Origin of the sequence: Aquabacterium sp., from assembly GCF_050725395.1 — a bacterium.
In the GTDB taxonomy this organism is placed as follows: Bacteria; Pseudomonadota; Gammaproteobacteria; order Burkholderiales; family Burkholderiaceae_C; genus Aquabacterium.
The window spans coordinates 115,010-156,898 of the sequence record NZ_JBOHHL010000006.1; the positions used below are offsets into that span (position 1 = coordinate 115,010).

Annotated in this window: 47 protein-coding genes (1 of these 47 running past the window's edge); 18 read left to right on the top strand and 29 right to left on the bottom strand. The window is 63.3% G+C overall.

Annotation, left to right across the window (positions count from 1 at the left end):
* The 5 genes from ACREB4_RS06185 to ACREB4_RS06205 form a co-directional block, all read right to left on the bottom strand.
* A protein-coding gene (locus ACREB4_RS06185) for a GMC family oxidoreductase N-terminal domain-containing protein (RefSeq protein ID WP_431587327.1) crosses the window boundary here: on the bottom strand, positions 1–1,732 show its 5' portion. 44 nt of this gene lie to the left of the window's left edge; 1,732 of the gene's 1,776 nt are visible here — the first part of the coding sequence; its start codon is at positions 1,730–1,732; the stop codon falls past the left edge of the window.
* Entirely contained in the window at positions 1,725–2,612 is an 888-nt protein-coding gene (locus ACREB4_RS06190; protein ID WP_431587328.1) for a hypothetical protein, read from the bottom strand. The genes ACREB4_RS06185 and ACREB4_RS06190 overlap by 8 nt, the downstream gene beginning before the upstream one ends.
* Positions 2,613–2,805: 193 nt before the next feature.
* Complete coding sequence (locus ACREB4_RS06195; RefSeq protein ID WP_431587329.1) at positions 2,806–3,195, bottom strand: bleomycin resistance protein; 390 nt, start codon at positions 3,193–3,195, stop codon at positions 2,806–2,808.
* Between the two features lie 11 nt (positions 3,196–3,206).
* Positions 3,207–3,746: a DUF924 family protein gene (locus tag ACREB4_RS06200; RefSeq protein ID WP_431587330.1), complete on the bottom strand. Its 540-nt coding sequence runs from the start codon at positions 3,744–3,746 to the stop codon at positions 3,207–3,209.
* 31 nt (positions 3,747–3,777) lie between these two features.
* Complete coding sequence (locus ACREB4_RS06205) at positions 3,778–4,677, bottom strand: LysR family transcriptional regulator (RefSeq protein ID WP_431587331.1); 900 nt, start codon at positions 4,675–4,677, stop codon at positions 3,778–3,780.
* Between the two features lie 64 nt (positions 4,678–4,741).
* On the opposite strand from ACREB4_RS06205, the gene ACREB4_RS06210 reads away from it, so the two are divergent.
* Positions 4,742–5,200 (top strand): PACE efflux transporter, encoded by a 459-nt coding sequence (locus ACREB4_RS06210; RefSeq protein ID WP_431587332.1) that lies wholly within the window; start codon positions 4,742–4,744, stop codon positions 5,198–5,200.
* Between the two features lie 38 nt (positions 5,201–5,238).
* Positions 5,239–5,721 (top strand): YbaK/EbsC family protein, encoded by a 483-nt coding sequence (locus tag ACREB4_RS06215; protein WP_431587333.1) that lies wholly within the window; start codon positions 5,239–5,241, stop codon positions 5,719–5,721.
* Here ACREB4_RS06215 and ACREB4_RS06220 read toward each other — a convergent pair.
* The 6 genes from ACREB4_RS06220 to ACREB4_RS06245 all read right to left on the bottom strand — a co-directional run bounded on the left by ACREB4_RS06220 (position 5,712) and on the right by ACREB4_RS06245 (position 9,731).
* A complete protein-coding gene (locus tag ACREB4_RS06220; RefSeq protein WP_431587374.1) occupies positions 5,712–5,978 on the bottom strand; it encodes a Txe/YoeB family addiction module toxin in 267 nt (88 codons plus the stop codon). The two genes, ACREB4_RS06215 and ACREB4_RS06220, sit on opposite strands and share 10 nt — an antisense overlap.
* Entirely contained in the window at positions 5,972–6,214 is a 243-nt protein-coding gene (locus tag ACREB4_RS06225; RefSeq protein ID WP_431587334.1) for a type II toxin-antitoxin system Phd/YefM family antitoxin, read from the bottom strand. The genes ACREB4_RS06220 and ACREB4_RS06225 overlap by 7 nt, the downstream gene beginning before the upstream one ends.
* A gap of 78 nt (positions 6,215–6,292) precedes the next feature.
* Positions 6,293–6,931 (bottom strand): tetratricopeptide repeat protein, encoded by a 639-nt coding sequence (locus ACREB4_RS06230; protein ID WP_431587335.1) that lies wholly within the window; start codon positions 6,929–6,931, stop codon positions 6,293–6,295.
* A 19-nt stretch (positions 6,932–6,950) separates the two neighbouring features.
* Positions 6,951–7,496: a DUF4256 domain-containing protein gene (locus ACREB4_RS06235; RefSeq protein ID WP_431587336.1), complete on the bottom strand. Its 546-nt coding sequence runs from the start codon at positions 7,494–7,496 to the stop codon at positions 6,951–6,953.
* Between the two features lie 425 nt (positions 7,497–7,921).
* On the bottom strand, positions 7,922–8,833 hold the full coding sequence (locus tag ACREB4_RS06240) for a hypothetical protein (protein WP_431587337.1): 912 nt from the start codon (positions 8,831–8,833) through the stop codon (positions 7,922–7,924).
* Positions 8,834–9,002: 169 nt separating this feature from the next.
* Complete coding sequence (locus tag ACREB4_RS06245; protein WP_431587338.1) at positions 9,003–9,731, bottom strand: hypothetical protein; 729 nt, start codon at positions 9,729–9,731, stop codon at positions 9,003–9,005.
* Positions 9,732–10,824: 1,093 nt separating this feature from the next.
* Here ACREB4_RS06245 and ACREB4_RS06250 point away from each other — a divergent pair.
* The 5 genes from ACREB4_RS06250 to ACREB4_RS06270 all read left to right on the top strand — a co-directional run bounded on the left by ACREB4_RS06250 (position 10,825) and on the right by ACREB4_RS06270 (position 16,217).
* Complete coding sequence (locus ACREB4_RS06250) at positions 10,825–12,849, top strand: FAD-dependent oxidoreductase (protein WP_431587339.1); 2,025 nt, start codon at positions 10,825–10,827, stop codon at positions 12,847–12,849.
* Between the two features lie 31 nt (positions 12,850–12,880).
* Positions 12,881–13,324, top strand: coding sequence for a nuclear transport factor 2 family protein (locus ACREB4_RS06255; protein WP_431587340.1), 444 nt, complete (start codon positions 12,881–12,883; stop codon positions 13,322–13,324).
* Positions 13,321–14,142: a crotonase/enoyl-CoA hydratase family protein gene (locus tag ACREB4_RS06260; protein ID WP_431587341.1), complete on the top strand. Its 822-nt coding sequence runs from the start codon at positions 13,321–13,323 to the stop codon at positions 14,140–14,142. The genes ACREB4_RS06255 and ACREB4_RS06260 overlap by 4 nt, the downstream gene beginning before the upstream one ends.
* A 45-nt stretch (positions 14,143–14,187) precedes the next feature.
* Positions 14,188–15,243 (top strand): helix-turn-helix domain-containing protein, encoded by a 1,056-nt coding sequence (locus ACREB4_RS06265; protein ID WP_431587342.1) that lies wholly within the window; start codon positions 14,188–14,190, stop codon positions 15,241–15,243.
* Between the two features lie 104 nt (positions 15,244–15,347).
* Positions 15,348–16,217 (top strand): metal-dependent hydrolase, encoded by an 870-nt coding sequence (locus ACREB4_RS06270; RefSeq protein ID WP_431587343.1) that lies wholly within the window; start codon positions 15,348–15,350, stop codon positions 16,215–16,217.
* 10 nt (positions 16,218–16,227) lie between these two features.
* Here ACREB4_RS06270 and ACREB4_RS06275 read toward each other — a convergent pair whose 3' ends face one another.
* Entirely contained in the window at positions 16,228–16,536 is a 309-nt protein-coding gene (locus tag ACREB4_RS06275) for a hypothetical protein (protein ID WP_431587344.1), read from the bottom strand.
* Positions 16,537–16,735: 199 nt separating this feature from the next.
* Between ACREB4_RS06275 and ACREB4_RS06280 the strand changes: the two genes are divergently transcribed.
* The 5 genes from ACREB4_RS06280 to ACREB4_RS06300 all read left to right on the top strand — a co-directional run bounded on the left by ACREB4_RS06280 (position 16,736) and on the right by ACREB4_RS06300 (position 20,408).
* Positions 16,736–17,158: an organic hydroperoxide resistance protein gene (locus tag ACREB4_RS06280; RefSeq protein WP_431587345.1), complete on the top strand. Its 423-nt coding sequence runs from the start codon at positions 16,736–16,738 to the stop codon at positions 17,156–17,158.
* A gap of 110 nt (positions 17,159–17,268) precedes the next feature.
* On the top strand, positions 17,269–18,027 hold the full coding sequence (locus tag ACREB4_RS06285; RefSeq protein ID WP_431587346.1) for a C40 family peptidase: 759 nt from the start codon (positions 17,269–17,271) through the stop codon (positions 18,025–18,027).
* Between the two features lie 84 nt (positions 18,028–18,111).
* Positions 18,112–19,242 carry a GTP 3',8-cyclase MoaA gene (moaA, locus tag ACREB4_RS06290; RefSeq protein ID WP_431587347.1) on the top strand — a complete coding sequence of 377 codons (1,131 nt, stop codon included), beginning with the start codon at positions 18,112–18,114 and terminating at the stop codon, positions 19,240–19,242.
* On the top strand, positions 19,235–19,864 hold the full coding sequence (gene mobA / locus ACREB4_RS06295; protein ID WP_431587348.1) for a molybdenum cofactor guanylyltransferase MobA: 630 nt from the start codon (positions 19,235–19,237) through the stop codon (positions 19,862–19,864). Before moaA ends, mobA begins: the two co-directional genes overlap by 8 nt.
* Entirely contained in the window at positions 19,851–20,408 is a 558-nt protein-coding gene (locus ACREB4_RS06300; RefSeq protein WP_431587349.1) for an N-acetyltransferase family protein, read from the top strand. The genes mobA and ACREB4_RS06300 overlap by 14 nt, the downstream gene beginning before the upstream one ends.
* Positions 20,409–20,417: 9 nt before the next feature.
* On the opposite strand, the gene rnhA is transcribed toward ACREB4_RS06300, so the two are convergent.
* Both rnhA and ACREB4_RS06310 read right to left on the bottom strand, forming a co-directional pair.
* A complete protein-coding gene (gene rnhA, locus ACREB4_RS06305) occupies positions 20,418–20,867 on the bottom strand; it encodes a ribonuclease HI (protein WP_431587350.1) in 450 nt (149 codons plus the stop codon).
* Positions 20,860–21,687, bottom strand: a complete 828-nt coding sequence (locus tag ACREB4_RS06310; RefSeq protein WP_431587351.1) for a class I SAM-dependent methyltransferase — start codon at positions 21,685–21,687, stop codon at positions 20,860–20,862. Before ACREB4_RS06310 ends, rnhA begins: the two co-directional genes overlap by 8 nt.
* Here ACREB4_RS06310 and gloB point away from each other — a divergent pair.
* Complete coding sequence (gene gloB / locus ACREB4_RS06315; RefSeq protein ID WP_431587352.1) at positions 21,686–22,471, top strand: hydroxyacylglutathione hydrolase; 786 nt, start codon at positions 21,686–21,688, stop codon at positions 22,469–22,471. The genes ACREB4_RS06310 and gloB overlap by 2 nt on opposite strands.
* Positions 22,468–24,153 carry a transglycosylase SLT domain-containing protein gene (locus ACREB4_RS06320; RefSeq protein WP_431587353.1) on the top strand — a complete coding sequence of 562 codons (1,686 nt, stop codon included), beginning with the start codon at positions 22,468–22,470 and terminating at the stop codon, positions 24,151–24,153. The genes gloB and ACREB4_RS06320 overlap by 4 nt, the downstream gene beginning before the upstream one ends.
* Before the next feature lie 22 nt (positions 24,154–24,175).
* Here the strand turns inward: ACREB4_RS06320 and ACREB4_RS06325 are convergent, their stop codons facing one another.
* The 4 genes from ACREB4_RS06325 to dnaX form a co-directional block, all read right to left on the bottom strand.
* A complete protein-coding gene (locus tag ACREB4_RS06325; RefSeq protein ID WP_431587354.1) occupies positions 24,176–24,571 on the bottom strand; it encodes an MAPEG family protein in 396 nt (131 codons plus the stop codon).
* Between the two features lie 64 nt (positions 24,572–24,635).
* A complete protein-coding gene (gene recR / locus ACREB4_RS06330) occupies positions 24,636–25,223 on the bottom strand; it encodes a recombination mediator RecR (RefSeq protein WP_431587355.1) in 588 nt (195 codons plus the stop codon).
* 16 nt (positions 25,224–25,239) lie between these two features.
* Positions 25,240–25,566, bottom strand: coding sequence for a YbaB/EbfC family nucleoid-associated protein (locus ACREB4_RS06335; protein ID WP_431587356.1), 327 nt, complete (start codon positions 25,564–25,566; stop codon positions 25,240–25,242).
* Positions 25,567–25,630: 64 nt separating this feature from the next.
* Positions 25,631–27,508 (bottom strand): DNA polymerase III subunit gamma/tau, encoded by a 1,878-nt coding sequence (dnaX, locus tag ACREB4_RS06340; RefSeq protein WP_431587357.1) that lies wholly within the window; start codon positions 27,506–27,508, stop codon positions 25,631–25,633.
* A gap of 283 nt (positions 27,509–27,791) precedes the next feature.
* Between dnaX and ACREB4_RS06345 the strand changes: the two genes are divergently transcribed.
* Positions 27,792–29,171: a DEAD/DEAH box helicase gene (locus tag ACREB4_RS06345; RefSeq protein ID WP_431587358.1), complete on the top strand. Its 1,380-nt coding sequence runs from the start codon at positions 27,792–27,794 to the stop codon at positions 29,169–29,171.
* A gap of 78 nt (positions 29,172–29,249) precedes the next feature.
* Here the strand turns inward: ACREB4_RS06345 and ACREB4_RS06350 are convergent, their stop codons facing one another.
* The 3 genes from ACREB4_RS06350 to yaaA all read right to left on the bottom strand — a co-directional run bounded on the left by ACREB4_RS06350 (position 29,250) and on the right by yaaA (position 31,209).
* Entirely contained in the window at positions 29,250–29,447 is a 198-nt protein-coding gene (locus ACREB4_RS06350) for a hypothetical protein (RefSeq protein ID WP_431587359.1), read from the bottom strand.
* A 133-nt stretch (positions 29,448–29,580) separates the two neighbouring features.
* Positions 29,581–30,417 (bottom strand): 2OG-Fe(II) oxygenase, encoded by an 837-nt coding sequence (locus tag ACREB4_RS06355; RefSeq protein WP_431587360.1) that lies wholly within the window; start codon positions 30,415–30,417, stop codon positions 29,581–29,583.
* 15 nt (positions 30,418–30,432) lie between these two features.
* The gene (gene yaaA, locus ACREB4_RS06360) at positions 30,433–31,209 is read right to left on the bottom strand and encodes a peroxide stress protein YaaA (RefSeq protein ID WP_431587375.1); all 777 of its coding nucleotides are present in this window, start codon (positions 31,207–31,209) and stop codon (positions 30,433–30,435) included.
* Between the two features lie 100 nt (positions 31,210–31,309).
* Here yaaA and ACREB4_RS06365 point away from each other — a divergent pair, with 100 nt between their 5' ends.
* Together ACREB4_RS06365 and ACREB4_RS06370 are read left to right on the top strand one after the other, a co-directional pair.
* Entirely contained in the window at positions 31,310–31,849 is a 540-nt protein-coding gene (locus ACREB4_RS06365; RefSeq protein ID WP_431587361.1) for a gamma carbonic anhydrase family protein, read from the top strand.
* A 5-nt stretch (positions 31,850–31,854) separates the two neighbouring features.
* Positions 31,855–32,841, top strand: a complete 987-nt coding sequence (locus ACREB4_RS06370; protein ID WP_431587362.1) for an Hsp33 family molecular chaperone HslO — start codon at positions 31,855–31,857, stop codon at positions 32,839–32,841.
* Between the two features lie 25 nt (positions 32,842–32,866).
* On the opposite strand, the gene ACREB4_RS06375 is transcribed toward ACREB4_RS06370, so the two are convergent.
* From ACREB4_RS06375 to ACREB4_RS06405, 7 genes are all read right to left on the bottom strand, one after another.
* Complete coding sequence (locus ACREB4_RS06375; RefSeq protein ID WP_431587363.1) at positions 32,867–33,508, bottom strand: AAA family ATPase; 642 nt, start codon at positions 33,506–33,508, stop codon at positions 32,867–32,869.
* Positions 33,501–34,160 (bottom strand): nicotinamide riboside transporter PnuC, encoded by a 660-nt coding sequence (gene pnuC, locus ACREB4_RS06380; RefSeq protein WP_431587364.1) that lies wholly within the window; start codon positions 34,158–34,160, stop codon positions 33,501–33,503. Before pnuC ends, ACREB4_RS06375 begins: the two co-directional genes overlap by 8 nt.
* A complete protein-coding gene (gene ftsB, locus ACREB4_RS06385) occupies positions 34,160–34,495 on the bottom strand; it encodes a cell division protein FtsB (RefSeq protein ID WP_431587365.1) in 336 nt (111 codons plus the stop codon). Before ftsB ends, pnuC begins: the two co-directional genes overlap by 1 nt.
* A gap of 34 nt (positions 34,496–34,529) precedes the next feature.
* Positions 34,530–35,651, bottom strand: a complete 1,122-nt coding sequence (locus ACREB4_RS06390) for an acyltransferase family protein (protein WP_431587366.1) — start codon at positions 35,649–35,651, stop codon at positions 34,530–34,532.
* A gap of 112 nt (positions 35,652–35,763) precedes the next feature.
* Positions 35,764–37,047: a phosphopyruvate hydratase gene (gene eno / locus ACREB4_RS06395; RefSeq protein ID WP_431587367.1), complete on the bottom strand. Its 1,284-nt coding sequence runs from the start codon at positions 37,045–37,047 to the stop codon at positions 35,764–35,766.
* Between the two features lie 51 nt (positions 37,048–37,098).
* A complete protein-coding gene (gene kdsA / locus ACREB4_RS06400) occupies positions 37,099–37,953 on the bottom strand; it encodes a 3-deoxy-8-phosphooctulonate synthase (RefSeq protein WP_431587368.1) in 855 nt (284 codons plus the stop codon).
* Positions 37,950–39,605 carry a CTP synthase gene (locus tag ACREB4_RS06405; protein ID WP_431587369.1) on the bottom strand — a complete coding sequence of 552 codons (1,656 nt, stop codon included), beginning with the start codon at positions 39,603–39,605 and terminating at the stop codon, positions 37,950–37,952. The genes kdsA and ACREB4_RS06405 overlap by 4 nt, the downstream gene beginning before the upstream one ends.
* A gap of 182 nt (positions 39,606–39,787) precedes the next feature.
* On the opposite strand from ACREB4_RS06405, the gene ACREB4_RS06410 reads away from it, so the two are divergent.
* Positions 39,788–40,102: a DUF2322 family protein gene (locus ACREB4_RS06410; protein WP_431587370.1), complete on the top strand. Its 315-nt coding sequence runs from the start codon at positions 39,788–39,790 to the stop codon at positions 40,100–40,102.
* A 14-nt stretch (positions 40,103–40,116) separates the two neighbouring features.
* Here the strand turns inward: ACREB4_RS06410 and purL are convergent.
* Positions 40,117–41,889 (bottom strand): phosphoribosylformylglycinamidine synthase (purL, locus tag ACREB4_RS06415; RefSeq protein WP_431587371.1); only part of this gene is annotated, 1,773 nt, incomplete at its 5' end.

Below are 41,889 nucleotides of genomic sequence, written 5' to 3' on the forward strand. Positions count from 1 at the left end.
CCGACGACAACGGTGATTCACGGCCCACCCACGGACTGCCGCCAAAGTAGAGCTGGAAGATCTTCTCCGACGTGCGCGTGGCCAGCGCCTGGGTGGTCAAGGTGGGGTTCATGCCGCCGCAGGCATTGGCCAGCGCCGCGTTGTCGGCCACGAACAGGCGCTTGACCCACCGCGCTTCGGCATTCGCATCCAGCACCGAGGTGGCCGGGTCCGTTCCCATGCGCATCGACGACTGCATGTGCAGCAGCAAGGGCGGAAAGTCCGGCCGGATGACCTTGGTCGCCCCCGCCGCCTTGAGGATCTGCGCGGCACGCTCGGCCAGCTTGCGCCGGTTGTTCAGGGTGCGGGTGCTGCGCTGGCGCTTCTGGATCTCGACCTTGGGGATCTTGCCGTGCTCGTCCGCCGGGAAGACCGACGACAGCGTGACCCGGTTCTGCTCCTCCACGTCGTCGTCCGTCAGCACCAGCACATTGAGCAAGCGGTTGACGTTGGACAGCAAGTCCTTCAATTCATGCCCCATGGCGCGGCCGGTTTCACCCGTCCACGGCCCGGTCTCGCCCCGGCCCACGTTGTACGCACCGCGCACCCCGCTGTCGCTGAAGCTGGCCGTCAAGCCTTGCAAGGCCGGTGGCAGGCCCACGTTCTCCACGCAGCCCACGCCGGGGAAATCCGCCCGCGCCGCCGAAGCCGGGCCCTTGGACGAATTGGTGTCGTAAGGCATGACGCCAATCACCCAGTCCAGCGCGTGGTCCGTCAGGCCCTTGCCCACCCAGCCATTGGGATTGGGCAGGCCGCTGTTCAGCCACAAGCGGGGATCCTCGATGCAGCCCGCCGACATCACGACCACTTTCGCATCCTCGGTGTAGGTCAAGCCGGTTTCGGTGTCGCGCCAGGTCACGCCCTTGGCCACCACCTGGCCCGACTCCGTGGCCGTGAGCACCTTGGTGACGAACGCATTGGCCACCAGCGACACCGCCTTGCCACCTGGCATCCACAGGTCGGCCGTGAGGGCCATGGGCACATAGCTGGTGGACGTGGCCCGCTTGGCCTTGAGGTTGGCCGGCGAACGGATCGGCTCCTTGCAGCCCTGGTAGCAGTAGCCGCAGTAAGTGCAGCCCTGGGCCTGCGGATAGCGCAGCAGCGCGGCGCTGGTGGTCTTGCCCGCATTGCCCTGGGGTTGCAGGATGGAGTTCTCCTGCGGGCGGAAGGCGTCGCGCGACACATCCTTGGTGGTCTGCACCGGCAGGCCGATGCCCTCGCAACCCTTGAAGAACACCTGCTCCTTGGTGCCCATCGCCGCCGTCTGCACCGGCAGCACGTGCTCGACCCACCGGTAGTAAGGCACCAGCTCACGGTAAGTGAAAGGAAACAGGTGGGCCACGTCGTAGGCACCGCGGTCCGCGCCGTCGTACCCCGCGAAGACCCCCGGCATGGCCCGCGGACAGTTGCCGAAGTAATGGTTGGTGGTGCCCCCCACGCCCGCCACCTGGGTGATGTAGGACCGCTGAGGCGTCTCGCGGAACCAGTTGGTCTTGGCCCGGGCCGCCGGGCCCCAGCGCAAGGCGCCCTTGAACAGATTGTTCTGGTCGTCCTCGAAATGCGACCAGGCCTCTTCGACCTTGCCATTGCGGGGGCCGGCTTCCAGCAGCAGCACGTCCAGGCCACGGGCCGCCAGCTCTTTGGCGACGACCGGGCCGCCGCCGCCCGATCCGATCACGATCACGTCACGCATCGCTTGCACTCCTTCTGTCTTGGTAATAGCCACGGAACTCGTCCCACCCCTCCACCGGCCCATTGGGCTGGTACCTGGACAAGGTCCAGCCCACGGGGCGCGACCTCAATTGGCGCGTGGCGGGGTCGAGGAAAGCCCATTCGCTGTAGCTGCCAAATCCCGCGAAGGCCAGCAAGCCCACGGCGATCAGCTGCACATAGGCCAGCACGGTCTTGATCAGGCCGGTGGGCACATTGCCCATGGCGCCCAGCACCTCGGTGCCAGGGTTCTCGAACAACTCCAGCACCCGGGCCTTGTCCTTCCAGGACAAGCGCGAGAACGGCGACAGGAAAGGCCCCACGATGCTGGAAGGCCGCACCGTCAAGGCCACGGCGTTGAGCAGCAAGGCCACGATCGTGGCCAAGGGCAGGCTGTCCCGGGTGTCGAGCAATTCGGTCACGGCCGCGCCGACGTTGAGCGTGGTGCCATCGCCCAGAGGCAGCGAGATGCCACGCAAAGGCGCCCCCAAAGAAGTGGACAGTGAAGAGCCCAAGGGCGGTGGCAAAGGCAGGTAGTTGTCGAACATGAACACCAGGAAGGCGTCGTTCTTCGCGGCCATGCCGCCAGCCTGCAAGGTCGCCTGGCCTTGCACCAGGGAGTAGAGATCGGAGCCAGGGACTGCAAAAGCGCTGACCCCGGCCAGGGTGTCTCTGGCAAAAAGGTTGAGCATTGCATTCAGGCGTTCCAGCCGGGATGGGCTGGTGCTCTGCGCCAGAGCGGTTTGGCTGTGCAGGGCCAAAGGCGCCATGCCAGCCAAAGTGGAAACACCGCCCAGCGCTGCGGTGAATCGCCTTCGGGACAGCCCCGCAACGGGCCGCCGTTCGTCGGATTGCGTGTTCATCAGATGTCCTCCGCCGTTGTTTGTACGGAGAAAATCTAACAACTAGCGTTTATCGTTTAAATCGGACAAGCTGTAACGATCGTGACAAATGAAAAAGCCGTGCCGTGGGCATGGCCATTGCCAATACTGATGTTGTCGGACACGCCCGAAGCACCCCAAGCTGCCCCCCATGAATGAGGGAGGCGCACCGCCCTCATTGGCCCTCATTGCCCACCGCGGCTTTCGCGCCGTTGTCGCTTGCGAACCTCAGGCGGTTGCCATCCGGGTCGGTCAACAAAAACTCGCAATTGCCCCAAGGCTGGTCGACCGGGGCCTCGCCCACGGGCGCGCCACGCCGCACGAACTCCGCAAAGCATGCCCGCGCATCCGGCACGATGAAGTACACCGCGCCACCCACCTCGCAATCGCCCGTGTGTTCGGTGATGAAAATGGTCTGGCCTTCGCGCGTCAACTGCATGAACAGCGGAAAGCCCGGCTCGAACTGGTGGGTCCAGTCCACCTTGAAGCCCAAGCCATCGACGTAGAACGCCAGGCTGGCCTCGGCTTTGGTGATGCGGAGCTGGGGGATGACGGTTTGAACCACGGTCGGGCCTTTCAGAAGCTTGAATCGGGCTGCTTGAGGAACTCGATCTCTTCGGGGGTGGAGGTGCGCCCCAGGATCGCATTGCGGTGAGGATAACGACCAAAGCGGTCGATGATGGCCTTGTGCTTCAGTTCGAAATCGAGGTTCGAGGCGGGCGCGAACTCACGGTAAAGGCGTTCGGCCCACTCATGGATCTGCCGCGACTCGCTGTGCATGAAGGGCAGCAGCAAAAACGATCGCTCCGTGGGCGACAAAGCCACGTGCGCGCCGGCCGCCACAGCCTCTTGCGCCAGCACCAACGCCATCGGGTCTTGCGCGAAAGCCTGGGGCGTGTTGCGGAAGATGTTCCTTGAAAACTGGTCCAGCACGATGACCTCGGCCAGGCGGCCCTTGGGCTCCTGGCGCCACCCGTGCAGTTCGCCTTGGATGGCTTGCCGCAGCACGCCCAGAAAGCGGTCCTTGACCTGCGCATCGAAATGGGGATCCGCCTTCCACCACAGGTCGGGCGTGGTCTCTTCAAACCAGAATCGAAGGACGGTGTCTTGCTGCATGCGGGCCTCCATGGGTGCGATCGGTGTCAACTCAAGGCCGGGGATGGGCCTGGCGCATCAGCTCAATGTAGCGCTGTGCGCCAAGCCCCAGCGGGCGCTCCTTGATCCACACCACATCGGCCCACAGCCTGACCTCGTTCGACATGTTGGCGAAGCCAATCTCCACCAGCGACCCCGGCCCCCTGTGCGGCGTGGTGAGCGAACGTGGCAGGTAAGCCCAGCCCAGGCCCGACTGCACCAGGTTCAAGGCCGTTTGCGGGTTGTCGGTGCGCCAGACCTGGCGGGACAGCAGCAGGCGCGGGTCCACCTGCTCCTCATCGCGGCCGACCACCACCACCTGGCGCAGGTTCAGCAGGTCGGCGGGGCGCAAGCGCTTGTTCGGTCCAAGGGTAGACAACAGTGGCGGCGCGATCACGGCGGTGAGCGTCTCGCTGCTGAACTCCTGGAAGCCTTCCTTCTCGTCGATGGCCGTGCGCTCAAACACGAGGGCCAGTTGCACGCAGCCGCTGTGCAGCATCTGCAAGGCATCGGCTTGCGGTGCGGTCAGGATCTCGACCTCCAGCGCCGGGAACTCGCTGGCCAGCACGGTCAAGGGCGCTTGCCATGAGGCGGTCAGCAGCTCGGGCGCGATGGCCATGCTCAGGCGCCGCTCCAGGCCCTGATGCAGCGACAAAGCCTGGCCCTGCAACATGCGCAACTGGTGGGCCAGTTGGCGCGCACCGGGCTCCAGCGCCTTGGCCGCCGCGGTGGCGGTGGGCTCACGGCCGGCGCGGTCGAACAGCACCAGGTCGAGTTCGGCCTCCAGCTGGGCGATGGCCATGCTCACGGCCGACGGCACCCGGCCCAGCGTGCGGGCGGCGGCCGAGAACGAGCCCTGGTCCAGCACGGCCAGGAACACCTTCACGTTGTCGCTGTCGAAACCGGTTTTCATACCTGTCAATTTAACTGAAAGATACTGACTTTGGTTTTCAAGAATGCAGACATACAGTGGAGGCATGCAAGGCCTCAAACGCAAACTCGTCTACGTCACCCTCTTTGAACTCATCGCCGTGTGCATGAGCGGCACGCTGCTGTCACTCATTTCCACGCGCGATTCATTCGTGTATGCCGGCATGGCGGCGGTGGCGTCGTCCGCCATCGCCCTGCTGTGGAACCTGGCCTACACCTCCGCCTTTGAGTACTGGGAAGCGCGGCAGCTCAAGAAGGGCCGCGGACTGCTGCGCCGCGCCGTGCACGCCTTGGGCTTCGAACTGGGCCTGGTGGTGCTGCTGGTGCCGCTGTTCGCCTACCTGCTGGGCCTGAGCCTGTGGGATGCCTTTGTGTACGACCTGGGCCTGATGGTGTTCTTCATGGTCTACACCTTCTTGTTCAACCTGGGGTTCGACCATGTGTTCGGGCTGCCCACTTCGGCGCTGCCAGAACCTGCCACCCCGGAGCGCACCATGGGCGCCTGAATGTGGGGTGCCCTGCACCGATGGCCCAAAATACGCCCATGAGCCTGTCATCCGTCCAAGCCTTCCTGGCGCAACACGCGCCCGACATCACCATCCTGCAAACGCCCGAGCCCACCGCCACCGTGCTGGACGCGGCCTGCGTGCACGGCGTCGAGCCCGCGCAGATCGCCAAGACCCTGTCGCTGTGGCTGAAGGACGAAGTGATCCTGCTGGTGATGGGCGGTGATTGCCGCCTGGACAACCGGCGCTTCAAGGAACACTTTGGCGGCAAGGCCAAGATGCTGAATGCCGAAGAGGTGGTGCAGTGGACCAGCCACCCAGTGGGTGGGGTGTGCCCGTTTGGCTTGTCACAGCCATTGCGCGTGTTCGCGGACGTGTCGTTGAAGCGGTTCGACGTGGTCCTACCGGCGGCAGGCGCGGTGAATGCGGCGGTGCGGATTTCACCTGAACGCTTGGCACAGTTGGTCGAGGCGGCATGGGTGGATGTGGCGCAGCAGGCCACACCCGCCATTCACTCGTAGTGCGACCACATGCGGAGAACCCTGACGATTCTTTGATCTTGAAGCACTTCGTAGACCAGGCGATGCTGAATGTTGATTCGCCGGGAGTAAGCGCCTGATAGATCGCCGACCAGCTTCTCGTACGGCGGTGGATTTTGAAATGGATCTTCTTTGACGATGGCCAACAACTCTTGGGCTTTGGCCTTCAGGCCACTTGCAGCCAATTTCTGAGCATCCTTTTGCGCATGCTTGGCGTAAACAAGCTCCCAAGTCACCAGTCAAGCTCCTTGGCGCTGTCTTCGACAGGTTCGGCCATGCCTTCTTTGATGGACTCGCGCATGCCTGGTACCGAGAGCAAGTAGAGCGTTTCCTGAATGGCCTGCCAATCTTCTGCCGCCAGAAGCACCACGTCATGGCGCTTACCAGCGATGGTGATGGGCTGGTGTGACTCCGCCGCTTGATCCATCAAGCGATAGAAATTGGCGCGGGCTTCGCTGGCGGTGAGTGTTTGCATGATGACTCCTAGGCGCAGAAGCGTACGTTAATGAGTACGCATCGTCAAGTCCAAGCCGCTTGTGCCCAAGGAATGCATTCATGGGCTTTGCTTCCAAGGGCGCCCACTCCATTGACCATCTCTGACCCGGTGCAACCACATCACGGCCTTGGCCGAGTCTTTCGCCACGCCATCGCCTGCTTCATACATGTGCACCAACGCCCGCTGGGCCATCAAAGAGCCTTGATTGGCCGCCAGCAAAAACCATTTTTCTGCGATGGGGCCGTTCTTGGGCAGGCCCTCGCCCGTGGCGTACATGTACCCAATGGCGTATTCGCCCATGAAATGCCCTTGCTGCGCGCACTTCGAATACAGCGCAACGGCCTTGTCCATGTTCTTGGCCGTCGCCTCGCCTTTTGCATACATGAACGCCAAATTGCATTGCGCAATGGCCAAGCCTTGCTCAGCAGCCAATGAATAGTATTTGAAGGCTTGGGTGGTATCACCCTCGCCGTATCGGGCACCCAAATCATTCTGGGCATTTGCATCGCCCGCGTCGGCCCGTTGTTTCAGGCTCTCGATGGGCAGGTCGGCATCAAAGTGCTTGGCATACAGGCCTTCAACGGGGCGCACGTCTTCAGGCGAGATCACCACCGGTGCATACGATTGGCATGCAGAAAGCAGCCCCAACAAAAGGAATGACGCCAGATGGGCCGGATTGGCAAAGTGTTTGGTCATGTTCAATGTCAGAAATTAATCAAACCCGGAGCAAGCCCCGGAAGCCTCTGGCGGCGTAGTACGACTGCACGCCATTGTGATAAACGAAGACTTGGCCATAGCGCCGGTCACAAAACAGGGCGCCGCCGAGGGCCCTCACCTCGGGTGGCGTGTTGATCCAGCTGGAGGTCTTCAAGTCGAAGTCGCCGAGCTTTTGCAGGGCGCGGTATTGCGCTTCGGTCAGCAGGTCGATGCCCATGGCGGCGGCCATTTCGACGGCGCTGTGGTCGGGCTTGTTCTCTTTGCGGGCGGCTCGGGCTTCGCCGTCATAGCAGGCGCTTCTGCGGCCGGTGGGGCTTTCTGGGGCGCAGTCGCAGAAGGTGAATTGGCCGGACTTGGGGTCGTGGCCGATGACGTCGGGTTCGCCGCCTGTGGATTCCATGGCTTGCAGCGATTCGAGGGCGGCGGGGTTGGCTTCGAGCTTGGTGGCCACGTCGGCCCAATCGATGCCGACATGCCGAGGCATGTTTTTCTCGAAGCGGGATTTCAGGGTTTGTAGGAGTTGTTTGCGTTCTGGCGATTTCATGATTTGCAGAAAACGATATGTGCGTTAAACCGCCAGTCTTCGGTAATCGCGGTTTTGTTTATAGGGCGATCTGCGGTGAATGGCTGATGATTACCCATACCAACGATCAAGGTGCTCGTGTACTTTGATTGAATAAATTCAAAAAGATTTCGGTGAGCTCCCGTGAAATGGGCATTCCGAATCGTAGGGAGAACCAGCGCCAAGCATTATTCCAGTATTCATGCGTTCTCGGTGTGGTAAGAAGGTTTCTAACGCCCACGGTAGGCCGAGCCACAGGGCGAAGTACACAAGACACCTACAAGCTCCGCTTGTGGGGTATCGGCTTGAAAAACAGTTAGGCTGTAACGTGAAGCGGAAGAAGGTTTGAACCCATGTGCCCATGCCGTGAATTTAATTGCGAACCGAATTGCGTCATATCGTTGTTTCTAGCGATATGGCATAGAACTGACAAAGACTCGCAGCTCGACACCTAGGTTAGCGGAGAGGCCCATTACCTCGATTGCGTGCTTGTGATCGGCCTTCGGGCCGAAGTACAGAATCGAGTTGTTAGACACAAGGCCAGGATTGCCGTCGATGTAAGCGCGTTTCGGTTCGCGTTGATCGAACAGAACGCCGGATGCAGCAGCATAGTCAGGTTTGTGAACAATCGATCTTACCTCGCGCTCTGCTGCATATTCTGATGATTTGAATAAGAAAAGTAGCGGGTGTGTTGCTTGAATGACCTCCTCCAGGTCTTCCATCGCATTGCCGTAAGAGCGCCTAATTGCATTGAGCCGAGTAGTTAAGCCATCTTTTAATTGCCTTATCGGCCGCTCTGCGGCAGTCGCACCTCCGCCACGTGACTCTGTGCCATATGTGACATGAAAAAGTTGGTTGGGGAAAATTGGAAGGAGATTTGCTAATGGGACCATTAGGCAAGAACCCTTTCCATCGTCTCCGTAGAATCGCCAATGATTCAATGAATCACTTGAGTCTTCGAACCCTGGCTTGATATACGTAATCGTCCAACATGAAAGAAAAGTCGCTTTCCGATAGGCCGAGTACAGGAGGCGTGACTCCCTCAGTTTCGTAAAGCGTTCGACAAACGAACTCTTGTACTGATGAGTACACGCTTGTGCAGCAGCAATCATAACATCGACAACGTATCGCCCTTCTTCGGGGTCGTTCATATAATCGCCATCAAACTGCCTCATCTTATTGCCTGCGGCGGACTGCAAGAGATATTTTGGCGTTTGTGCGATTGTGTAGTGAGCGGCGTACTCGCCGGGCTTGCCAACAGCAACTCTGAGTCTGTCCAAAAGTGCATCAACGTGTGTTCGGTACTCGACAATATTCATGAGATCAACGCTCTACTGGTTTTCCCGACTAAGGCCAGATTGGCCACATTGCTGACAAAGGGGAATACCTATTGAACAACCATTTAGGCTCGGGCGCGAAGTACATGGTTTACTTCATGAGAACAAAGGTTTGGGCGCGAAGTTGTGTGCGTACAGAAGTGAGATCCGGCTAAGGTATAAGTCCTTTACCGAGGCGAACCTTCAGTGCGCGAACAAGAAGTAGAACGATAAGCGCAGCATGACCGAATAGAAGAGGCCAGACGACTGGGCTTAAGCGCGTTCTATTGTCGTTGATGAATATATCTACCATAATCTCAGCGGTACTGGTTGCGAGCAATGTGGCGACAATGGTAGGCCAGAGAGCCCCCGCTGAACTCGGCCATTTTGCTTGGCGCGCCAGTAGTAGTGTTGAATATAAACCAGATACTTGCAGTATAGCAAACCAGTAGGCCGCCAATCCTTCCAAATGAATAGACGTTTCAAAGTAGTATGGAAGCTTCTTTTCCAGACTGTTTTCGTACTCCTCAAAGTTCGCGTAGTGCGCAATTTTTGATCCGGCAATACGCCCGCTCCAGTGTAAATTCTGGGCCCCTGCTTTCTGAATTACAACGACACAGAAAAGTTCGTCTGGGTTAAGTAATGCTCGCTCCTGAATCCACTGGTTTTCTTGTTCACTCCAAGTCGTTGTGACAAAAGAGCCAGGTTTGCAAGAAGAAGAAGAAGAAGAAGAAGAGGTTTGTTTTTGTGAACCTTGAGAAGGTTGCGCGCAAGAGTCAACCAATAATATCCCCCCGTCCGAGGGAGTGTCGATGCTTAACGGTGCTATGAAGTCAGACGGCAGGATTGGTTTTGGGCCCTTATTTATTATGGAGTAATAATCAACTCTCGCTCCGTCCATGTCTTTGACAGACTTTGCAAGGTTTAGTTTTATTATGTTGCTAGGCAGGAGATAGTCTGAGAAGCTGATGCTCTGAGTCCGTATAATTGCCACCTCCCCGTTGGGCGCGCTAGGGGTTGAAGTGGCTAGAAATAATGCTATAACGCTTATTAAGACTCCGACCGCCTGCCATATCGGATCCCGTGCGGTTTTTAGGATTGATTTTATTTCCATAGTCTGAGTTTTCTCTAAAGCTGTGGTGATGCTGGATAAGCAAAAGTCAATGCAGGGGGGGCTTGCTTGCAGAATCCGAGCAAGCCTAACTATTAGTTAGCATCAAAGTGCATTTATTCTTCTCATCAAGCGAGATATGCACCATCATTGATAAATTCATTTGACCAACTAAGCTCCGCGCCTTGTTTCACCACGTCGCGGCAAGCATAACCAACTGCCTGACATTTCTAAATCCCCCTGATCACCCGCCGTGAGCAGTTTCGTCACAAATGGTGCGCGTTCAGGATAAACCACCGTCTGTTACAGGTCAATTCTCTACGCCCCGAATCTCGTCTGCGACTCTATAACCGTGGCGCAACGCCCTAAAAACACTCACGCCCTACCTTCCAGTCCTCGCGCATCACCCAAATAACCCGACGCATCGCCCAAAAAGCCCCACCCGCAAGCCTCAAAGGCCTTGCGCGCAAGCATCCAACACCCTACGCGCAACCCAAATACCCTCGCGCGCAAGGCTCTGAACCTTGCGCTCGCCCCAAAAAGACTCAGCCGCTCGGCATCAACAGCCCCGCGCGCAAACCTCAATCCCTGGCGCGCCGCCCTCAAACCCTTGCGCGCAAGGCTCTGGTGCCTTGCGCACAAACCTCAAAGCCCCACCCCGCAAGCCAAATAGCCCCGCACTCCGCTCTCAAACACCCGCGCACCACCCTCAACTCCTTGCGCGCAAGGCCCCACATCCTTGCGCACGCCCCAAAAAGCCTCGCTCCCCACCCAAAAAGCACCACCCTCCACCCTCTTATGCAACCAGTTGCATAAAAATCCTCCATCCCCTACAGTCCTGCAACCAATTGCATAACCCCTCCCGACTGCAAGGCCCCCACACATGCCCACCCCCTACCCCCACCTCCTGCAACCCCTCGACCTCGGCTTCACCACCCTTCCCAACCGCGTCATCATGGGTTCCATGCACGTGGGCCTGGAAGAAGCCAAGAACGGTTTCAACCGCATGGCCGCCTTCTACGCCGAGCGGGCGCGCGGCGGTGTGGGCCTGATCGTCACCGGCGGCATCGCCCCCAATGACGAAGGCGCGCCCTTCCCCGGCGGCTCGCGCCTCACCACGCAAGAAGAAGCCGACCATCACAAGGTCGTGACCGAGGCCGTGCACCGCGAAGGCGGCAAGATCGCCTTGCAGATCTTGCACTTCGGCCGCTACGCCTACCACCCCGGCCTGGTCGGCCCCAGCGCCATCAAGGCGCCCATCAGCCCCGCCACCCCGCGCGCGCTCACGTCTGATGAAGTGGCCAAGACCATCGACGACTACGCCCGCTGCGCCGCCCTGGCCCAATCGGCCGGCTACGACGGCGTCGAGGTCATGGGCTCCGAGGGCTACCTGATCAACGAGTTCATCGCCGCCCGCACCAACCAGCGCGACGACGAATGGGGCGGCAGCTACGCCAACCGCATCCGCTTCCCCATCGAGATCGTCAAGCGCGTGCGCGAACGCGTCGGCCCCAACTTCATCATCATTTACCGCCTGTCCATGCTCGACCTGGTCGAAGGCGGCTCCACGTTCGAAGAGGTGGTGCAACTGGCCCAGGCCATCGAAGCGGCCGGCGCCACCATCCTCAACACCGGCATCGGCTGGCACGAGGCGCGCATCCCCACCATCGCCACCAAGGTGCCGCGCGCGGCCTTCGCCTGGGTCACGCAGAAGATGAAGGGCCACGTGGGCATCCCCCTGGTCGCCACCAACCGCATCAACACGCCCGAAGTGGCCGAGCAATTGCTGGCCGATGGCTTCTGCGACATGGTCTCGATGGCGCGCCCGCTGCTGGCCGACGCCTTCTTCGTGCAAAAGGCCAAGGAAGGCCGCGCGGATGAGATCAACACCTGCATCGGCTGCAACCAGGCCTGCCTGGACCACACCTTCGGCGGCAAGATCACCTCCTGCCTGGTCAACCCGCGCGCCTGCCACGAAACGCTGCTCAACTTCCCGCGCACCACGCAAGTCAAGCGCATTGCCGTGGTCGGCGCCGGCCCGGCGGGCTTGAGCTTCGCCACCTATTCGGCCGAACGCGGCCACGACGTCACCTTGTTCGAAGCCGGCCCGGATGTGGGCGGCCAGTTCAACGTCGCCAAGAAGGTGCCGGGCAAGGAAGAGTTTTATGAAACCCTGCGCTACTTCCGCAAGCAACTGGCGCTGACAGGCGTGAAGACGCAGTTCAACCAGCGCGTGACCGCGCAAGACTTGATCAACGGCAAGTTCGATGAAGTGGTGCTGGCCACCGGCGTCACGCCGCGCACGCCGCCCATCGAGGGCGTGAACCACCCCAAGGTCGTCAGCTACCTCGACGTGCTGCGCGACGGCAAGCCCGTCGGCGACGTGGTCGCCATCATCGGCGCGGGCGGCATCGGCTTCGACGTGGCCGAGTACCTCACGCACGCCGGCGAAAGCGCCAGCCTCAACCCCACCAAGTTCTACGCCGAGTGGGGCATCGACACCAGCTACGCCGACCGTGGCGGCATCAAGCCGGCTGACCTGGAAAAGTCACCCAAGCAGGTCTACCTGCTGCAGCGCAAGACCAGCAAGGTGGGCGATGGCCTGGGCAAGACCACGGGCTGGATCCACCGCACGGGCTTGAAGAACCGCGCCGTGCACATGATCGCGGGCGTCACCTATGACAAGGTGGACGACGCCGGCCTGCACATCACCGTCGGTGGCGAGCCCAAGCTCATCCCCGCCGACACGGTGATCCTGTGCGCCGGCCAGGAGCCGCTGCGTGAACTGCAGGCCGAGCTGCAAGCCGCTGGCCGCCCCGTGCACCTGATCGGTGGCGCCGACGTGGCAGCTGAGCTGGACGCCAAGCGCGCCATCAAGCAAGGTGCGGAACTGGCCGCCGCCATCTGACCGTCAATCTCATCCATCGGAGCCTGAGACCATGACCACCAGCACCGCATTGAAGCCCGCCGCGGCCGCGTCCCTTGCCTTGTGGCACGAGATGGTGTCCCTTCAAGACATGGGCCGCCTGCCCACCATCCTGAACGACGCCGCCATGTTCCGCTCACCCATGGCCTTCAAGCCCTATGTGAGCGCCGCGGCCGTCAACCTCATCCTGAACACCGTGATGAAGGTGTTCACGCAGTTTGAATACCACCGCACGCTGGTGGCCGAAGATGGCCTGAACGTGGTGCTGGAATTCAGTGCCATGGTGGGGGACAAGTCGCTCAAAGGCGTCGACATGATCCGCTTCGACGAAGCCGGCCTGATCGTCGATTTTGAGGTGATGGTGCGCCCCCTGAACGGCCTGCAAGCACTGGGCGCCGAGATGGGCGCCCGCCTGGCGGCCTACCTGCCCGCCTACAAAGAAAGCAAAGCATCATGAGCACCCCAAATTTTGAAACCCTGACCCTCACCCTGGCCGACCACATCGCCACCGTGCGCCTGAACCGCCCGGACAAGGCCAACGCCATGAACCTGGCGATGTGGCACGAGATCCGCCAGGCCTTCCAGTGGATCGACGCCACGCCCGAGGCGCGCGTGGCCATCATCGAAGGCGAAGGCAAGCACTTCACCTCGGGCATCGACCTGACCATGATGATGGGCCTGCAAGCGCAGATCAAAAGCGATTGCGATGGCCGCACCCGCGAGAACCTGCGCCGCATGATCCTCGACCTGCAAGACACCTTGAGCAGCATGGAGCGCTGCCGCAAGCCCGTGCTGGCCGCCATCCACGGCGCCTGCGTGGGCGGTGGCGTCGACCTGGTCACCTGCACCGACATGCGCTATTGCAGCGCCGAGGCCTACTTCACCATCAAGGAAATCGACATCGGCATGACGGCGGACGTGGGCACCTTGCAGCGCCTGCCCAAGCTGATCAACGACGGCATGGCGCGCGAGCTGGCCTACACCGGCCGCAAGGTGCTGGCGGCCGAGGCCAAGGAGATCGGCCTGGTCAACCGCGTGTTCGACACGCCCGAGGCCCTGCGCACCGGCGTGCGTGAGATCGCAGCGACGATCGCGGCCAAGTCGCCTTTGTCCATCCGCGGCACCAAGGAAATGATCATGTACGCCCGCGATCACAGCGTGGCCGATGGCCTGAACTACATCGCCACCTGGAACGCCGCCATGCTGATGTCGACCGACCTGCAGGCGGCCATGATGGCGCAGATGAGCAAGCAGACGCCGCAGTTCCTGGATTGACGCCAAGGGCTGCGAAAACCGGACGGGCGGCATAAACTTCGGCCCATGTCGCCCACCACGTCCGCCCCCGCGTCGATCCCTTTTTTCTCGCTGCCCAACTGGCTGAGCGCGGCCGGCCATTGCGGCATCGACCTGGGCGCCATCCTGGCCGAGGTGGGCGTGGACCTGGCCACCATCGAGCCGCAGACCACCCGCGTGTCTTGCGAGGCCATCGCCCGCGCCATGACGATCTGCGCGGTCGAAACCCACCGCCGCCACCCCGACCGGCACTTTCCTTTCGTGCTGGGCACGCACTTCGTCTTCCAGTACGTGCCCGACATCGAGACCTTCCTGGCCACCTGCGGCAGCCTGCGCGATGCCGAGCGCGTGTTCGACTGGGTGCGCGTGCTGATCAACCCGCACCTGCACCAGAAAATCGTGGAGCGCGATGGGCAAGCCGGCGTCTCGCTGTCCTGGCAAGACCTGCCGCCAGCGCTGAGCGGCCTCTTCCACGACTGCATCGACATGACGATGGCGGCCTCGCTCAAGACCGCGCGCCTGCTGGCGGGCAACGCCTTTGCCTTGCGGTCCGTGTCACTGCGGCGCACGCGTCCGCTGGTCGATGCGCGTCTCTACGAAGAACATTTCCAGGCCCCGGTGCATTTCGGCCAAAACGAAGACGCCGTGTGGTTCGACCTGCATTGGCTCGATGCCCCTTTGAAAAGCGCCCTGCCCGCGCTGCACCAACGCGCCGCCGAGCGCGTGGAACGCCAGATTGCCGGCATGGCCCAGCCCGAGGACAGCGTGGCAGCGTTGCTGGAACGCTCGTTGGTGGCGAACCCCGCGCTGCTGAGCCAGCGCCTGGAAGAGGTGGCCGACACCTTGAACCTGCACCCTCGCACCCTGCAGCGGCGACTGCGCGAAGCCGGCCAGAACTACTCCGACCTGCAGGCCCGCGTGCGCTTCCACCTGGCCAGCGAATGGCTCAAAGACGGCGCGCTTTCGGTCGAATCCATCAGCGAGCGCCTGGGCTTCGCGGATCGGCGCAGCTTCACGCAGGCCTTCATGCGCTGGGCCAAGGTCTCGCCCAGCCAGTTCCGCAGGGTTGCGGGTTTCCCCTGAATCACCTTGTCGCCTGGACTGCCCTGCTGGCACCTGGCGGCCTAGTCCTGCCAGGGCATGGCCCCTAAATTCGGCTCATCAAATTACTGACCCGGGAGTCATTGATGAGCCACCACCTGAACATCACCCCCCGCAGCGAACTCGATTTCAAGCTGGACGACCAGGACCTGCCCCGCCACTGGTTTGGCGGCGACGCGTTCAAGACACGCTATTTCGACGCCATGTCACTGTCCTTCCCGGATGGCGAGCGCTTTTTCATGATGGCCGTGCGCGCCTACAAGCACACCATCACCGATCCGGCCCTGCTCGAAGACATCAAGGACTTCAACCGCCAGGAAGGCCAGCACGGCGTCATCCACACCCAGTTCAACGAGGTGCTGCGCCGCCAGGGCATCGACATCGACAAGGTGCTGCGCGTGCAGAACTTCATCCAGTTCAACATTTACTGGAAGTACTTCCCCAAGGCCTACAACCTGGCAGCCACCGCCGCGCTGGAGCACCTGACGGCCACCATGGTCTACAGCCTCTTCGACCATGGCCCCGTGATGCAGGACGCCGACCCGCGCGTGCGGGCCATGTACGCCTGGCACGCCATCGAGGAGCTGGAGCACAAGTCGGTCGCCTTCGATGTGATGCAGCAAGGCGCCCGCGTGGGCTACATCGTGCGCTGCCTGGCCATGGTCCAGTGCACCCTGCACTTCAGCCTCCAGACCTTCCTGGTCGTGAACTTCCTGCTCAAGGCCGATGGCTTCGGGTTCTGGCAGCGCGCCAAAATGATGGCCAAGGGCATGGCTTGGCTGTATGGGCCGAAAGGCGTCTTCACCGCCCTGGCCGGGCACTTCGTGAGTTACTTCAAGCCGGGCTTCCACCCCAACAAGGTGGACCTGTCGCCCAGCTACGAACGCTGGAGCGCGGTCTTTGCGCGGCAAGGGGATCCGATCGCCGCCAGCAACGCGCTGTACGCGGTGGCCTGAGGCTGGAAACTCAGTCGCGGTCGACCGGCTTGCGGGGCTTGTTGTCCGGCTTCTGAAAGGACTTGGGCCGGAACACATTGCCTTCCCAGTCACCACGCGTGCGAGCCCGGTTGATCACGGCCTGGGCCTCTTTGGCGGCCTTCTTCTTGGACACGCGCCAGCGCCAGGTCTTGACCACCCAGGTGCTGGCGCGTTGCCAGTGGCCGATCACGGCGCGGTCCAGGCGGTAGCGGCGACGCTCACCCATCACCAGCCGCACCAGCATGACCAGGCACGCAGCGGCAATCACCAGGGCGACTATTTTCTCGATCAGAGGCATTGGTCTGTTCCATCCATCCTGGGCTCCATCGTATCCAAAATGAGGGGCGCCGTCCCCCTCAAAGCACGGGGAACCGTCACCATTGGCCCCAAGGTGCTTGGGGCTTTTGCCCCGCTTCGATGTCGCCCGCCGGTTTGCCTTAAAATTAGATTGTTCGCAATTTAATTCACCCAACCTGAACGCCAGCCTGGAGTCCACCATGTCGCTCGAAAAAGTCCTCTACACCGCCCACGCCACCGCCACCGGAGGCCGCGACGGCCGTGCCGTGTCTTCGGACAGCCTGCTGGACGTGTCCCTGGCCTTGCCCAAGGAAATGGGCGGCACCGGCAAGGGCACCAACCCTGAACAGCTGTTCGCTGCCGGTTATTCGGCTTGTTTCCTGGGCGCCATGGGCTTTGTCGCCGGCCAGAAAAAGACGCCCTTGCCCGCCGGCACGAATGTGCAAGGCGATGTGTCGATCGGCCCGATCCCCACGGGTTTCGGCATCGCCGTCACCTTGAACATCACCCTGCCCGGCATGCCCGCTGACGAAGCCAAAGCCCTGGTGGACGCCGCGCACATCGTCTGTCCTTACTCCAACGCCACGCGCAACAACATCAGCGTGACGTTGAACGTGCTGTAACCGTCAGGCACAAAGGGCTGCAAGTTTCTTGAGGAATCGGTGATAACGTGATGTTTTGACCGTGTTTTTCGGGTTGCGTCGTTCGCCGACACAACTTAAGCTTGCGCCCCATGCCTTTTGAGTTTCGCTGTCGCAGTTCTGTTCTTGCCCAAGCCGCCAGCGTTTCGCTGAGCCAGGCTTTGAGCCACGGGCGGCGCCTCACCGGGGCTTTGGCCCTGGTGATGGCGGTGTCGGCGGTGCCCGCCCAGGCTCAGAACGCCAAGCCCAACCCCGAACTCAGTCCCGATGCCGCGGCAGCCATCGCCGCCCTGACGGGGCAATCGCCAGGCAACGCTGGTACGGCCACGCCTTCTCCTTCTGAAAGCGGCGACCCCATCAGCCGATTCCTGTCGGACAAGGGCATCCTCAACACCAAGCCGGTGACCGATCTGGCACAGCAGGTTCGCGACAAGGCCACCAACGTCGCCTCCGAATTGGTGCTGTCGGCCATGAACTTCCTCGGCGTGCCCTACAAGCGCGGTGGCCAATCTTCCGAAAATGGTTTCGACTGCAGCGGTTTCACCCGCCATGTCTTTGAAAACAGTGTGGGCCTGCTGCTGCCCCGCCGCGCTTCCGAGCAGGCCAATTCGCCCGACCTGGTGCCGGTCAAGCAGGCCGAGCTCAAACCCGGCGACCTGGTGTTCTTCAACACCCTGCGGCACACCTTCTCGCACGTCGGCATCTACATCGGCGACAACAAGTTCATCCACTCGCCACGCGCGGGTGGCGAGGTCCGGGTCGAGGACATGCGCCTGTCGTACTGGCAGAAGCGCTTCGACGGCGCCCGCCGCGCGCCCAAGGTCGAGGCCAGCGAGTCCGTCAAACCCTGATTCCCGCCCACCGAAGACCCGGCATCCCCCCGGGTTGCGTGTGAGGGCGCTGCGTTTGAACACCCTCTGTCGCACAATGTCGCCATGAGCGAGTCAACGCTGGTTCCATTGCAACGCCTGCGCGAGCAACTGCGGACGCCCCGAACCAGCCCCATCCTTCCCACTGCCGACTCTGGCGCAGGCGCGGCCGAACCCCTCGACCGGTTGGGACGGCCCCTGCGCGATTTGCGCATTTCGGTCACCGACCGGTGCAACTTCCGCTGCAGCTATTGCATGCCGCGGGACGTGTTCGGCAGCGACCACCCTTTCCTGCCGCAGTCGCAATTGCTGTCGTTCGAGGAAATCACCCGCACAGCGCGGATCTTCATGGGGCTGGGCGTGCGCAAGTTGCGCCTCACTGGCGGCGAGCCCTTGCTGCGCCGCCACCTCGAAAAGCTCATCACCGACCTCAGCGGGCTGCGCACGCTGGACGGCACGCCGCCCGACCTGACCCTGACGACGAACGGCTCGCTGCTGGCCCGCAAGGCCCAGGCCCTGAAAGACGCGGGCCTGAACCGCATCACCGTCAGCCTGGACGCGCTCGACGACACGGTGTTCAAGCGCATGAACGACGCCGACTTCCCGGTGGCCGATGTGCTGGAAGGCATCCAGGCGGCGCAAGCGGTCGGACTGGGGCCGATCAAAGTCAACATGGTGGTGCAGCGCGGCGTCAACGACGAGCAAATCCTGCCCATGGCCCGCTACTTCCGGGGCACCGGCGTCGAGCTGCGCTTCATCGAATTCATGGACGTGGGCAACACCAATGCCTGGAAGATGGACCAGGTGCTGCCCTCCAGCCAGGTGCGCCAGCGCATCCAGGGCGAGTTCCCCTTGAAGCCCGTGGCCGGGCAGCTCCAGGGCGAAACGGCGGAACGCTGGGCCTACGCCGATGGGCTGGGGTCGGTCGGCTTCATCTCCAGCGTCACCCAGGCTTTCTGCGGTGACTGCAACCGCCTTCGCCTGTCCACCGATGGGCAGCTGTTCACCTGCCTCTTCGCCAGCCGGGGGCACGACCTGCGCCCCTTGCTGCGCGCCGAGCATTCGGACGCCGACATCGCTTCCGGCCTGCGCCTGCTGTGGGCGCAACGCGAAGACCAGTACTCGCAACGGCGTGCTGCGCAAGGCACGACCACCACACCAGTCCAGCGCATCGAGATGAGCTACATCGGTGGCTGACCAGATGCCCAGGCCCGACGTCATTGGATGGATCCTGGCCGGCGGCGAAGGCCGGCGCATGGGGGGCGTCAACAAAGGGCTGCAGACCTACCAAGGCCAGCCCCTGGTCTGGTGGACCATTCAGGCCTTGACGCCGCAAATTGGCACCCTGCACATCAACGCCAACCGCGATCAGGCCACCTACGCCAGCCTGCTCGGCCATGACGCAGGTGCCCACCAAGTCTGGCCAGACGACCTTGACATCAACGCCTCGCTCGGCCCGCTCGCCGGCATCCTGACGGGCTTGCGCCGGACCACCTCGTCAGCGTGGTTGATGGCCGCCGCCTGCGACACGCCCAGGCTGCCCAAAGAGCTGGTGGAGCGCCTGCACCAGCACGCCACGGACCACCAAGCCGACATCGCCGTGCCCGTCACCCTGAACGGCCAAGGTGAGCCCTGTCACCACTGGACCTGCGCCTTGATCCACACCCGCGCACGAGCCTCGCTGGAAGCCGCCCTGGCCCAAGGCGAGCGGCGCGTCGGCCAGTGGATCAAGACCCGCCCCTGGATCGGCGTATCCTTCGCCGATCCAGCAGCATTCATCAATGTCAATACCCCGGAGACACTGCATGGACAAGCCTGACCCATCCAGCGTCCAAAGCGTCCGAATAGCCCGCATCGCGCCGGCCGACCTGAGCGCCTACAAGTCCCTGCGCGACGAAGGCCTGCGCCTGCACATCGATGCCTTCGACAACGACATCGAAAGTGAACATGCGCGCCCGCCCGAAAGCTACATCGGCCGGCTGGGCCTGAGCGACACGCTGGGTGGCACCTTCCTGTTGGGCGCCTGGGATGGCCGCCAACTGGTCGGCACCATCGGGCTGGAGCGCCAATCGCTGCAGAAGCTGCGGCACAGCGCCGAGCTCAACAGCATGATGGTCAGCCCTTCGCACATGGGCAGCGGCCTGGGCGACCAGCTCATGACCGCCTGCATCAGCGAGGCCCGCAAGGCCATCGGCCTGGAGCAGATCACCCTGCGCGTCAGCACGTCCAGCACCGCCGCCATCCGCCTGTACGAGCGCGCGGGTTTCCAGGCCTGCGGGGTCGTGCCCCATGTCATCAAGCTGGTCGATGGGCCTGGCCAGGTCCGCTATTTCGACAAGCTGACCATGGTCATGATCCTGTAAGGCCCCGGATCAGCCCACCGCCTCGGCGGCACCCCGGTTGGCCAGGCCGTCAGCCCGCTCATTGCCAGGATCGCCCGCGTGGCCTTTTACCCAGCGCCAGTCCACCTGGTGCTCGGCCGCGGCCAGTTCGAGTTGCTGCCAAAGGTCGGCGTTCTTCACCGGTTTGTTGTCGGCCGTTTTCCAGCCTTTGCGCTTCCAGCCGGTGATCCACTCGGTGATGCCCTTGCGAACGTACTGGCTGTCGGTGTAGATCACGACCGTGCAGCGCCGCTTGAGCGCGCTCAGGGCCTGGATCACCGCCATCAACTCCATGCGGTTGTTGGTCGTCAAGGCTTCGCCGCCCCACATCTCTTTCTGGTGCGGGCCGCTCACCATCCACACGCCCCAGCCCCCCGGTCCCGGGTTGCCCTTGCACGCGCCGTCGGTGTAGACCACCACCGGCTGTTCCTGCTCACTCATTCACGTCCTTTGGAAAAACAACTTGTTGTCTTTGATGTCGATTGGTCACGGTGGCTGGCGCCGCGGCCTGGTGCGGCAGGCGCGCCTTGCGCACCTTGCCCACCAGCCTCATGCCCCGCGCCCGCTTCACGGCCACCACGAAATACACGGCGCCCAGCACGGGCCACCAGCGGTCGCCGGCGCGGTCCATCCACTCCAGCCGATGCCACCACCGTTCGCTGCTGATCATGGGCCGGTAGCAGCCGAAACTGCCCGCCTCGACCTCCAGGTCCAGCAAGCGCAACCAATCGCGCAGGCGCCAGTAGGCAATGAACTCGCCCTGGGGCAGCACCATGGCACGCTCCACGCCCCACATGCCCATGCGCTGCCACAGGCCCCAAAAGCTGGCGGGGTTGAAGCCGGCGATCACCACGCGCCCCTCGGGCACCAGCACCCGCTCGACTTCGCGCAAGGTGTGGTGCGGGTCGCGCGCCAGTTCCAGGGCATGTGGCAAGACCACCAGGTCCAGGCTGTTGCTGGGAAAAGGCAGGGCCTCGAAATCGCAACGCAAACTCAAAGGCGCACCCTGGTCATGGGACACGGGGCCCTTCTCGGTCGGCGGTGTCCAGCCCTGGTAGGCTGTGTCCAGGGCCAGCCAACGGTGAGGCATGCGGTTCGTGCGCAAACCATCCAGTTCTGGCAGGCCCAATTGCATGGCGTGGAAACCGAAAACATCGGCCACCAGGCGGTCCATCTGGCATTGCTCCCATTCCAGCAGCGCCTGTCCCGGCGGCAAGGCCAACCAGGGGTGCAACTCTATAATCGGCGCGACTTTAGTCATGAATCTGCTTGCCCTACCCGCCTTCACTGACAACTACATCTGGATGCTGCACGATGGCCAGAAAGCCCTCGTCGTGGATCCGGGAGATTCAACGCCCGTGCTGGAAGCCTTGCAAAGGCTGGGCCTTGAATTGGCGCTCATTCTAGTGACCCACCGGCACCTGGACCACGTGGGCGGGCTGCAAGCCTTGCGCCCCCTCCTCAAAGGCCCTGTCTACGGCCCCGCCAACTCGGACATCGAGGGGGTCGACATCAAGGTGGGCGAAGGCTTTTACATTGATTTTCTGGGCACAAGGGTTGACGTGTGGGATACCCCCGGCCACACTGCGGACCACATCACCTATTTGGTGCGTTCCGACCTTTCTCAGCCCGGCCAGGCGCCCATGCTGTTCTGCGGCGACACCCTTTTCAGCGCCGGATGCGGCCGCCTTTACGACGGCACCGCCGAACAGTTGTTCAAAGCCCTGCGCCGCTTCAGCACCCTGCCCGGCCACACTCCCGTGTACTGCACCCACGAATACACCCTGGATAACCTGCGTTTTGCCCGAGTGGTGGAACCCGACAACGGCGACACTGTGGCCCACGACCATGCTTGCCAGCGCCTGAGAGCGCTCGGCCAGCCCACCTTGCCGACCACGATCGCGACCGAGTTGGCGATCAACCCCTTCATGCGCTGCGACCAGCCTCAGGTGATCGCCAGCGCCCAACAACATGGCGCCCAGGATGGCTCCGGCTTGGCGGTGTTCACCGCCCTGCGCCAATGGAAGAGCAATTTCAAAGCATGAGCATTCGCCCCACCCGACGTCCCATCGCCCTGTGCACGGCCTTGCTGTGCGCCACCACCCTGTTCGCCGGTTGCTCCAGCCTGGGCACCTCATCTACGCAGGCCCAGGCCGCCGGCCGGGACGGCGCCAGCCAACTGGCCGAGGCCACGACCGCCACGGCCATGGTGGCCACGGCCCCGTCTGAAGCCACGCTCAAAGCCCAGGCCGCGCCCGCCAAGGCCGCCACCTTGCAAGACGAGGCCCGCGAAGCAGTCGGCGCCCCCACCGACCCCTTGCGCCCCGACACCACCCTGAACCTGGACGACCTGAGTGCCAACCAGGACTTGTGGGTGCGCGTGCGCCGTGGATTTGGCCTGCCCGAGCTGGACATCGCGCTGGTGAACGACCACGAACGTTGGTACGCCAGCCGCCCGGACTACGTGCAGCGCATGACCGAGCGCTCCAGCCGCTACCTCTTCCACGTGCTGGAAGAAATCGAGCGCCGCCAGATGCCCACCGAACTGGCCCTGTTGCCTTTCATCGAAAGCGCTTTCAATCCCCAGGCCCAGTCCTCGGCGCGCGCCTCGGGCATCTGGCAATTCATGCCCGCCACCGGCAAGGACTTCGAACTCAAGCAGAACGTCTTCCGCGACGATCGCCGCGACGTGCTGGCCTCCACGCGTGCCGCGCTCGACTACCTGCAGCGCCTGCAGCGCCAGTTCGGCGACTGGCACCTGGCCCTGGCCGCCTACAACTGGGGCGAAGGCAATGTGCAAAAGGCCATCAACCGCAACATCAAGGCCGGCCTGCCCACCGACTACCTCAGCCTGAACATGCCGGCCGAGACGCGCAACTACGTGCCCAAGCTGCACGCCGTGCGCAACATCGTCCTGCGCCCGGACAGCTTCGGCCTGATCCTCACCCCCATCGAGAACCACCCCTACTTCGTCAGCGTGCCCATCCAGCGCGACATGGACGTGACGCTGGCCGCCAAGCTGGCGGGCCTGTCCACCGAGGCCTTCAAGGACCTGAATCCCTCGATGAACAAACCGGTCATCCTGGCCGCGGGCACGCCCCAGGTGCTGCTGCCCTACGACAACGCCAGCCAGTTCGTGCACAACCTCAACCAGCACAAGGGCCTGCTGGCCACCTGGACCGCCTGGACCGTGCCACGCACCATGCGCCCGGCTGAAGCCGCCAAGCAGGTCGGCATGAGCGAAGCGACGCTGCGCGACATCAACCGCATTCCGCCCAAGATGCTGGTCAAGGCTGGCTCGACCTTGCTGGTGCCCCGCAGCCAGCACCGCGAACAGGACGTGTCTGAAGCCGTGGCCGACAACGCCATGATGGCCCTGTCCCCCGATCTGCCGCCCCTGCGCCGAATGACCTTGCGCGCCGGCAAGGGCGACTCGGTGGCCAGCCTGGCGCGCCGTTACCGCGTGTCGGCCGCCCAGGTGGCGCAGTGGAACAAGGTCTCGCCTTCCGCCAAGTTCGCCCGCGGTCAAAGCGTGGTCGTCTACGTGGCTGGCAGCGGCAAGAAAGCCCAGAAAAACACGAACACGCGCACAGTGGCCAAGTCGTCTGGCAAAGCGGCCGTGAAGGTGGCCAGCGCATCCCGCGCCAACAACCCTCGTGTGGTGAAAGTGAAAGGCCGTGCGGCACCGAGCCGCGCCAGCCGCGTGCGGATGGCCAGCGCTCGCTGACCACCGCCGCCCGTCAAAAACCTCAGGCCGCCATCGCCAGCAGCGCGATGTTGGTGGCCAGGCCGGCTGTCCAGACCAGGGTGCGCAGCGCGCCCAGGTTGGCCAGGTACATGGCCACGTAGACCACGCGGATGCCAATGTAGGCCAGGGCCAGCATGTCGATGCGGGCCTGGTCGGCCTGCGCCATCTGGGCAAAGATCACCGCCGCCGCGAACAGGGGCAGGCCTTCAAAGCCATTGATCTGCGCGGCATGGGCACGCTGGTGCCATCCCGACAGCTTGCCCGCCCATTCGCGCGGGTTGTTGTTGTCATAGCCACCGTTGCGGCGGCCCAGCTTGATCGTGGCGGCCTTGGCCATGCCCACGGTCAGCACCGGCAACATGAAAGCGGCCAGGACGGTCCATTTGGCAATCGTCATCGAAATCTCCTCGGTCTCTCGGACCCATGTCTGTTTTGAAAAAATAACAGCGCGCAGGGATCAATCAGCGACGATCCATGAACGCGTGCGCAATGGTACCCAGGTCCACGTACTCCAACTCACTGCCGACCGGAACTCCTCGTGCCAGGCGCGTGACTTTCAAACCACGCTGGCGCAAGGCCTCGCCAATGACATGCGCCGTGGCCTCGCCCTCGGCATTGAAATTCGTGGCCAGGATCACTTCGGTGACCAGGCCATCGACCGCGCGCTGCAGCAGCGCCGTGAGGCCGATGTCGTGCACGCCGATGCCATCCAGCGGGCTGAGCCGCCCCAGCAGCACGAAGTACAGGCCGTGGTAGCTGCCGGTGCGCTCGAAGGTGGCCTGGTCGGCCGGGCTTTCGACGACGCAGAGCAGGCCCTGGTCGCGCGACTCGTCCTGGCAGACATCGCACACCGGCGCGCGGCTGAAGGTGTGGCAGCGCTCGCAGTGGCCGATTTCGTCGATGGACGTGGCCAGCGCGTGCGAGAGTTTCATCGCCCCGACACGGTCGTGCTGCAGGAGATGAAACGCCATGCGTTGCGCCGATTTCTGCCCGACACCGGGCAGGCAGCGCAAGGCATCGATCAAGGCCTCTAAAGCCGGATCGGCCATGGTCGGCTTGTCCTGGTCAGAAAGGCAGCTTCATGCCGGGGGGCATGGGCATGCCGGCGGTCAGCTTGCCCATCTTCTCTTGCGAGGTGGCCTCGGCACGGCGCACGGCGTCGTTGAAGGCAGCGGCCACCAGGTCTTCCAGCATGTCCTTATCTTCGGCCAGCAGGCTGGGGTCGATGGTGACGCGCTTGACGTCGTTCTTGCAGGTCATCTGAACCTTGACGAGGCCGGCACCCGACTGGCCCTCGACCTCGATCAGGCCCAGTTCGTCCTGGGCCTTCTTCAGGTTGTCCTGCATTTGCTGGGCTTGCTTCATCAAGCCGGCGAGTTGTCCTTTGAGCATGACGATTCCTTGTCTATCTAGCGGTCACAACAAACCGTGATTGTCGCCCGGAACGGCGACGGCATCACAGGGGGCGGATCGACCCTGCCACGATGCGGGCACCCGGGTATTGGGCCAGCACCGAGGTCACCAGGGAATCCTGCTGGATCAGGTGTTCGGCCGCGCGCTGCCGACGCTCACGGGCCGCCTGGTCGCGCTGGGCGGGCGTGTTGACGGTGGCACCACCTTCGAGCTCGACTTCGACCGGGTGCTCCAGCAATTGCGACATGGCCTGGACCAGGCGCTCGCGGAGTTGATCGACACGCAGGCTTTCACGTTCGATGCGCAGGCGCCAGCGGCTGCCGCCGCCCTCTTCCATGCTGGCGATGCACTGCGCCTGCATGGCCATTTCGCGCACCAGGGCCGTGATGCTGTTGCGCTCCACCATTTGAGCCACCAGGCTCACCCACCGGTCGGACAGTGGATCGGCGATGGCGGGCGCTTCTGGCGCCGGGGCTTCGGCCACCAGCGTGGCTGGCGCGGATGCGGCCAGGCGTGATGACGGCGGTGCAGGCGGCTCGGCATGGTGACGGGGCGGCTCAGGGGGCATGTCCGGCCCGGCGTCGCCATCGGCCTCGTAGGCCTGGTCCGGCAAAGCCTCCCAGGGCGGAATGCCTTGTGAAGCCTGCGGCGCAGGCGTCGATGCCGGCGCAGCCACCGGCGCCGGCATGGCAGCACGCACCACGGCGGCAGGGGCCACCACCGCCTTTTGCACCACCGGCTCGGGGGCCTGCCTGACGGCGGCGCCCGAGCCCTCAGCTTTTGGGCCGGGCGGCGCCCTGTCCCCCATCTGCTGCCCGGCCTGGGCAGGTTTGAACGCCAGCAAGCGCAACAGCAGCATCAAGAGGCCGCTGTACTCGTCGGGCGCCAAGGCCAGTTCGGCACGGCCTTGCAGGGCCAGGCTGTAGAACAACTGGGTCTCGTCGGGCGCCAGCAGCCTGGCCAGGGCCTGCCACAACGCCGCATCAGGATCGGACGCATCCGCCGCCTGCGGCACGGCCTGGATGACCGCCATGCGCTGCAAGGCGGTGGCCAGTTCTTCCAGCGTGCCCGACGCCGACAGGCCCAGCTCGCGCAAGGTGTCGACCGCCGCCACCAAGCCCGCACCATCACCGGCAGACACCGACTCGATGATCTTCTGGATGTGCTGGCGGTCGACCGCGCCCAGCATCTGCCGCACGCTGGCTTCGAGCAGGCCACCATTGCCAAAGGCGATGGCCTGGTCGGTCAAGGACAAGGCGTCGCGCATGGAGCCACGTGCCGCGCGGGCCAGCAAGCTCAAGGCCCCCGGCTCGGCGCTGATGCCCTCTGCGGCCATCACCTGGTGCAGGTGGTCCTGCACGGTCTGCATGGCCATCGGGCGCAGATTGAACTGCAGGCACCGTGACAGCACCGTGACAGGCACCTTCTGCGGATCGGTGGTCGCGAGCACGAACTTGAGGTAGTCGGGCGGCTCTTCCAGCGTCTTCAACATGGCGTTGAAGGCGTGGTTGGTCAGCATGTGCACTTCGTCGATCATGTAGACCTTGAAGCGCCCGACCACCGGCTTGTAGACCGACTGGTCCAGCAATTGCGAGATCTCTTCGACGCCACGGTTGGACGCCGCGTCCAGCTCGACGTAGTCCACGAAACGGCCCGAATCGATGTCGCGGCAAGGCTGGCACTGGCCACACGGGTGCGCCGTGATGCCGCCACCGCCGTCCGGCCCCACGCAGTTGAGCGACTTGGCCAGGATGCGCGACACCGTGGTCTTGCCCACGCCCCGCGTACCGGTGAACAAATAGGCGTGGTGCAAGCGCTGCTGCGTGAGCGCGTTGCTCAGCGCCTGGACCACGTGCCCCTGGCCAACCATGGCTTCGAAACTGTGTGGACGGTATTTGCGGGCAAGGACCATTGAACTCATCGCGCGATTTTACCGGGCGCAACGCGGCATATTTCTTGGCGGCAGGCGCAGATTGCAGCCGACAGGACACAAGTTGGGGAAATTGCGCCTCGGGAGCCTCCCTAAGGTATAGGAACAGGCTATGCAATATTCACGTGACGCCCTACAATTTAACGTTGGTGAATCAGGGCAGCTCTTTTTGGCATCGCCAAGCAAGGTTTGCCTGCACCACCGGTTGACTCGTCTATTCCAGGCCCGGAAAAAACGAGTGCAGTCGCCGTATAACCATTCATGGGCCTGTTTTATGTCGTTTGAATCATTGGGGTTGGCCGAACCGTTGCTGAAAGCAATCGCTGAGGCTGGCTACACCGTCCCCACCCCCATCCAGACACAGGCCATTCCAGCCGTGCTCAGTGGTGGTGACCTGCTCGCAGGCGCGCAAACTGGAACGGGCAAAACTGCCGGTTTCACCTTGCCCCTGCTGCACAAATTGGCCGTCACGCCGACACCGCAAGGTGCCCGTCGCCACATCCGCGCCTTGATCCTCACCCCCACCCGCGAACTGGCAGCCCAGGTCGAGGAAAGCGTGCGCGTCTACGGCAAGTACCTGCCACTGCGCTCCATGGTCATGTTCGGCGGCGTGGGCATGAACCCCCAGATCGACGCTTTGCGCCGTGGCGTGGACATCCTGGTGGCCACACCCGGCCGCCTGCTCGATCACCACCAGCAAGGCACCCTGGACCTCCGCCACGTCGAGTATTTCGTCCTGGACGAAGCCGACCGCATGCTCGACATGGGCTTCATCCATGACATTCGCCGCGTGCTGGCCATCGTGCCGCCCAAGAAGCAGAGCCTGCTGTTCTCGGCCACCTTCTCCGACGAGATCAAGGCCCTGGCCGACCGCCTGCTGAACGCGCCCCAGATGATCGAAGTGGCCCGCCGCAACACGACGGCCGAGACCATCTCGCAGAAGATCCACCCGGTCGACCGCGATCAAAAGAAAGAGCTGCTGACCCACCTCATCAAGTCGCAGAACTGGCACCAGGTGCTGGTGTTCACGCGCATGAAGCATGGCGCCAACCGCCTGGTCGAGTACCTGGAAAAGCAAGGCATCACCGCCATGGCGATCCACGGCAACAAGAGCCAGAGCGCCCGCACCCGCGCCTTGGCCGAGTTCAAGTCCGGCGATCTGCAGGTGCTGGTCGCCACCGACATCGCAGCACGCGGCATCGACATCGACCAACTGCCCCACGTCATCAACTACGAGTTGCCCAATGTGGCCGAAGACTATGTGCACCGCATTGGCCGCACAGGCCGCGCTGGCGCCGAAGGCGAAGCCATTTCCTTGGTGTGCGTGGACGAGGAAGGCTTCCTGGCCGACATCGAGAAATTGATCAAGCGCCCGATCGAGCGTGAGGTGATCCAGGGCTTCGAGCCCGATCCCAACGCGAAGGCCGAGCCTATTCAGTTGGGTCGCCGCACCTTGCATGGCGCGCCTGGTGGCGGCGGCCGAGGCGGCTCCAACGGCGGTGGCCGCTCGGGTGGTGGTGGTGGTGGTGGCGGTCGCCCCGCACCTCGTGGCAACTCGCCCCGTGGTGGCTCGGGCGATTCGCGCGGGCCCCGAGGCGGCGGTGGTGGTCGCGGCGTGTCTTCTGCCGCACGCGGCGGCGATCGCACTCGCTGATTCAAGCAAGGCAGCCATGCCTTGAGTCCACAAAAAAACCCGGCCAGGCCGGGTTTTTTTGTGGGTGCGTGAACCGAATTACTTCGTCACGGCAGCCGAGGCGGCTTCGGAAGCCTTGTGAGCGGCCTTCTTGGCGTGGTGCTTGGCCTTCTTGGCAGCCTTGGTGGCCTTGGACGCGGCAGCGGAGGCTTCAGGAGCGGCAGAAGGTGCTGCGTCAGCGGCGAAAGCGCCAACAGCGAACATCGAAGCGACCAGAGCGGCGATCAGTTTCTTCATGGAAAACTCCAAAGGGTTTGAATGAGGTTGGTGTTCAGACCCAGGGATCCTGAATCTGTAGGTGCTCAACGCGGGCCGAAATAAGCCGGTTGACAGCGCGTGCATAAATTTTTTAATTCTTTGGCGCAAAGCTTTATTCAAAACGCTGCTCACGCAGCCATTTGGTGGCCACCCATTTTTCGCCGTCCATCACCGGCGCGCCACCATGAAGGGTCTGGGTCATGGGGTGTGGCAAGGCATAACTGAAAAACACCGCGTTGCCCGCCACGGCACTCACTTCCAAACCAATGTCGGGGAACACCGTGGCGCCACCCGCCTGCGGCGTATTGAGGTAGGTCACCAGGGTGGCCACGCGCTGGCCGCCCCGGCGAAGAATGGTCGGCGTCCCGGGCTGGCTGGGGTCGAAATAATCGTAGTGCGGCTTGTACTCGGCCCCAGGCCCATAACGCAGGATCTGCAGCCCTTCCCCACGTTCGATCGGCCAGTTCACCAACGCGGCGATGCGCGCCTCGATGCGCTGGCAAAGCTCGTTTTCGGCCCGCGCGAAAAACATGCCTTCGCTGGTGCGCGCCACGTTGACCTCGCTTCCGCCAGTGGCATTGATCACCGTTTCGGAGCGAGCCAGCCGAGGGCGGGCCAGTTCGACCATCTCCTGGCATTCTTGTGCGGACAGCAAGCCTCCCAGCACCAGCACGCGCGGACGGGCCATGCTGACCAGCACCCGCACCTCGCGGTCATGGGCCCACAGCGCTGTGGCGCCCGAGGCCAATGCTGGCTCGGGCAAGGGCTGGCCCGCCTGCATCAGCGGCCAGGCGTGTTCCTTCAAGGTATTCTCGAGAGCGGTCAGCGCCGTGTCTTCATGCCAGCCACTGGCTTTCATCGCGCTGAGCACGGACTCCACGCTGTGGCCCGCGCTGGACTGCTCGATGATCCATTGCCGCAGTTCCGGCGTGATGAGCTGCTCGTGCATGCCGGCGCCTTTCGCTCAAGACTCCAGGCGTCGCCGGAACACCAGGCGATCGGGCTCGGACACGTCCTCGACATGGGCGTAGCCTTCGGCCTTGAAGTGGCGCAAATCTTTCAAGGTCTTGGCCCGGTGGACGATGGCGTGGCGCGCCATCAGCCCCCGCGCCCGCTTGGCATGGAAGCTGATGACCTTCCATTGGCCAGACTTCCAGTCTTCGAAGACGCATTCGACCACGCGGCCCTTGAGCGCCTTGCGCTTGACCGCCTTGAAATATTCTTGCGACGCGAGGTTGACGATGAGGTCGTCGCGCTGTTTGGCCAGGCGCTCGTTCAGGTGCAAGGCCAGCGTGTCGCCCCACCAGGCGTAGAGGTCCTTGCCACGGGGGTTGGGCAGCTTGGTGCCCATTTCCAGCCGGTAGGGCTGCATCCAGTCCAGGGGGCGCAGCACGCCGTACAAGCCGCTCAGCATGGCGACGTGCTCCTGGGCCCAGTCCAGGTCGGCTTGCTTCAGCGTGGCCGCCTCAAGCCCACCGTAGACATCGCCGTTGAAGGCCAGCACGGCCTGCTTGCTGTTCTTGGCGGTGAAGCGGGGGCGCCAGGCGCCATAGCGCGCCACGTTGAGCGTGGCCAGGGCATCGCTCAGGTCCATGAGGGAAGCGATCTGCGCCGGCGTGTAGGGGCGCAGCAGGTCGATCAAATGCGCGGCCTCCTTGGCGAACACGGGCAAGGTGTGTTGATCGGTGGTGGGAGGGGTCTCGTAGTCGAGGCTTTTGGCGGGGGACAGCAGGATCAGCATGGCGGTGTTGGCGGGTGTGAAACCCATGACTGAGGGCATGATAAAGCGACTCGGCACCCGGAGACCTAGAATACGGGATTGCTGTCCCCACATTGAATCCATGGCCCTCTACAGCATCCAGGACAAGCGTCCTCAAACCCACCCTTCCGTCTACGTCGCCGAATCCGCCGACGTGATCGGCGATGTGCAACTGGCAGAGGGCAGCAGTGTCTGGCCCCAGGCCACCCTGCGCGGGGACAACGAACCCATCCGCATCGGCGAGCGCTCGAATGTGCAGGAGTCGTCGGTGCTGCACACCGACATCGGCTTCGCGCTGACGGTGGGCGCCGACGTGACCATCGGCCACCAGGTGATGCTGCACGGCTGCACCATCGGCGATGGCGCCCTGATCGGCATCCAGGCCGTGGTGCTGAACGGCGCCGTCATCGGCAAGAACTGCCTGGTGGGCGCGGGCGCGTTGGTCACCGAAGGCAAGGTGTTCGATGCCGAAGGCATGCTGATCCTGGGCAGTCCGGCCAAGGTCGTGCGCCCCCTGAATGAGATGGAACTCGCCCGCATGCGCATCGGCACCGCCATGTACGTGCAAAAAGCCGGCGAGTTCAAGACAGGCCTGGTGCGCATCGACGCCACCAAAGAGTGAATGCGATGACCACCGAACTGCACAAATTTTTGTTCGAAGGCTTGCCCGTTCGGGGCATGCTGGTTCGACTGACCGATGCCTGGCAGGAAGTGCTGCGCCGACGCGATCCCAGCGAAGCGTTCGAGGAGCCCGTTCGCCAGTTGCTGGGCGAGATGGCCGCGGCCGGCGTGCTGATGCAGGCGAACATCCAGTTCAATGGCGCCGTGGTGCTGCAGATCTTTGGCGACGGCCCCGTGAAGGTGGCCGTGGCCGAGGTCCAGCCCGACCTGGGCTTTCGGACCACGGCCAAGGTGGTGGGTGAATTGCCTTCGACCGACTCGGGCCACCTGCCCCTGGACGTGATGGTCAACGTGGGCGGTGAAGGCCGCTGCGCCATCACCCTGGACCCGCGCAGCCGCATGCCCGGCCAGCAGCCCTACCAGGGCGTGGTGCCGCTGTACGACGACCACCGCGAACCCCTGCTCCAGTTGAGCGAGGTGCTCGAGCACTACATGCTGCAATCCGAGCAACTCGACACCAAGCTGATCCTGGCGGCCAATGACGACATCGCCGCCGGACTGCTGATCCAGCGCCTGCCCATGGAAGGCGCCGGCAACCTGGGCGGCCAACGCTCGGCCGAAGATGAGATCGGTCTGAACGAGGCTTACAACCGCATCTCGCATCTGGCCGCCACCCTGACGCGCGAAGAGCTGTTGACCCTGGACGCCGACACCATCCTGCGCCGGCTGTTCTGGGAAGAGGACGTGGTCCGCTTCGAGCCCCTGACCGGCGCCGAAGGCCCGCATTTCGCCTGCACCTGTTCACGCGAGCGCGTGGGCACCATGCTGCGCAATCTGGGACGCGAAGAGGTCGAAAGCATCCTGACCGAGCAGGAGCAGATCGACGTGGGTTGCGAGTTCTGCGGCACCCACTACCGCTTCGATGCGGTGGACGCGGCCGAGCTGTTCACCGAGGAATCCGATCACCCGCCGGGCTCGGACCGCCTGCAGTAAGCAGCCGGGTTGGCCTCGACAAGGCTCAAGCGCGGGGCAGCCAGTGCTGCTCGCATTCGCCGTCGTCGCACTTGTCGCAGACCCAGCGCCAGCGCGGCCGTTGCGCGTTGTCCTGGGCCCGCCGCGCGGCCGTCAAAGCTTGCCGAACCGTGATCAGGGCCTGCTGCAAACGGTGCGCCCCTTGCCCAGCCACCACCGAGAAAGGCAACCCAGCCTGAACCAGGTGATGCCGGATCAAGGTGTCCACCGGTTCACGCACGTGGGCGCCATCGCGCTGCAGGCCATCGGCTTCCCAGGGCAAGTCCAGGGCGGTCAGCAAGGTCAGGTCGGCTTGGGCATGGTCGGCCAAGGCCTGTCCGTACAAGGTTTGGTCATCGAACAGGTAGTCGCTGTAGACCGCCGTCATCAGGGCGGTCGTGTCGCTCACCACCACGCTGTGCGTCCGTGACGCCGACGCCATGCGCTGCGTTTGCGCCAGCGCGATGGCGGCCTGTTCATGGGGGTATGGCGTTCGGCCGAGGTCGTCGCAAAACTCGCGCAGGACCTCCGGCACCATCACCGCGTTCAAGCCATCGGCCCTCAGGGCCGCGGCCAGACCGCGGGCCAAGGTGGTCTTGCCCGTGCTTTCCGCGCCGACGATGGCGAAGACGAAACCTCGCTCAGCCACGGTCGGGCATGGGCGCCACATGGCGCCGCCACTGTTGCCAGCCGGCCACCGACAGCACCGCGAACAAGCCATACAGGATGACTGTCAGCCACAGGCCCTTGTGGCCAAACAGGCCCATGCTCACGATGTTCACCATCAACCAGGTCGACCAGTTCTCGATGTACTTGCGGCCCAGCAGCCATTGGCCAACCAGGCTGGCCGAGGTAGGCAAGGCGTCCAGGTAGGGCACGTCCGAATCGGTGGCATGGTCCAGCAGCAGGCCCAGCAAGGGCCACATGAGCAGCGCCGCGCTCAGCGCCCACCAGCGCCCTCTCCGGCCCAAGGCCTGCGGCTTGAGAGACTCATTGAGTTGATTGCGCCCCCACAGCCATTGCCACCAGCCCCAGCACGACAGGGCCACGAACACCAGCTGCAAGGACGCCTCGCCATACAACCTGCTGCGCGCGAACAGCACGCCATACAGCAGGGAACTGACGATGGCCAAAGGCCAGGCCCAGGGGTTGATGCGCAAGTTGAAAAGCACCATGCCCAGGGAAAGGGCAAAGGCCCAGACCTCAAGGTGGGACACCGGCACGCCCCAGGCCGTGAACAGCGGCGCGAGCCACGGATCAGCCCAGGCGAAGAGGTCGGACAGCGGCGCGTCGTTGAGCATCAAGGCGTGGCAGCGGAGGCCTCGCCAGCGTTGGCTGGTGCGATGGAAGTCGGCGGCGACTGACGGGTGCTGGTCAGTTGCACGTAGATTTCGTCAGGCTTGATCATGCCCAGCTCGGTGCGGGCCTTTTCCTCGACCATTTCCAGGCCTTCCTGGAGGTCGCGGACCTCGGCAACCAACTGCTCATTGACAGCCTGCGCCTGGTTGTTGCGCTCTTGCTGCCGCTGAACCTGCTCGCGCAAGGCCATGACACGCGGCACGCCACCTTTGCCGAACCAGAGTTCGGCATGCACCACGGCCAGGAGGGCCAGGAGAACGATGGTGGCGACGCGCATTCTTTCAATTTTAACAGACTGGCGGATGCGCGATTCAGGCTGCTTGACGAATCCCGAGATCGACGCGATCCGCTTCGCGGGGTTCGGCCAGCTCGGGCTTGGGCACGGTGTAGCCGAGTCTGCGCTTGAGGAAAGGGGTTTCGATGAGTTTGTAGCTGAGCGCGGCCACGGGCAGGAAAAGGACCAGGCAAACGAATGCCGCCAACAGTGCCAAGGGGGCATTGTCCAGACTCAGGACGTGGCGGTCGACGAACTCCGCCAGCCTGAACACCACGAAGGTGTGCAGCAGGTAGATCGAATAGGAATAACGCCCTACCATGGCCGCGAAACGGGAGGCACGCCCCGTCGAATGCTGGAACGAGGTGTCGTACCAGGCAACGGTCAGCCCGTAGAAAACACCTTCGATGGTGGTGATGAACACCCACCAGGACGACATGTCGGTCCGCTGCGAAAACAGGCTGCCCTGGTGATCCACGTATGACATGAGCCCGCAGAAAAACGCGGCGGCCAGCAGCCACCAGGCATGCTTGCCCTGGATGGACGAACGCCAGTGGTAGGCCAGGCAACCCAGCAGGAACTGATCGATCCGGCCGACCATCGTGTAATACGAGAGGTAGCCGATATGCTCGGTCAGGCCATGGATGACCACGCGCAGGGCGAGCGCCGCCAGCACGATCAGCAGGAGCGCGCCACGGCTTCTGGCGGCCAGCCACAGGATGAGCGGCAGCAGCAAATAGAAATGCATTTCCACGGTGATCGACCAGGCGCCTTGCGGCAGCGTGGGCCCCAACCACCCCCACAGAAGCCGGTGTGGAACGTCCAAGCCATCATGGGTGACGAGGCTTTTGACGTAAGCGGCCAGAATCACGACCGTCAGCAGTGGCAGCAACCTCAAGACCCGGTTCGCCAGGAAACGGCCATGCAGAAGGCGCTGCCCATCGGTCAAGCGGGCAAACAGGTAGCCGCTCAAAACCATGAACAAAGAGACGCCGGTGTAGCCCTGCGTCAGCAGGGACAAGGGCGCGAACCAGGGCGCCGAACCGTCGAGCGGGACGATGTTGCTCGAATGGATGAAGTGCCAGCAGAACACCATCAGCACGGCCAAGGCCCGCAAATGGTCCAGGCCCATGTAGTACTTCCCAGAAGATGATTTCACCCGTCCCCCTGCTTGCGTTCGTTATATGGGCAGGATTTTCGTTCAAATGGGCATGGGCTGGCCCCCCGCGAATGAGCGGACCCAAGAAAAAAGGGCCCGAAGGCCCTTTGGATTAACGCAGGTTGTAGAAGGCGCTGCGGCCTGGGTAAACGGCCACGCCGCCGAGGTCCTCTTCGATGCGCAGCAGCTGGTTGTACTTGCTGATGCGGTCGGAACGGCTCATCGAACCGGTCTTGATCTGGCCGGCGTTCAAACCCACCGCGATGTCGGCGATGGTGTTGTCTTCGGTTTCGCCCGAGCGGTGGCTGATGACGGCGGTGTAGCCGGCGCGCTTGGCCATCTCGATGGCGGCGAAGGTTTCGGTCAGCGTGCCGATCTGGTTGATCTTGATCAGGATCGAGTTGGCGATGTTCTTGTCGATGCCCTCTTTCAGGATCTTGGTGTTGGTGACGAACAGGTCGTCGCCCACCAGCTGAACCTTCTTGCCCAGCACTTCGGTCAGGTGCTTCCAGCCGGCCCAGTCGCCTTCGGCCATGGCATCTTCGATCGAGATGATCGGGTACTTGTCGCACCAGGTGGCCAGGATGCTGGTCCACTCTTCGGCCGTCAGGCTCAGGCCTTCGCCTTCGAGGTGGTACTTGCCGTCCTTGTAGAACTCGCTGCCGGCGCAGTCCAGGCCCAGGGCGATCTGCTCACCGGCGATGAAGCCGGCCTTGTCGATGGCTTCCAGGATCAGCTGGATGGCGGCTTCATGGCTGGCCACGTTGGGGGCAAAACCGCCCTCGTCGCCCACGGCCGTGCTCATGCCCTTGTCGTGGATGATTTTCTTGAGCGCGTGGAAGACTTCGGCGCCGTAGCGGATGGCTTCCTTGAAGGTGGGCGCGCCCACCGGCAGGATCATGAATTCCTGGATGTCCAGGTTGTTGTTGGCGTGCGCGCCGCCGTTGATGACGTTCATCATCGGCACGGGAAGCTGCACGGCGCCCATGCCGCCAAAGTAGCGGTACAGGGGCAGGCCGGATTCTTCCGCGGCGGCGCGGGCCACGGCCATCGACACGGCCAGCATGGCATTGGCACCCAGGCGGCCCTTGTTGTCGGTGCCGTCGAGGTCGATCAGGGTCTGGTCCAGGAAGGCTTGTTCGGAGGCATCGAGGCCCAGCACAGCTTCGGCGATCTCGGTGTTGATGTGTTCAACGGCCTTGAGCACGCCCTTGCCCAGGTAGCGGGACTTGTCGCCATCGCGCAGCTCGATGGCTTCGCGCGAGCCGGTGGACGCGCCAGAAGGCACGGCGGCGCGGCCCATGACGCCGCTTTCCAGCAGCACGTCGCATTCAACGGTGGGGTTTCCTCGGCTGTCGATGATTTCGCGGCCGATGATGTCAACGATGGCACTCATCCAGTGATCCTCAAAGCGGTTTGATGTTGAAAATTTAAGAGACTGACCCGGTCAATTGAAATTGGTTTCCAGGAAGCCGTTCTTCTTGGTGATGCGGTCCAGCTCGACCAGGGTGGCGAGCAGCGCCTTCATGTGCTTGAGCGGCACGGCGTTGGGGCCGTCGCTCAGGGCACAGGCGGGATCGGGGTGGGTCTCCATGAACAGGCCGGAGATGCCCACCGCCACGGCCGCGCGCGCCAGCACGGGGACGAACTCGCGTTGGCCGCCAGAGCTGGTGCCCTGCCCGCCCGGCAACTGCACCGAGTGGGTCGCGTCGAACACGACGGGTGCATTCGTTTCGCGCATGATGGCCAGCGAACGCATGTCGGACACGAGGTTGTTGTAGCCGAAGCTGACACCGCGCTCGCAGGCCATGAACACGTCGTCAGGCAGGCCCTTTTCGCGCGCGGCGGCACGGGCCTTGTCGATGACGTTCTTCATGTCGCCAGGGGCCAAAAATTGGCCCTTCTTGATGTTGGCGGGCTTGCCGCTCTGGGCCACGGCGCGGATGAAGTCCGTTTGGCGGCTCAGGAAGGCGGGCGTTTGAAGCACATCGACGACGGACGCGACCAAAGGCACTTCGGCCTCGGTGTGCACGTCGGTCAGGATGGGCACGTTCAACTCGCGCTTGACCTTGGCCAGGATCTCCAGGCCCTTTTCCATGCCGGGGCCACGGAAGGACGTGCCCGACGAGCGGTTGGCCTTGTCGTAGCTGGACTTGAAGATGAAGGGGATGCCCAGCTCGGCGCACACTTCTTTGAGCGTGCCGGCGGTGTCCATCTGAAGCTGCTCGGACTCGACCACGCACGGGCCGGCGATCAGGAAGAAAGGGTGGCCGAGGCCAACGTCGAATCCACAAAGCTTCATACAGCGCCCTTCTTTTGGTGTTGGTCCAAGGCGGCCTTGATGTAGCCGGTGAACAGCGGGTGGCCGTCCCACGGGGTCGACTTGAACTCGGGGTGGAACTGCACGCCGACATACCAGGGGTGAACCGACTTGGGCAGTTCGACCATCTCGGTCAGCTTTTCGCGCTGGGTGATGGCGGAGATGACCAGACCAGCCTCTTGCAGGCGATCGAGGTAGCGCTCATTGGCTTCGTAGCGGTGGCGGTGGCGCTCGGTCACCACGTCGCCATAGATCTCGTGCGCGATGGTGCCGGGCTTGACGTCCGAGCTTTGCGCGCCCAGGCGCATGGTGCCGCCCAGGTTGGAGTTGACGTCGCGCTTTTGAATGCTGCCATCGGCGTCCAGCCACTCGTCGATCAGGGCGATGACGGGGTTGGACGTTTCCGGGTCGAACTCGGTGCTGTTGGCGTTGGCCAGGCCGGCCTTGTGGCGCGCGTATTCGATGGTGGCGACCTGCATGCCCAGGCAGATGCCCAGGTAAGGCACGCCGTGCTCACGCGCATATTGCGCCGCGATGATCTTGCCTTCGACGCCGCGTTTGCCGAAGCCGCCGGGCACCAGGATGGCGTCGTACTTGGCCAGGGTATCGGCCGTTTCGGGCGTCAGCGTTTCAGAGTCAACGTACTCGATGTTGACGCGGGCATGGTTGTGGATGCCAGCGTGGCGCAACGCCTCGTTGAGCGACTTGTACGAATCCGACAGGTCGGTGTACTTGCCGCACATGGCGATGGTGACGGTACTCTTGGGGTGCTCGACTTCCTTGACCAGCGTGTCCCAGCGCGACAGGTCGGCGGGCTTGGTGGTCAGTTGCAGCTTGGCGCAGATCAGGTCGTCCAGACCCTGCTCGTGCAGCATGCGCGGCACCTTGTAGATGCTGTCGGCGTCCCACACCGAAATCACGCCGGATTCGGGCACGTTGGTGAAGAGCGAGATCTTCTCGGCTTCGTCGTGCGGGATGGCGCGGTCGGCACGGCACAGCAAGGCATCGGGCTGGATGCCGATTTCGCGCATTTTCTGCACGGTGTGCTGGGTGGGCTTGGTCTTCAACTCGCCGGCTGCTGCGATGAAGGGCACGTAGGTGAGGTGCACGAAAGCGGTGTTGCCGGGGCCCATCTTCAGGCTCATCTGGCGCACGGCTTCCAGGAAGGGCAGCGATTCGATGTCGCCCACGGTGCCGCCGATTTCAACGATGGCCACGTCCACCGCATCGGGCAGGCCGAAACCGGCGCCGCGGCGGATGAAATCCTGGATCTCATTCGTGATGTGGGGGATGACCTGAACGGTCTTGCCCAGGTAATCGCCACGGCGTTCTTTTTCAAGGACGCTCTTGTAGATCTGGCCGGTGGTGAAGTTGTTGCTGCGCTTCATCCGGGTGGTGATGAAACGCTCGTAGTGGCCGAGGTCAAGGTCGGTTTCGGCCCCGTCGTCGGTCACGAACACCTCGCCATGCTGGAACGGCGACATGGTGCCCGGGTCCACGTTGATGTACGGGTCGAGCTTGATGAGGGTCACGGAGAGGCCACGCGATTCGAGAATGGCGGCCAAAGAAGCGGCTGAGATGCCCTTGCCAAGCGAGGACACCACACCGCCCGTGACGAAGACGAACTTGGTCATTGCGCGTTAGCGTTGGCTCATTACGCCAAACGCTGCGGTGGTAAAGCGGCATTATAGGCGCTTGGCCGGCCCTGGCCAGCGGGTTCGCGTGCTTTGCCACCGGAATGCGGGCTTCGCGGCAGCGACATCGCAGACAATGGCGCCCTGATTTTTTCAACCCACGTTTTTAAACCGCGAGCAACATGGCTTTCAGCGACAACCTCCAACAACTCCCGGCCGTTTCCCACCTGGCAGGCCTGCAATTGACCGACGCCACGGGCGCGGTGGTGGCCACCATTGAAAACAAGCCGGGCCAGGCTGGCTCGCTGGCCGTCTACGCCTCGCTGGCCAATGCATCCGGCGTCATCGACGCCGAAGCCGCTTCACGCGGCCTGGACATCTACGCCGAACACACGGTGGATGCCCGCGCTAATCCCGGCAAGCACCCCAACATCGACCGCCTGATCACCCTGATCGCTGAAGGCGGGCAATGGCAGGTCAAGCTGCTGCCAGCCTGACCTGATCAGGACGCTCAGCCCACCCAGCGGCGGGCGTTCTGGAACAGGCGCAGCCAAGGGCTGTGCGCGGCCTTGTCACCGCTGGTCCAGCTCAACTGCACATTGCGGAAGACGCGCTCGGGGTGCGGCATCATGGCCGTGAAGCGGCCATCGGCCGTGGTCACGGCGGTCAGGCCGCCGGGACTGCCGTTCGGGTTGAAGGGATAGGCCTCGGTGGCCGCGCCCTTGTTGTCCACAAAGCGCAATGCTTGCTTGACCTGCTGGGCATTGCCGCGCTGCGAGAAGTCGGCAAAGCCCTCACCATGCGCCACCGCGATGGGCATCCGGCTGCCGGCCATGCCGGCGAAGAACAGCGAAGGGCTTTCCAACACCTCGACCTGACTCAGGCGGGCCTCAAAGCGCGTGCTTTGGTTGTGCGTGAACTTGGGCCAGTCCTGCGCACCGGGGATGATGGGGCTCAATGCCGCCAGCATCTGGCAACCGTTGCAGATGCCCAAAGCGAAGGTGTCGGTTCGGCCAAAGAATTCGGCGAACTGCTCGGCCAGCAAGGCATTGAACATGATCGAGCGGGCCCAGCCTTCGCCGGCGCCCAAGGTGTCGCCGTAGCTGAAACCACCGCAGGCGATGAAGCCCTTGAATTGGTCCAGGCGGGCGCGGCCGGCCTGCAGGTCGCTCATGTGCACGTCGAAGGTGTCGAAGCCGCCCAGGTGCATGGCGTAGGCCATTTCCAGGTGGCTGTTGACGCCCTGCTCGCGCAGGATCGCGACCTTGGGGCGCGCCTGGTTGATGAAAGGCGCGGCCACATTCTCCGAGGGGTCGAAGCTCAATCGCACATGCAGGCCCGGATCGCTGGCCAAGCCCACGGCGGCATGCTCGCTGTCGGCACAGGCGGGGTTGTCGCGCAGTTGGGCGATGCGCCAGCTGACCTCGTCCCAGGTCTTGTGCAATTGCTCCAGCGGTGCGCTGAACACGGCCTTGGCATCGCGCCAGACTTCGACCACGCCCTTGGCGTTGGGCTTGCCGATGACGTGGCTGTGCTTGGACAGCCCATGCTCGCGCAGGGTTTGCAGCACGGCATCGCGATCAAAGGTGCGCACCTGCAGCACCACGCCCAGCTCTTCGTTGAACAAGGCCTTCAAGGTCAGCTCGTTGCGGCGCTCGCCCACCTGGCCGGCCCAGTTTTTGGAATCGCCCATGTCGGCACGGCTGTCGCTGATGCCGTCGCCTTCGGTGACGAGCATGTCCACGTTCAGGCTGACGCCCGTGTGGCCGGCGAAGGCCATTTCACAGGCCGTGGCCCACAGGCCGCCGTCGGCACGGTCGTGGTAGGCCAACAGCTTGCCTTGCGAGCGCAGGGCGTTGACGGCGCTCACCAGTTGCTTGAGCAACTCTGGGTTGTCCAGATCGGGCACGGCGTTGCCGAACTGGTTCAGCACCTGCGACAGGATCGAGCCGCCCAAGCGGCCCTGGCCTTGGCCCAGGTCGACCAGGATCAAGGTGGTGTCCAGGGATTGGCCGGACTCCTGCGTGATCAGTTGCGGCGTGAGCGTGGGGCGCACATCGGCGATGGACGCGAAGGCGGTCACGATCAGCGACACGGGGGCCGTCACTTGCCTGGTTTCGCCTTGTTCCGAAGACCAACGCGTGCGCATCGACAGCGAATCCTTGCCCACGGGGATGGACACGCCCAAGGCCGGGCACAACTCCATGCCCACGGCGCGCACGGTTTCGTACAAGGCGGCGCAGGCCAATCTCTTCATCCGCTTCAGCCAGGCCGACAGCTCCAC

Coding starts and splice junctions, on each gene's coding strand:
- ACREB4_RS06190 (WP_431587328.1), bottom strand. CDS start 2,612: ATGAACACGCAATCCGACGAACGGCGGCCCGTTGCGGGGCTGTCCCGA.
- ACREB4_RS06200 (WP_431587330.1), bottom strand. CDS start 3,746: ATGCAGCAAGACACCGTCCTTCGATTCTGGTTTGAAGAGACCACGCCC.
- ACREB4_RS06205 (WP_431587331.1), bottom strand. CDS start 4,677: ATGAAAACCGGTTTCGACAGCGACAACGTGAAGGTGTTCCTGGCCGTG.
- ACREB4_RS06210 (WP_431587332.1), top strand. CDS start 4,742: ATGCAAGGCCTCAAACGCAAACTCGTCTACGTCACCCTCTTTGAACTC.
- ACREB4_RS06215 (WP_431587333.1), top strand. CDS start 5,239: ATGAGCCTGTCATCCGTCCAAGCCTTCCTGGCGCAACACGCGCCCGAC.
- ACREB4_RS06225 (WP_431587334.1), bottom strand. CDS start 6,214: ATGCAAACACTCACCGCCAGCGAAGCCCGCGCCAATTTCTATCGCTTG.
- ACREB4_RS06230 (WP_431587335.1), bottom strand. CDS start 6,931: ATGACCAAACACTTTGCCAATCCGGCCCATCTGGCGTCATTCCTTTTG.
- ACREB4_RS06235 (WP_431587336.1), bottom strand. CDS start 7,496: ATGAAATCGCCAGAACGCAAACAACTCCTACAAACCCTGAAATCCCGC.
- ACREB4_RS06240 (WP_431587337.1), bottom strand. CDS start 8,833: ATGAATATTGTCGAGTACCGAACACACGTTGATGCACTTTTGGACAGA.
- ACREB4_RS06245 (WP_431587338.1), bottom strand. CDS start 9,731: ATGGACGGAGCGAGAGTTGATTATTACTCCATAATAAATAAGGGCCCA.
- ACREB4_RS06250 (WP_431587339.1), top strand. CDS start 10,825: ATGCCCACCCCCTACCCCCACCTCCTGCAACCCCTCGACCTCGGCTTC.
- ACREB4_RS06255 (WP_431587340.1), top strand. CDS start 12,881: ATGACCACCAGCACCGCATTGAAGCCCGCCGCGGCCGCGTCCCTTGCC.
- ACREB4_RS06260 (WP_431587341.1), top strand. CDS start 13,321: ATGAGCACCCCAAATTTTGAAACCCTGACCCTCACCCTGGCCGACCAC.
- ACREB4_RS06265 (WP_431587342.1), top strand. CDS start 14,188: ATGTCGCCCACCACGTCCGCCCCCGCGTCGATCCCTTTTTTCTCGCTG.
- ACREB4_RS06270 (WP_431587343.1), top strand. CDS start 15,348: ATGAGCCACCACCTGAACATCACCCCCCGCAGCGAACTCGATTTCAAG.
- ACREB4_RS06275 (WP_431587344.1), bottom strand. CDS start 16,536: ATGCCTCTGATCGAGAAAATAGTCGCCCTGGTGATTGCCGCTGCGTGC.
- ACREB4_RS06280 (WP_431587345.1), top strand. CDS start 16,736: ATGTCGCTCGAAAAAGTCCTCTACACCGCCCACGCCACCGCCACCGGA.
- ACREB4_RS06285 (WP_431587346.1), top strand. CDS start 17,269: ATGCCTTTTGAGTTTCGCTGTCGCAGTTCTGTTCTTGCCCAAGCCGCC.
- moaA (WP_431587347.1), top strand. CDS start 18,112: ATGAGCGAGTCAACGCTGGTTCCATTGCAACGCCTGCGCGAGCAACTG.
- ACREB4_RS06300 (WP_431587349.1), top strand. CDS start 19,851: ATGGACAAGCCTGACCCATCCAGCGTCCAAAGCGTCCGAATAGCCCGC.
- rnhA (WP_431587350.1), bottom strand. CDS start 20,867: ATGAGTGAGCAGGAACAGCCGGTGGTGGTCTACACCGACGGCGCGTGC.
- gloB (WP_431587352.1), top strand. CDS start 21,686: ATGAATCTGCTTGCCCTACCCGCCTTCACTGACAACTACATCTGGATG.
- ACREB4_RS06310 (WP_431587351.1), bottom strand. CDS start 21,687: ATGACTAAAGTCGCGCCGATTATAGAGTTGCACCCCTGGTTGGCCTTG.
- ACREB4_RS06320 (WP_431587353.1), top strand. CDS start 22,468: ATGAGCATTCGCCCCACCCGACGTCCCATCGCCCTGTGCACGGCCTTG.
- ACREB4_RS06325 (WP_431587354.1), bottom strand. CDS start 24,571: ATGACGATTGCCAAATGGACCGTCCTGGCCGCTTTCATGTTGCCGGTG.
- recR (WP_431587355.1), bottom strand. CDS start 25,223: ATGGCCGATCCGGCTTTAGAGGCCTTGATCGATGCCTTGCGCTGCCTG.
- ACREB4_RS06335 (WP_431587356.1), bottom strand. CDS start 25,566: ATGCTCAAAGGACAACTCGCCGGCTTGATGAAGCAAGCCCAGCAAATG.
- dnaX (WP_431587357.1), bottom strand. CDS start 27,508: ATGAGTTCAATGGTCCTTGCCCGCAAATACCGTCCACACAGTTTCGAA.
- ACREB4_RS06345 (WP_431587358.1), top strand. CDS start 27,792: ATGTCGTTTGAATCATTGGGGTTGGCCGAACCGTTGCTGAAAGCAATC.
- ACREB4_RS06350 (WP_431587359.1), bottom strand. CDS start 29,447: ATGAAGAAACTGATCGCCGCTCTGGTCGCTTCGATGTTCGCTGTTGGC.
- ACREB4_RS06355 (WP_431587360.1), bottom strand. CDS start 30,417: ATGCACGAGCAGCTCATCACGCCGGAACTGCGGCAATGGATCATCGAG.
- yaaA (WP_431587375.1), bottom strand. CDS start 31,209: ATGCTGATCCTGCTGTCCCCCGCCAAAAGCCTCGACTACGAGACCCCT.
- ACREB4_RS06365 (WP_431587361.1), top strand. CDS start 31,310: ATGGCCCTCTACAGCATCCAGGACAAGCGTCCTCAAACCCACCCTTCC.
- ACREB4_RS06370 (WP_431587362.1), top strand. CDS start 31,855: ATGACCACCGAACTGCACAAATTTTTGTTCGAAGGCTTGCCCGTTCGG.
- pnuC (WP_431587364.1), bottom strand. CDS start 34,160: ATGCTCAACGACGCGCCGCTGTCCGACCTCTTCGCCTGGGCTGATCCG.
- ftsB (WP_431587365.1), bottom strand. CDS start 34,495: ATGCGCGTCGCCACCATCGTTCTCCTGGCCCTCCTGGCCGTGGTGCAT.
- eno (WP_431587367.1), bottom strand. CDS start 37,047: ATGAGTGCCATCGTTGACATCATCGGCCGCGAAATCATCGACAGCCGA.
- kdsA (WP_431587368.1), bottom strand. CDS start 37,953: ATGAAGCTTTGTGGATTCGACGTTGGCCTCGGCCACCCTTTCTTCCTG.
- ACREB4_RS06405 (WP_431587369.1), bottom strand. CDS start 39,605: ATGACCAAGTTCGTCTTCGTCACGGGCGGTGTGGTGTCCTCGCTTGGC.
- ACREB4_RS06410 (WP_431587370.1), top strand. CDS start 39,788: ATGGCTTTCAGCGACAACCTCCAACAACTCCCGGCCGTTTCCCACCTG.